Here is a 57112-nt window from a genome sequence, read left to right as displayed (position 1 = left end):
CCGGACACGGGGGCCAGCACCAGCCGGGAGGCCCAGCCATGATCCCCGGTGGCGGCGAGCACGGTGCCGCCCAGGCTGAAGCCCACCCCGTGGACGGGACCGTGGGAGCTCGCCCAATCGCGGACGGTGATCAGGTCGTCGACCCACAGTCCGGCGTCCACGGCTTCCTCGGCGGTGGGGCTCTGACCGGTCCCGGACCAGTCGAGGCGCACCACACGCCACCCGTGAGCGGCCAGCGCCCGGGCCGTGTGGATCATGCTGCGGGTCAGGGTCACGCGATCGCGTCCCGGGGACCCCACGATGATGACGGTCCCGCCGCGCTCGGTGGCCGTGGGTTCGTGCACGTCCACCGCGATCCACCGGTTCCCGGCAGGCACCCACCCGTGGCGTACGGAGTCCTCCTCGCGAACGCGTGAGCGGTGGCCGGGCCTGGAACGGCGCAGCTGCGAGTACGTGAGCATGAATGATCCCCCAAGTAATACGTGTCTCCGCCGCGGGCGTCCGGTTCTTCCCCAAGAACCTCGGCGCGCTTGCCCCCTGACGAACTTTTGCCCAGACTAACCATTTTCCCCGGGACGGGCGGAGTGAACTGTGCAAAAGCATACGCCTTTGGCACGTGATTCCGGGGTTCCCGAGGGGAAATGCCTGCCCTCCCTTTAGGGGGTACTTAGGGCAGTTACCGGGTTTTCGCGGGGTCCCGCAGGTCGATCCCGAAGACCCGCTTCACCGCAGTGGTCACGTGGCGGCCATAGCGCTGCGAGGACGGCGTCGAGGAGAACGGCAGGAACCTACCGGGGACGTCCGGGTGGGTGATCTTCCCGTGGGTGGGCCCGGACGTGGTGACTTCGAAGCCCGCCCCGCGCAACCGTTCGAGCAGTTCCCTGCGGTTGGTGGGATAGCGGGTGCCGCTGCCCCCGGGTTTCGCGCCGGTGTGGTCGAGGGAGTCGGGGGTGTCCGCCCAGGTCTCGTCCGGGCGCCGGGCGATCGCCCACCCGCTGCGGTAGATCCCCACCACGCGGTGCTCCGCCCGGGTCACCTGCACGCACAGCCGGCCGCGCACGTAGTAGTCGGTGCGCCCGAGGTCCGCAGTCCAGGTGTCCTCGGGGTCCGCCACGACGGCTTGCAGCGCGCTCTCGCTCACATCCCACACGCCCTGTACGACGACGCCGTCCGCGGGTACCTCGAGCGCCGGGGCCCCCGACAGATCGGAGTCCACGGTGTAGAACGCACGCTCGGGGGCAGTGGTGTCGGGGGTGATGCCCGCGCGCAACAGGCGAACGAACTCCGCGAGCTGCGGGTCCACCGTGAGCTCGCGTGGTGCTTCGGACGCGATGGGCGTGGTGGGTTCCCCGGCGGGGACCGTGCGCGGCCCGGGGCCCGGTTTGGGTGCCCCGTCCGCGGCAGGAACAGCACGGGTGCCGTCCGCGCCGGGAACTGTTCGGGGCCCGGGACCTGACCGAGGCGTCCCGTCCGGCGCTGCTCCGGCCCGAGGTTCGGAGTCATCGCCGACGGCGTCCGCGTCCCCTTGCCGCTCGGAAGGACGCCACGAGGTGTAGTCCACCGGGCGGACGCCCAGTGCGGGGTCCTTGCGGCCGCGCATCGCGGCGGGGGAGGGGTGCGGGGTGCTCATGGCAGGTCCTCGGGCGGAAGGGGTGGTGTCCGTGCCACGCTGTCACGATACCGCCGGGATTACCAGCGGGCGGGCGGCCCGAGTGGGGAAGGGGCGCGTGCGGCGTCGTCGTAGAATCGAGCGGGTGGAATGCGGATATTACGATCGGGACCTGTGCCGATCCTGCACGGTGATCGAGGTACCCTACGCGCGGCAGCTCGCTCGCAAACAACAGCTCGTGCGCGACCTCGTGGACTCACACGGTGAGCCGCGGTGGCTCGAGCCGGTCGCGTCCGTGGAGGCGGGGTTCCGCAACAAGGCCAAGATGGTCGTGGCCGGGAAGGTCGGCGCACCGACCCTAGGCATCCTGGACCGCGGGGGCCGCGGGATCGACCTGCGCGACTGCCCGCTCTACCCCGAACCCGTGACGCGCGCGCTCCACGCGCTCGCCGAGTTCATCGCGAGGGTGCGGCTGTTGCCGTACGACGTGGCCAAGCGGCGCGGCGAGCTCAAACACCTGATCGTCACGGGGAACCCGGACGGGCGGCTCATGATCCGGTTCGTGCTGCGCAGCACCGGGCAGCTGGCCAAGATCCGGGACAACACGGATCTGCTGCGCGAGCTCGTGCCGCACGCGGACGTGCTCTCCGTGAACATCCAGCCCGAGCACAAGGCCGTGATCGAGGGCGCCGAGGAGATCCTGCTCTCGCGGCAGGGCGAGCTGATCATGCCGGTCAACGGCATCGACCTGCGAGTCCGGCCGCGCTCGTTCTTCCAGACGAACACACGGGTCACGGAGCAGCTGTACCGCCAGGTCGCGGACTGGGTGGACGCCGTGGACCCGGCGAGCGTGTGGGACCTGTACTGCGGGGTCGGGGGTTTCGCGCTGCATGTCGCCGCTCCCACGCGCGAGGTCGTGGGCACCGAGATCTCCGCCGAGGCCGTGGCCTCCGCCCGGGACACCGCCCGCGCCATGGAGCTACCGGATGAGGGCCCGGGCTCCGTGCGTTTCCTCGCCGACGACGCCGCCGCGACCCCCGCGGATCTGCCCGGCACCCCGGAGCTCGCGATCGTCAACCCGCCCCGCCGCGGGCTGGAAGCGTCCCTGTGTGCGTGGCTCGAGAACTCATCGGTGGGTCACGTCGTGTACTCGTCGTGCAACGCCACGACGCTCGCGCGGGACCTGGGCCGGATGCCGTCCTTGCGGCCCGTGGAAGCACGACTGCTGGACATGTTTCCCCACACCGGACACTACGAGGTCGCGGTCCTGCTGCGCAGGGGGTGAGGGGCGGGACTACCGGTTCGATGCCGGCGACCCGGCGAGGCTGACGACGGCCCCGGGCCCGGCGCCGTCGTCCCGGGTCGCGGACGGGCACGCGCATCGAAGAAGCGTCCCGGGGTGCCCTGTCGAGCACCCTGGGACGCTTCGGATGCTTGCCGCGAAGGCGTGGACTACGAGTTCGCCGCCGCGATGGCCCGCAGCTTGGTCACTGCCTCGTTCACCATGTCCGGCACGGACTGATCGATGTCGAGCTTGTAGCCGCCCTCCTCCTGCGCGAGCGGCTCGAGGGTGTCCAGCTGGGACTGCAACAGCGTGGCCGGCATGAAGTGCCCGCTGCGGCCCTCGATCCGCCGGGTCAGCACCGCCACGGACCCGTCCAGGTGCAGGAACAACGCCGACGGCGCTTGCGAGCGGATCCGTTCCCGGTACTTGCGCTTGAGCGCGGAGCACGCGATCACCATGCCCTCGTGCTGTTCACCCCGCTCGTGCAGTGTGCGGCCCACGATCTCGAGCCAGGGCCAGCGGTCGTCGTCGTCGAGCGGCGTGCCCGAGGCCATTTTCTGGACGTTCTCGATGGGGTGCAGGCTGTCCCCGTCGACGAAGTCCACACCCAGCTCGTGGGCCACGAGCGTACCGATCGTGGTCTTGCCCGACCCCGAGACGCCCATGACCACCACGAGCGGTGCGATGTCCGTGCTCACCCCGCTCACCGGTCGTGCACCGTGCCGTCGGTGAGGCGGTTGTAGGGCAGGTGCGCGGTGGTGTACTCGTACTTCTCCGCCTCATCCTCGTAGATCTCCACGCCCAGGCCCGGGGTGTCGGAGGGGTGCAGCAGACCGTTCTCGAACGTCATGTGCTGATGGAAGACCTGGTTGGTCTTCTCCGAGTGAGGCATGTACTCCTGCAGGCCGAAGTTGTGGATGGCCATGCCCACGTGCAGCTGCGCCGCGAAGCCCACGGGGGAGACGTCCGTGGAGCCGTGGAAGCCGGACTTGACCTGGTACATCGCGGCGTAGTCCATGACCTTCTTCAGCGGGGAGATCCCGCCGAAGTGCGTGGACGCGCAGCGCACGTAGTCGATCAGCTGTTCGGAGATCAGGTCCTTGATGTCCCAGATCGTGTTGAAGACCTTGCCGATGGCGAGCGGCTGCGTGGTGTGCTGACGCACCAGCCGCAGGGCCTCCTGGTTCTCCGCCGGGGTGCAGTCCTCGAGCCAGAACAGGTCGTAGGGCTCGAGCGACTTGCCGAGCTTGGCGGCCTGGATGGGAGTCATGCGGTGGTGGCCGTCGTGCAACAGGGGCAGCTCCGGGCCGAACTCGTTGCGCACGGCCTCGAAGACGGACGGAATGTGGCTCAGGTACGCGCGGGTGTCCCAGTCCTCCTCCGTGGGCAGCGCGGCACGCTGTGCCGGCTGGTAGTCGGAGCGCTCGCCGGAGGCCTGCGGCTGGGCGGCCACGCCGTACAGCGCGGTGATCCCCGGGACCGAGGACTGCACGCGGATCGCGGTGTAGCCGTGCTCCTGCTCGGAGCGGATCGAGTCGAAGATCTCCTCGGTGTCCCGCCCGGAGGCGTGGCCGTACGTGGACAGCCCGCGGCGGGAGGCGCCACCGAGCAGCTGGTACACCGGCATGCCGGCCACCTTGCCCTTGATGTCCCACAGGGCCATGTCCACCGCGGCGATCGCGGCCATGGTCACGGGGCCGCGGCGCCAGTAGCCGGAGCGGTACAGGAACTGCCACGTGTCCTCGATGTTTGCCGGGTCGCGGTCGATCAGCAGGGGTGCCACGTGGTCGGACAGGTACGTGGCCACCGCCAGTTCGCGGCCGTTGAGGGTCGCGTCACCGATCCCGGTGACACCCTCGTCGGTCGTGAGCTTGAGCGTCACGAAGTTGCGTGAGGGACTGGTGACGATGACCTTGGCTTCGGTGATCTTCATGGTGTTTCCTCTCTGGAACGGTGGGCCCGCTCGATTATGGCGGATCAGCGTGTGGACGGGCCGGACCCGTCGCCGCGCTCGGACGGCACGGACGTGCCCTGGGTGGTCATGGGGAGGGAATCCAGGGCCGTGGGGCCGAGGCGGTCGGTGCGGGTCCCCGCGGGAGCCGGGACCTCACCGGGGTGCAGCTACTCATGGCGCAGCGAACGGTTGGCCTCGATGGACTTCATGATGTCCTTGAACTTTGCCTCCGTGAGCGGGTAGCCGGCCATGATGAGCATGACGATCAGGAAGATCACCGCGGGGATCAACCCGCCCGCGACCGCCATGCCGTTCACGGTGTCCGGGCTCTGCTGCGGGGCGTGCTGGTCGAACGCCACGACCACGAGCGGCAGGGCGCGCTCGGCGAGGGAGAGTTCCTCGTGGAGCAGTCCACGAGTCTGCATTAGCTGGGCATCAATCCGGTGACCGTTCTGCTGCGCAGCGCCATGTACGTCTCACCCATCGAGCTCGCGGTGTGGTGGGTCGCGTTCTCCCTGGTCGTGGTGCCCAGGGAACATCGCTCCGGGTGGCGGCGCGTGTTCGCCGGCTTCGTGATCGGGCACGTGGGTGCCACCGTGTCCACCGCGGCACTGCAGATGTGGGAGGCCCAGGCCTTCCCGAATCCCGACCTGATCCCGGAACGGATCGACGTGGGCGCGAGCTACGGGTTCTTCGCGTTCGCCGCGCTGGCCACCTATCACGGTTCCGCGCGCCGCAGGCTCCTGTGGGCCGCGGGGCTCGTGGCCGCGGCGGCCGGGGGAATGGGCCTGGATTTCGGATGGACGGCCATCGGGCACGCGATCGCGGTGCTGCTGGGTTTCGCGTGCTACCGACTCGTGAATCCCGACGCCGCCGTGCACCACGAGGCGCGCGTCCGGGCTCGGCGGCTGTACGAGATGGAGCACTGATCCGGCACGGGCCTCGGTCCCGTGGGTTCGGATCGGCAGAGTTGGACCGCGCTACGGATTGCGACGGCGCAGCATAGTTCGACGACGCTGCGGAGCCACTCGTCCCGGTTGCCCGAGTGACGTGCGACACTTAGTATGCAGCTTGTATCTATGCAACCCGCGGACTGATCGCCGCGGGTTGCCGCTCGCCCCACACCCCGGGGCACGCGGCCGTGCCAGCGGGTACGGAACCGGCCGGAGCGACGTCGAACAGGGAGCACCATGGCGTACAACGCGGCCGAGCGCGCGTACGAGCACGTCAAGGCCAGGATCCTCACGGGGGAGCTGGACGGGCACATGTTGTCCGAGGGCGTCTTCGCCACGGAGCTGGGGGTCTCCCGGACTCCGGTCCGTGAGGCGTTCCTGCGGCTCCAGGTGGAGGGGCTCATGCGGCTCTACCCCAAGCGTGGTGCGCTCGTGGTGCCGGTGGGCCCGCACGAGTCCCGCGAGGTGCTCGCTGCGCGGCGGGTCGTGGAATGCGCGAGCGTGAAGGAGGCGATCGGGGATCCCGATCTGCCCGACACCCTCGCCGACCTCCTGGAACAGCAGCGAAAGGCTGCGGGCACGCCGCGATTCGGTGAGCTGGATGCCGCGTTCCACACCGCTCTCGTGGAGGCCGCGGGCAACAGTCTGTTGAGCGGTTTCTACCAGGGGTTGCGGGACCGGCAGATCCGGTTGATCGCCACCGCGGTGCGCACGGCCCAGGAGCGGTCTGACGAGATCCTGGCGCAGCACGCGGAGATCGTGGCGGGCGTTCGGGAAAAAGATACGGAACGGGTGGAAGCCCTGTTGGCGGAGCATTTGCAGCGCGTGTACGAAGGGATCGTGTCATGAGTGTGAAACCCTGGATGAGGGTCAGTTCGGCGCTGTTGGCGGTGGCGTGGGGTGGCAATGAGTTCACCCCGTTGCTCGTCATGTACCGCACGGTGGAGGGGTACGAACAGGTGGCCGTGGACATGCTCCTGGCCGCGTACGTCCTGGGGATCGTGCCGGCCCTGTTGATCGGCGGGCCGTTGTCCGATCGGCACGGGCGGCGGGCACTGATGATCCCCGCGCCCATCCTCGCGATGGTGGGCAGCATCCTGTTGGCCATGGGGGCCGGGAGTCTGGTGCTGCTTTTCGTGGGCCGGGTCTTCTCCGGGCTGGCCCTGGGACTGGGCATGGCCGTGGGGACCTCGTGGATCAAGGAGCTCTCCGATCGGCCGTACGAGGAGCACCCGGAGCGAGTCTCGGGCGCTCGCAGGGCGTCCCTGTCGCTCACGGCCGGTTTCGCCCTGGGTGCCGTGATCGCAGCGACGCTCGCCCAGTTCGCCCCGCTGCAAACCGTGTTGCCGTACGTGATCAACCTCTTGATCTGTCTGCCCGCGGTCCTGCTGGTCGCGGGAGCACCCGAGACCCGCTACGCAAGCGCACCGCACGGCTCCCTCCTGTCCGATCTGAAGATCCCGGCCACGCGTCAGCACCGGTTCTGGTTCGTGGTGGCGCCGTCCGCGCCCTGGGTGTTCGGATGCGCGGCGTCCTCGTACGCGATACTCCCGGCGCTCATGGCGGACGTCGTGGGCCCGGACTACGGCATCGCGTTCTCGGGGCTCATGTGCCTGGTGGGCCTGGGCTGCGGGTTCTTCATCCAGCCCCTGGGCCGTCATCTGGACCGGGACGGTTCCATCCGTTCGCTCGCCGTGGGCATGGTCGCGGTGATCCTGGGCATGCTCACCGGGGTGGCCGCCGCCTCGACCCTGAACATCCTGGTGGTCCTCGCGGCCTCCGGGGTCCTGGGTTGCGGCTACGGGCTCGTGCTGGTCTCCGGGTTGCAGGAGGTCCAACGCATCGCCCGCCCGGACGACCTCGCGGGACTCACCGCGGTCTTCTACTCCCTGACCTACATGGGCTTCTTCGTGCCCATGGTCCTCGCACTGATCGCCCGGTTCACGTCCTACCCGTGGCTGTTCGCCTCCGGTGCCGTGATCGCGGCCCTGTGCCTGGGCGTCATGGCCTACGGGCGGCGGCACGAGGTGCGCGACCTGGACGCGCTCGAGGCGGCGGCCGCGCGGTAGCAGGGGCAGCGGCGTCGTCGTCCCGTGACGAATGCGCCCGTATGGCGGATGATGCCGGGTCGTCGCGGGGCGGCCGTGCTCAGCCGAGGACCAGGGTCGCCGCGCCGCGCAACAGGACGACGACGCCGCCCGCGGCCGCGAGCGCCATGGCCAGTTTCTGCGCGGTCGCCTTGGTGAGGTGGCGGGACAGCCAGGTCCCCACCGCGATCCCGGCCAGGACCGTGAGCACGAGCGCGCCCACGGCCGCGAGCGCGGGGACGGGCAGGGCGAAGTGCACCCCGGCCGCGAGTTTGGAGACCACCGACAAGGCCCCCATGGACATGAATACGGGCTGCATCGTGGCCGCGAACCGGTGTTGGTCCCAGCGGGTCACGCGCGAGTAGATCACCATGGCGGGGGCCGCCACACCCGCGGTGGAGTTGAAGAATCCCCCGATCACCCCGGTCGGGACCATGGCCTTGCGACGGGAGAGCTCGGGGGTCGCGGGGGAGAAGCGCGTGACGGCGAGGCCCGCGAGCACCACCGCACCCACGGCCACCTGCAACCACGCGCTCGGCACCCAGCGCACCACGAGCGCTCCGGCCACGATCCCGGGCACGGCGGACGCGACCAGCACCGCCGCGTGCCGCCATTCCACGAATCGGCGCACGGACAGGGTGATCAGGAAACCGGAGCACGTGGTGGCCGCGTTCGTCGCGAGGACTCCCGGGCCGGGACCCATGATCAGGGACAGCACCGGTGCCACCACGAGGCCCACCCCGGTGCCGGACACCCGTTGCAGGACGGTACCCACGAGCACGGCGAGCAGGGCGGCGATGAGGATCAACATGGGCGGCTTCCGGTGAGCGGGGTCAGTGGTTCGAGGGTATCCGTGTGTGCGCCGCCGGGTGGCACCGCGTGGGATCCGTGGCGCATATCATGGGTGCTGCACCCGGGACATGGGTCGCGACCTGGGGATGACGGTAGGAGGATAGGGGCATGAACTTCCTCCGCGGCATCGTCCGGGCCCAAGGCCAGATCTTCCTGCAGGCCGGATGGGGCCCCGCGGTGTTCGCGCTCGCCGCCATGACGGTGGCGTCCGCGTGGTTCGCGCTCGCCGCGCTCGCGGGGGCGGCGGTCCAGGCAGGGTGTGCGCTGGCGCTCGCCGGGTGGGACGACGCGCGGGGCCTGCACCGTCTCCGGGAGGGCGGGACCCGGGCCCGGAGTGGCATCCCGGGACACGATCCCGAGAGCTCACGGGTCGGTGCGAGGGCCCTGGCCCGGAGCCGAGCCGGGGTGATCCCCGCAGAGGTAGACCAGGGATTGCACGGGTTCAACGGTGCCCTGACGGGGTGTGCCGCGGTGCTCGCGTGCGGGCCCGGGATCCCCGCGGCGTTGTGGACCCTCGCGGGTTCGGCGGTCTGCGCGCTGATCGTGTGGGGCGCCCCCAAACTCTCGTGGCCCGAATCCCTTCCGCTGCTCACGGGGCCGTTCTGCCTGGTCAACAGCATCGCGGTGGCCGTAGCGGCCCCGTTCGAACGGACCCAGGGAGCCGTGGTGCCCCTGGGCTCCCCCGTGCACGACGTACTCGCCGGGGCCGTGCGGGGAGCGCACCAGGTAATCCTGGGCGGTTCCGTGCTGGGCGGGCTGTTGGTGCTCGCGGGGATGTTCGCCGCCGGGTGGCGGGCCGGTGTGTGGGCGGCGGCCGGGACCCTGGTGGGCACGCTCGCCGGGTTCGTGGGGATCGGGCAGGGCCCCGCCGCATCCGGGTTGCTGGGCTACGGCGCGATGCTCGTGACCGTGGCGCTCGGTGTCGCGTTCCCCGCGCGGGGGTCCCGCATCCTGCGGATCGGGGTGCCCGTCCTGGCCGCCGCGCTCACCGTGCCGCTGTGGTGGGTCATCACGGCCGTGGGGGTCGCGCCGTACACGTGGCCCTTCGTACTCGTCACGTGGACCGTTCTGGCGCTACGCTCCCGTCAGTGGAGGGCGGGGGAGGCCCGCCACGACGAGCGGTGAACCAGAGCGAAGATGCCCCACACCGCGAGCAGCCCCGCGATCAACAACAGTCCCGCGTGGCCCAGGTCCACGGAGGCCAGGAAAGTGGTGAGCGGATCGTTCAGGTCGAACGCGGTGTTGAGCACCGCGCCCACCGTGATGAAGGCGATGAACAGGGCGGAGACCGCGGAGATGCCCGTGATCACCGCGTTGAACCCGAGTTTGCGCACGGGATCGCGCCACGTGGAGCCGTACATGCGCAGCACGGCCAGTCCGTTGAGGGAATCGCACAGGCACATGCCTGCGGCAAAGAAGAACGGCAGGGAGATCAGGGTCCACGTGGACACCCCTGCCACGGACGCGGACGCCGTGATGATCAACAAGGACACGGTGCTCGCGGTGTCGAAACCCAGACCGAAGAGGAAACCGAGCACGTAGATGTTGCGCGGGCTCTTGACCCGCTGCAGCGGCCGATCCAGGACGCGGGCGATCAACCCCTGGGACCGCATGTCCTCCTCCGTGATCCGCTGCCCGTCCGCCACCGCGCGCCGCAGCCGCCACGACCGCACGCTCGCGGTGGCGTTGTACGTTCCCAGCACCAGCAGGAAGACCCCGGACACCGTGCCACCGATGATCCCCAGCGCGGTGTTCGCGGTGGTGCCCTCCTCGATGAACGAGGACACGAACGTGGCCCCGAGCACCACCAGGACTCCCGCGAGGATCACGACCGAGCTGTGCCCCAGGCTGAACGCGAGACCCACGCTCGCCGGTCGCTTGCCCTGGGAGATGAACCGGCGGGTCGAGTTGTCGATCGCGGCGATGTGGTCCCAGTCGTAACTGTGCTTCACCCCCGTGAGGTAGCACGTGACCACGAGTCCGATGGACAAGGGAACGGAACTCTCCAGGGCCCCGGCACCCAACATGCCCAGCGCGAGGACATGCAGCAGCACCACCGCGCCCAGGGTTGCGAGCACCCGGGAGCGCAGACTCCACTCACTCACTGCCGTGCGGGTCACCGCCGTACTTTCACCGGTGCGCGTCATCTCTACCTCCAACGGACGTCAGTACTTCCTCAGGTTCACGGGCCCCTGGCCGAAGAACCGTTCGCGAACCACGGCCACCGCGGCCAGGATCAGCTCGTCGATCTCCTGCGTCGAGTTGCCCAGCACACGCAACGCGAACCCGGGCACGGCCAGGGCGGAGGCGCCGCCACGGAGGTGCCCCGCGCGCTCGGTGAGCAGCGCGCGGACGGCTGCCAGAGCGGCGTCGTTCACGCGGGGATCCAGGACCAGCAGCGAACCCACGTGGCTGAACCCCTCAAACGAGCCCACACCGTCAAACCCCGGCTCATCCCCGGAGGGTTCCAGGCGGATGTTGTCGAGCGCCACGGGGCGCCCGGACATCCGCACCTCGGTGCGCAACCGGACACTGTCGTAGCGGAACGGCTCGCCCGTGGGGGACCAGCCGGGCGTGACGACCTCCGCGAGCACCAGGGTCGCGGACGGGTCCATGTCCACGAGCGTGTGCTGCCGGTAGCGCGAGTCCCGGTAGGCGATCAATTGGTCCGGCAGGTACTCGAGCCGCGCGCCCGAGCCCAGGCACACCGTCATCTCCTGGGTCGAAAGACCCACGGGGGTGCGGTAGACCTTGGTCGCGGACTGGGTGGTCAGCAGCAGGTCCGCGCCGTCCCCGACCGTGACGGCCACGCGGTAACGGTCACCGTCCAGGTACGCGCCGCCGGGATTGACCACCGTGTAGGTCACCTGCCCACTCGCGTCCAGGTAGTGCGGGCGCAGCACGCGCAGCGCCCCGCGGTGGAACTGGTGGGTCGCCACGGAACGCCCCGGGCGCGCCGTGATTCCCAGTTCCAGTTCACCGCGCCACGTCTCTCGCGCAGTTCCGGGGGACGACGACGCCGCGGTCACCGTGTTCGCCGATGCCGCCACAGTCAGCGTGGTCGCAGCTGTCCCCGCGGTCGTCGACGCCGACTCGGACGCGTCGTCCCGCGTGGCCGTCGGCGCGGCGGAGGCGTGCGTGTCGGTCACCGGTGCGGCTGGGCTCACGCGAGGTCCTGCATGAGGACGTCGTGGCGCAACCACTCGATCACGTGCTCGAGGCCCTCGTCCGTCTTCAGATTGGTGAAGCAGAACGCCTTGTCCCCGCGGAACTGGCGGGAATCGGCCTCCATGACCGTGAGGTCCGCCCCCACGTGCGGCGCCAGGTCCGTCTTGTTGATGATGAACAGATCGGACTTGATCATGCCCTGGCCGGCCTTGCGGGGGATCTTCTCGCCCTGGGCCACGTCGATGATGTAGATCGAGAAGTCCACGAGCTCGGGGCTGAACGTGGCGGAGAGGTTGTCCCCGCCGGATTCCACGAACACGACCTCGAGGTCCGGGTGCTCCTGCTCCAACCGGTCGATCGCCGCCTGGTTCATGGAGGTGTCCTCGCGGATCGCGGTGTGGGGGCACCCGCCGGTCTCGAGTCCCACGATCCTGTCCAGGGGCAGCACGCTGTTGCGGGAGAGGATCTTGGCGTCCTCGATCGTGTAGATGTCGTTGGTGATCGCCGCCATGGAGATGTCCTGGCTCAGCGCCCGGGTGAGACGTTCGATCAACTGGGTCTTGCCCGCGCCCACCGGTCCGCCGATCCCGATCTTCACTGCCGTCATGTGGTTTATTCCTCCGTACGTTCGATGGCGCGGTTCAGCTCATGAACATGCGCGCGCGTTGGGTTTCGTGGTGCATCTGGGCGATCTCCAACCCCGGGGAGACCACGCCCAGATCGGACATGTCGAGTGCGGAGATGCGTTCCCACGCGGCCGCGACCCGGGGGCGCAGTGCCCCCAGGGTGCGCTGGCCCGCGTTCTGCCCGATGGGGATCCCGCGCACCGCGTTCTGGGTCAGCGAGGTGAGGGTGGAGAACAGGAAGGCCTGCGTGATCGCTGCCGGGGGCACACCGTGGTCCACCCCGATCAGCGCGAACACGATCGCCTGGTGGCCGTGGCACGTCCCCTCCGCCACGAGGCGGGCGTAGCGTTCCAGTCCCGGGCCGGGTAGGGACAGCGTGCCGATCTCGAGCAGCCGGCGTCCCATGGTCAGCCCGGCTTGTCGCACCTGGGCCGGTAGGGCCTGGGCGAACATGAGGGCGTCGAGTCGGACGAGGCCGGCGTCGAAGTCGGAGTCGGGTGTCGCGTCCGCCGGGGCTGCGGGGGGATCCGCGGGCGACGCCGCGCCGTCGGCGGCCGCCAGCGCGGAAGGTGCCGTGCCCGCCGAGGCTCCGTTCGCCGTCGTCCCCGCGAACAACTCCGCGGTGAGCCGCACGGCCAGACCGTCCGCGTAGACGAGCTGGTGGTCGAGGAAACGTTCCAGCCAGTCCTGGAAGCTCGCTTGGTCCGACACGGTGCCACGTTCCAGGTAGGTCTCCATGCCGAACGTGTGCGCGAACGCCCCCGTGGGCAGCGCGGAATCGCAGATCTGCAGCAGCGGCAGGAGAGATCCCGCCCAGTCCTGTGCGTCCCCGGTCATTAGTGCGTGTGCTCCGCGTGGCGGAACGGGACCGGCATCACGCGTTCCTGCCGCTCGTACGGCACGCCGTGCTCGTCCAGGTACTGGGTCACCGTGTGGTCGAACTGCACCACCATGACCTCTGCGCCGTATTCGGAGGACGTGTCGAAGAACTGGGCCTGCAGGTGCCGGTTGCCCAGCCCGTGCGCCGTCACGCCCATCTCGGTGATGGTGCGCGGGGCGATCACGAGCACGTCCGTGGCCTCGACGGACACGACGACGACGCCGCGCTCGTCCCGGAGCAGGATGTCCCCGTCCTGGAGGTCGCCGGCCGCGCCGCGCGGACTGTTCAGGCGCAACCCCAGGGTGCGGCCGTGATCCGTGGTCACGCGCTGGATCCGCTTCACGAGTTCGGAACTGGGCAGCACCACCTTCTCCACGTGCAGCCCCTGCCGTTCGGAGGGGGACAGATCGGCCAGGTTGCCCAGGACGCGGTCGACGATCACGAGATCCTCCTTGTCGGGAACGTGTCGGGAATGGTTGGTCGGGGTGCCGGTGCCGGGGCGGCAACGACGGGCCCGTAACGACTGGTTGGCGGCGCCGGGTGCCAGCCGAGCGCCGTCGTCCGCGGATTGCCGGCGGCCGCTTGGGCTCAGAACAGGAAGTACCGCTGGGCCATGGGGAGCACGTCCACGGGCTCGCACGTGACCTTCTCGCCGTCCACGCGCACCTCGTAGGTTTCGGGGTCCACGTCCAGCTCGGGGGTCTCGCCGTTGAACGCGAGGTCGGACTTGCGCAGGGACCGGATGCCGTGGACCGCCTTGACGGTCTTCCGCAGACCGAGCTGCTCCGGGACGCCCGCGTCCACGGCCGCCTGGGACATGAACGTGATGGAGGAGGAGTGCACCGCGGAACCCAACCCGCCGAACGAACCGCGCATGGTCATGGGCTGGGGCGTGGGGATGGACCCGTTGGAATCACCCATGAGGGAGGAGACCACCTGCCCGCCCTTGAACACCATGAACGGTTTGACGCCGAAGAACGCAGGTTCCCACAGCACCAGGTCCGCGAACTTCCCGGCCTCCACACTGCCCACGTAGTCACCCACACCGTGGGCGAGCGCGGGGTTGATCGTGTACTTGGAGATGTAGCGCTTGAGCCGGAAGTTGTCGCCGCGCTCGGTGTCCCCGTCCAGCTTGCCGCGCTGCTTCTTCATCTTGTCCGCGACCTGCCACGTCCGCAGAATCACTTCCCCCACGCGGCCCATGGCCTGGGAGTCGGAGCTCGTGATGGAAAAGATGCCCATGTCCTGCAGCACGTCCTCCGCAGCGATCGTCTCCGGGCGGATGCGGGAATCCGCGAACGCCACGTCCTCGGGGATGTCCGGGTTGAGGTGATGGCACACCATGAGCATGTCCAGGTGCTCCTCCTCCGTGTTGCGTGTGAACGGCAACGTGGGGTTCGTGGAGGCGGGCAGCACGTTGGGGAACGCGGCGATCTTGATGATGTCCGGGGCGTGGCCGCCGCCGGCACCCTCGGTGTGGTACGTGTGGATGACCCGCCCGTCGATGGCCTTGATCGTGTCCTCCACGAACCCGGCCTCGTTGAGGGTGTCCGTGTGGATGGCCACCTGCACGTCGTAATGGTCGGCCACCTTCAAGGAGTTGTCGATCGCCGCGGGCGTGGCGCCCCAGTCCTCGTGCACCTTGAGCCCAATGGCCCCGGCTTTGATCTGCTCGGCCAGCGGTTCCACCGCACTCGCGTGCCCCTTGCCCAGCAGGCCCACGTTCATGGGAAAGTTCTCGACGGCGCGCAGCATGTTCGCGAGGTTCCAGGACCCGGGCGTGATGGTCGTGGCCTTCGTGCCCTCCGCGGGTCCGGTACCGCCACCGATCATGGTGGTGATCCCCGAGTTCAGGGCGGTAGCGAACTGGTCGGGGCTGATGAAGTGGATGTGGGTGTCCAGGCCCCCGGCGGTGAGGATGCGGCCCTCACCGGCCACGGCCTCGGTCGCGGGACCGATCACCACGTCCACGCCGTCCATGATGTTGGGGTTGCCGGCCTTGCCGATGGCCAGGATCCGTCCGTCCCGCAGCCCCACGTCCGCCTTGTAGATGCCCGTGTGGTCCAGGACGATCACGTTGGTGATCACGGTGTCTGCCACGGCCAGGTCACCCGGGGCGCCGTCGCGGACGGTGTTGCCGTCCTGACCCATCCCGTCGCGGATGACCTTGCCGCCGCCGAACACGGTCTCGTCACCGTGGCTCGTGAGGTCCTTCTCCACCTCCAGGAACAGGTCCGTGTCCGCGAGCCGGACGACGTCCCCCGTGGTGGGGCCGTACAGACCGGCGTACTGCTGCCGGGACATCTCGAAGCTCATGAGCGTTCCTCACTGTCCAGGGGGCCGTTGACGGCGTTGCGGAATCCGAACACGGCACGGTCACCGGCCATCGCCACCAGGCGGACGGTCTTCTTGTCCCCCGGTTCGAAGCGCACAGCCGTGCCGGCGGGGATGTCGAGGTGGAAGCCGCGGGCGGCGTCGCGATCGAAGCGCAGCGCCGGGTTGGTCTCCGAGAAGTGGAAGTGGGAGCCCACCTGCACCGGGCGGTCGCTGGTGTTGGTGACGTCCAGCTCCACGGTGTCGCGGCCCTCGTTGCACACCACGGGGGTGTCCGCCAGGACGTATTCGCCAGGGATCATGGGAGTCTCCTTCCTATCGGATGGGGGTGTGGACGGTGACGAGCTTGGTGCCGTCCGGGAAGGTGGCCTCCACCTGGACGTCCGAGATCATCTCGGGCACACCCTCCATGACGTCGTCCCGGCCGAGGATGGTGGTCCCCCAACTCATGAGGTCCGCCACCGTGCGGCCGTCCCGGGCGCCCTCGATCAGTTCGTAACTGATGATCGCCACGGCCTCCGGGTAATTGAGCTTCAGGCCCCGGGCCTGGCGTCTGCGTGCGAGGTCCGCGGCGACGACGATCTGCAGTTTCTCCTGCTCGCGAGGGATCAAGTGCATTGCGGCTCCAAGGATGGTCAGAAGGACGTCCGGCAGGGAAAGAAGACTACCTAACAACCGGCATGATACACCTGACGCGTGAAAACACACTCCGTAGTGCTCCGTCGTGTTCTTAGGAGTTGCCCGGGAGCCGTCCGGGCCTGCGCTCGGAGGTGCCCGAGTGGCACAGGTCGCCGGGCCCGGTCGACGACGCCGCGCAGTGCCCGACGCCGCGTTGGGTGCGCTCCGCGGGTACGACGACGCCCGGGCTTCGTGTGCGGAACCCGGGCGGCGTCGTCGTGCAGTGGTCGTGGCGCGTTCGCTACGCGCGGGCACCACGAAGGATGGAGCCTACAGCTTCCACTCCCAGGCCTGGTCCACGAAACCGGGCGCATAGACCAGGGTTCCCGTTTTCGCGGGCACGTCCAACACGATCTTGCCGGTCGCACGCTCGGCGGGCCCCATCTCCGGGATCCGCTCTGCATCGGGCAAGCACATGTAGGACGCGGCTGATGCCACCGAGTTCGCCGTGGTCCCGGCCGGAGTGATGAATTTCCATTCGTGCGGATTGAACATGTAATCAGTGCCGTAGAGGGCCTCTTGGAACTGTTCCCTCGGGCCGGTCTCAGCGGACACATCGAGGGTCACGAAGTGCCCGTTCTCGGGTTTCTGTGCGTAACCCGGCGGGGGCGGGTCACCGACTGTGGTCGGCGGGATCCGTGTGGTCGGAGGACAGGGAGCGGAGGTGGCGTAGATCCTCGGGGTGTATGTCCTTCTGTGCTTCGAGCCCGTCGAGCAGCAGTTGCATCTGTCGCTGCAGGGCCGGAACCAGATCGGGGTGCCCCTGGTCCCGCAGGTGGGTGATCAGCATCCGCAGCCCCCGCAACATGGTGGCGGCCACGTCCGGCTGGTCGAGGCACGTCTGCCGGAGCTGATCGAAGGCGTGGGCGATGTATTCCTCATGGGAGAGGTTCCAGGGCTGGACGAGCACCCGGCGGGATCCGTCCTGCAACGCCGGGGGCGGAAGTGGAGTGATGAGCAACGTCCGCATCAGACTCCCCAGCCGCAGGATGACCTCCACGGCGGTCGTGGGGTCATTCACGGCCGGACTCAGGGCACGCAGCCCGATGTCCACGAGCTGGCGGATGGAGAAGTCGACGTCCTGGAGGGTGGTGCGCATATCGGACACGCCGATCGACTCGGCGAGACCCTTCCTGCTGGCGGCCGAGGGGCGGGGCCACACCGTCAACAGGGGTTCACCGGCGTGGATGTAAGCACCCACGCGGGTGTCCATGCGCACGGTGGTGCCGGGGGAGGCGGCCGCGAGGAGCTGGCGGATGTCCACCTGGCTGATCCATCCGCTGCGCGTGGCGGGAATGACTGCGGCGTCATCGGGGGCATCGTGGAAGTCCCGGGGATCGACCTCACGCATCCCGGAGGGCACTTCGTCAAGTGCGGCGGCCACCTTCTCTCCCTCGTCCGCGATGACCCGGGCCACGTTGCCCACCTGGAGCCCGTGGGCCAGGTGATCCAGGTGCATGATGATGCCGATCACGGTGATCAGCGTCAGCACCACGGCGAGCGTCAGCGACACCTTCGGCGCAGGGGCCGTGGTCTCCCCGCTGACACTGGGCAGCGCCAGCACGCAGTAGAAGAAGGTGGCCACGAGCAGGCCGATCACGCGCTGACTCAGCCGGTCCCGGATGAAGGACCGCATGACCCGTGGGGAGAACTGGCTGCTGGCCAACTGCAGGCTGACCACGGTCAGGGAGAACACCACGCCCACGGTGGTGATCATCGCCCCGGCCACGGTGGCCAGCAACCACGTGGCCGCGTTGCTGCTCATCTCCAGCGTGAACGGCACGTGGGTGTCGTACCCCAGGGCGTGATCGACGGACGTCGCGATGATTGCCAACACGATCCCGCCCAGCATGATGATGGCGGGATAGAGGAACAGGCTCTCCTCGAATCGGTACCGCAGCGCCGCGAGGCGCAGCCGCCACGAGACACCTCCACGTCCAGCCACTGTCTGTCCTCCGAGCATTGTTCGCCGACGAGCCTGCCGATCGTCAGCCTACCCAGACCGTTCACGGAGGCGGGCACGCGGAGCGTGGGCAAGGGGGCGGCACCTCGATAGCCTGGCCTCATGACGGAACAGAACAAGTGGCTTGCCCGGGTGGCTCGGAACCCCGGGCATTCCCAGTGGTACATCGAACGGTTCCGCACCATGGCCGCGCGCGGGGAGGACATCGTGGGGGAGGCCCGGCTCATCGACGCCATGGTTCCCCGCGGCGCTCGCATCCTGGATGCCGGGTGCGGAGCGGGGCGGCTGTCCGGGTACCTACACGCGGCCGGGCATCGGGTGGTCGGGGTGGACGTGGATCCCGAGTTGATCGACGCCGCCCGGCAGGACTACCCGGGCCCTGAGTATCGCGTGGCCGATCTCGCCGTACTGGCCGACATGGACCTCGGGGACGCCTTCGACGCCATCGTGTGCGCGGGCAACGTGGTCACGTTCCTAGCGGAAAACACCCGGCGGGACGTGCTGCGCGGCTTCCGCAGTCACCTGGGTCAGGACGGCCGCGCGGTGGCCGGTTTCGGCGCGGGGCGCGGCTACTCCGCCGAGGAGTTCTTCGCCGACGCTGCTGCGGAGGGTCTCACACCGCAACTCACCCTGGCGGGGTGGGACGTACGCCCCTGGTCCCCGGACAGCGAGTTCCTCGTGACCGTGTTGGGCGCCGCGGCGGCATTCCGTGAACGAGCTGCCCCGGATCAACCGTTGAAGCGGTCCACCGTTTCGCGTAATGCGTCGCTGAACCCGTAGATCTGCTCGAGTGCGTCGATCCCGTGGCGCGTTTCCACCTTGTTCTCATCGAGAAGGCCCATGTACTTGCGGCTCCTGTTGAAATGCAGGCGGGCGATCGTCTTGCGATTGTTATTGTCCAGCAGAACCGCGCAATACGATTTCGCGTCCCGGTAGGTCACCCGAGACATGTCGACCCGATCGCACACAATCGCGCGGATGATGTTGAACGCGGTGAGTTCATCCGCCGTGGTGACGATGTCGTCCTGGCTCTCCTCGAGATCTCGTTCGGCTTCCTCCCGGCTGGTGACCTCTTCGGTGACGTCATCGCCAGAGGGTAGGGACGGGGGCACCGAGCTCGCGCCGAGCGCGGTGGTGAGGCGATTGTTGACCTGTTCGTTGAGGAATTGCTGGGATGCTTTGCTCACCAGCGGCGTGAATTGTTCGCGCACCTTTTGAGTGAACGCACCTTCGTAAACCCGGTTGGTGAAGAACCGGACCCAATCATCGGATGGCTCCCTGAACTGAGCCGCAATGGCTCGTTTGATCTGCCCCACATACTTCAACTCGCCGGCAGCGTTGATGATGGAATCCAGATCGAATTCCGTCTTGCTCAGCTTGAGCAGTTCCGGGATCAACGTGGCATCGATGTCGAGCAGGTCCAGGACGAGGAACGGCTTGTCGTCCATGCGGTTGGGCGCATCGAGGTCGGTGTAGAAGTGGTACTTCTCCCCGTTCGTCAGAATGGCTATGCGAGCGTTTGTGACGGCGAAGTACCGGTACAGCTGTGAAGCGTGCTCGAGTGAAAGCGGTGACCCCACGTGCTTGCATTCGATGAGCATCTGGATCTGCCCGTCCTGGACGATCGCGTAATCGATCTTCTCGCCCTTTTTCAGGCCGACATCCGCCGTGAACTCCGGAACCACCTCGGAGGGGTTGAACACGTCGTATCCCAGGATCGTGGAGATGAAGGGCATGACGAATGCGTTCTTGGTGGCTTCCTCCGTTTGGAGTGCATCCTTTTGATGCGCGACCTTGTTCGCAAGAGCGGCCAGGCGTTCCGTGAATTCCATGAGTTCCTCCGGGTGAGACAAATCAAACAGTGCAAGTGTCCCGCCGGGCGGGTGATTATGCACTTTCTGAATTGGATCCACCCTACTGACCCGCCGCTCCAATTCAGCGGGACGCGCCGTGCATGATTACCGATTCATCCCCGACAACGCCTGCAAGTGCGTCGGGCGGACCGCAGTGGCGTGGGGTTGGTAGTCGTCGTGCTTGCCGAGCCAGGACTTGATGTAGGGGCACACCGGGACGATGGTCTTCCCGTCGGCGATGGTGCCGTCCAAGGCCACCCTCGAGAGCGTGGACGCGAGACCCTGACCGCTGTAAGCGTCGTCGACGGTCGTGTGGTAGAAGATCCGCTGCGGCTCGTCGGCGCCGTCGAACGGCAGGTAGTGCGCCTCGCCGATGACCGCGTCACCGTCGAGGAGTTCGTAGCGGTGCCCGTCGGCGTTGTGGCGGACGGTGATGTCGGATTCGGTTTCCACGGGACTCTCCTGGGTGGGATCGGGCGGGGCGGGATCGGGCGGGCTCAGCCGCGGGGTCGCAAAGTGACGGTGGGCAAAGTCGGGGCCGGCAATGGCGCGGGCTGATCGTCGGGAAAGGGGCCGAAGCGCGGGTACGGGGTCCCGTCCGAGTAAGTTCCGGACTCTGGGGTGGGGGCCGGTTCGGCGTCGATCTCGGCCTGCCACTGCTCACGGTAGGCCACGACCTCCTCGTGGGTGCGGCCCACGAAGTTCCACCACATCACGATCTGCTCCCCCAGGGGCTCCCCGCCCAGGAGCATGGCCCGCACGGGCTTCTCGCCGGCGGTTAGGACCACGCTGTCCCGCCCCGTGGGGAGGTAGGCCAGGTGGTCCTCCGGGATCGGCGCCGAGTTCAGGCTCAGGTCCCCGGTGTCCACCAGGACCCCGTGCTCGAAGGACGGGTCCAGGTTCAGTTCCAGTTCCGTTCCCGGCTCCATGAGGATCTCGGCGGCCACCAGCGGGGGTGTGTAGGTGTTCACCGGGGACGTGGATCCGGCCAGCTCACCGATGAATATCCGCAGCTCGGCGCCGTGGTTCTTCACGGGCTCTGGCGTGTAGTGCTCGAAGGTCGGTGCCATGTGACGGGTGTCGTCCGGCAGGGCGTACCACAGCTGCACGCCGTGCAGGGTGGTGGTGTCCGGGGCGGAGAACTCCTGGTGGGAGATCCCGCGCCCGGCGATCATGAGGTTGACCTCCCCGGGGCGCACGTCCGCGCTGTACCCGGCGGAGTCCAGGTGGGAGATGCCGCCGGTGAACAGCCAGCTCACCGTGGCCAGGCCGGTGTGCGGGTGGCGCGCCACGGACATGCCCCCGGTGTCCGCCACGGGATCGGGGCCGTAGTGGTCCAGGAAACACCACGCGCCGATGAGACTGCGATGGCGCTGGGGGAGGGTGCGGCGCACGGTCATCGCCCGCGGGCCACCCAGGGGCACGTCCCGCGGGGTCAGCAGGGCCGCCCCGGCACCGATCGCCTCGGTGCACAGGACCTCTTGCGGGTTGCTTTCCAGGTTGGTCATCGCGCACCTCCGGTGCTCGTGGTCGCACCGGCCGGCGCGGACGCAGTCTTACGGGGACGGACGGGGTGTCCGGACAGGATGGAGATCCGGTTGAAGGCGTTGATCGCGATCGCGGTCCACTGCAGGGCGGAGTACTGCTCGTCGTTCAGTGCTTCCCGGGCCGCGGCCTGCTCGGCGTGCCGCGTGTTCTCGTCGGGCAGCAGGGTGGCCGTTTCGGCGATGATCAGGGCGGCCCGTTCCACGGCATTGAAAAGAACGGTGTCACGCCATGCGGGGAGCACGGCGAGTTGCTGCGCGGTCACCCCGGCAGCCTCGGCCTTGCGGACGTGCAGGTCCAGGCAGAACGCGCACCCGTTGAGCTGGGACACCCGCACGTTGACCAGTTCCACGACCGAGGCGGGGATGCCCGCGTCCTCGGCCGCGGCCCCGACCTTGCGGGAGAAGGCGTTGACCGCCCGCCAGCTGGAGGGGTCGGACTTGTCCAGGAAGAAGCGGTCCTGCTCGGTCATGGCGGCTCCTCGTGGTTTCGCGCGCCGGCTGCGTTCGCCGGAGACGACGACGCTGCTGTCGCGGCCTCCCGGCGCGGGTCCGGGATGCGACGGGGCGGTCCGGGTGGAGATGAACTCATTTGAACAGAAATATCTTCCTCGCAAGACTAACTTGCGGTCGGGGTCCGCTCAAGGGGTCGGGACAGGGTGCGGGGCTAGGGGTGGCCGCGCAAGAAGATTCTTGGACAAATGTTTCCGTGGCGAGGTAAAATCATCCCTCAGCTCAACGAGTTCTAAGGGCTCGAAGGGCTCGAAAGGGGAGATCATGACCGCGCACACCGACACCGCTGCCCAGGCGGTGGACCCCGTGACCCTGTGGGGCCAGGTGATCGAGGGGTTCCAGAGCACCAACAAGAACCTGCACCGAGAGGTGGCCGCGGCCCATGCGTTGAACGCCGCGGAGGCCGAGGCGTTGCTGCGGCTGACGCGCACCCCGCACCAGCGCATGCCCATGGCCGAATTGGCCCGTCAGGTGGCCTTCAGCACCGGCGGTTTCACCAAGGTCGCGGACCGGCTCACCAAGCGCGGCCTGGTCCGGCGTGCCCCGTGTCCCGAGGACCGGCGCGTCGTCTACCTCGAGCTCACCGCCGAAGGCCGCACCACGGCAGGGAAGGTCCGTGATCTCGTGGCCGAGACGATGACGGCCACGTTCGTGGACGTCCTGGGCCCCGAACGCGCCGTCGTGGTCGCACAGGCGATGGCCGATCTGCACCGCAGCGGAATCGACCGCGCGTAGCGGTCTCGGCGACCGAGGCGCGAACTACCTCGGACAGGGGCCGATGCCGCTCGTGGTTCGCGCCGGCCGCGGCACCCTTTACGCTTGTCCTTAATCGAGATAGCTGAGCACATGGATTGAGGGAGCCTGATGGCCGCTGGACTGGCTGCGCTGCTGGATGACATCGCGGCACTCGCCAAGCTGACCGCCGCGAGTGTGGACGACGTTGCCGGGGCGGCGGGGCGTGCGAGCGCCAAGGCCGCGGGCGTCGTCGTCGACGACACCGCGGTGGCCCCGCGATTCGTGCAGGGTGTTAACCCCAAGCGGGAACTACCGATCATCAAGAAGATCACGATCGGCTCCCTGCGCAACAAGCTGCTGATCATCCTGCCGGTGGCCCTGATCCTGAGCCAGTTCGCGCCGTGGTTGCTCACGCCGCTGCTGATGCTGGGCGGCACGTACCTGTGCTTCGAGGGCGCGGAAAAGGTGATCGAGCACCTGTCCCACCAGGAGCACGCCCCCAACGAACCCGCCGCGGGCCGCGGTCCGGAGGCGGAGAAGAAGATCACCTCCGGGGCGATCCGCACGGACCTGATCCTCAGCGCGGAGATCATGGTGATCGCGCTCAACGAGGTCTCCCACGAGCCGTTCCTGACCCGCACGCTCATCCTGATCGTGGTGGCGATCTTCATCACGGTGCTCGTCTACGGCGTCGTGGCCCTGATCGTGAAGATGGACGACATCGGCCTGGCCCTGGCCCAGAAGGACTCCGAGGGCGCCCAGAAGTTCGGCCGGGGCCTGGTCAAGGCCATGCCCACGGTGCTGTCCGTGATCTCGATCGTGGGTGTCTTCGCCATGCTGTGGGTGGGCGGGCACATCATCCTGGTGGGCATGGCCGACCTCGGGTTCACCCCAGTGTACGACTGGGTCCACCACCTGGGCGAGTCAGTGCACCACGTGGCCGGGGTGGGCCCCGCGCTCGCGTGGCTCGTGGAGACGTTCTGCGCCCTGGTGCTGGGCATCGTGTGGGGTTCCATCATCGTGGGCATCGTCCACGTGCTGCCCTTCGGCAAGAAGCACGGCGACGACGACGTTCACTCCTCCGATGCCGCCGGCCGTGAGTCCTCGGATGCCGACGACGCCGTGTCTACCCACCGGGGGAACGTCGCCGCGGTGCGCGGAGCGCCGTCGTCCGGGGTCTCAGCGACCGGGGCGTCGTCATCGGCAGATCCTCACGTGGAAGGCGGCTCGACCGCGGTCAGCGAGCCGCCCCGGGGCTGACCTCCCGCAACCCCGCCGAAGCGCACAGCTCCACGAGGCCTTCCATGCCGAAGGCCTGCAGCGGGCCCACCACCCCGCGCGCCCGTGAACGGTCCTTGAGCACGTGCTCCGCGCCGGCCGCCAACAGGTGGCCGGTGAGCGTGTAGACGTTGGGACCCGCCACGCGGACCTCGGACACGGTCTCGCCCCGGGAATCGGTGGCCACAGCGATGGCCAGGGAGGACGACTTCACCCGCTCACTGGCACTGGGCCCACCCTCGGAACCGGTCAGGGCGGTGATGCCCTTGCCGAGCGCCTTGCGGGCCAGGGACGAGGAACCGGCCACGGCCATCACGGGCAGCGCAGCCTTCATGACTGGCCCCGGCGCGGAGAACCACCCGTTGAACACCTCGATGTTCGCAACCTTCGGGAACGCGTCCGGCAGGAACACGATCTCGCTCCCGGGGACCATCACCGTGTTGCGCTTCGCCCCGTCCACCGTGAACGTGTGTTGCCGCGGTATCCGCCCCGGCTTCTTCCACCGGTGATCACGCCACACCAGGAACGGTTTGCTCAGCTCTTCGAGCATGGTGGTCATGGTCCCGCCGCTCAGCCCGGTAGGGCCCGCCCCGGGGGCGAAGTAGCCCACCCGCAGGGTCTCGGCGCGGTCCCCGGCGCGTTCCAGAGCCAGGGATCCCGCGAGGATCCCGGGCACGTAGTCGTAACCGAATGCGGGCAGCATGGTGCCGCGGGGCGCATCACCCGGTGCAGCGGCGTCGTCGGGCGCGGCGGCAGGATAGCGCTCCTGGAGCCGACGCACGAAGCCCACCTCACCCGTCGAGTCCAGGTAGTGGGCACCCTGGGCCGCGGCGTCGTCCGCGGCCACGTCCCCGAGTCGCTCGAAGGGACCCACGGTGGTGACCAGGACGTCCCCCTCGGAGACCAGCGCGCGGACGGAATCGGGCTCGGCCAGGTCCGCGGTCCGCACGTCCAGGCCGCCCAGCGTGCAGGCCAGCTGGTTCAGGGGCCGTTCGCGGCGCCCGGCGAGGACGGGGCGCACTCCCCGTTCCACGAGGGACTCGACCACCAGGCGGCCGGTGTATCCGGTGGCTCCGAAAACCACCACGTGAGCGTTCATGGGTGTCCTCCTGCGCTGGGACGGACCGCAACGGGTGCCGTGCGGGCTGGTTCGTCACGTTACGGGATCGGGCCGGAGTGCGCGACGATTACGCGGGCTCCCCGCGCACCACGTCCACGTGCACGTGGTCCAGGTGGCGCAGGATCTCGTTCGCCGGCGCGGGCGCGTTGTAGAGGTGCCAGCGCCCGGCGGGGGAGCGCGAACCCCAGACCATGTCGTCGAAGATCACGTACTGGACGTCCAGGTCCTCGGCGTGGGCCACGAGCCAGTGCGCGAGCTGCCACCCCTGCCGGCGGTTCTCCTCCGTCACGGGGCGGAAGAACACGTCGACGGCGCGCCCGTCGTAGTGCGTGGAATTCTCGCCATGTCCGTGGCCCACACCGCCCGGGGCGAAACCGCCGAGGCTCAGGGGGCCGAAGACCTCGATCATCGCGTCCCGGACCGCTTCGGCCCGGGGCGTCAGCCCGGAGGGGGTGATCTCCTGCGCCTCGAGTCCCTCGCTGCTGTGCCCGCGGCAGCGCAGGCTGGGCCCGGCGTCGTCGGGCGGGCCGTGCGTGAGACGCTCCATGACAGTCGGCTCCACGCCGGGTGCCGCGGAGGCGTCCGCACCGCGCACGACGGCGGTGGTCGCGGCTTTGGCCTCCTCGCGGGTCAGAGGGACGTCCCCGTCCTGCGTGGTCACCGTGCATTCCGCCCTGCCCAGTGCGGGAGGGGCACTCGACACGATCGAACGCAGCGGTCCCGAACCGGCCCACACGGCACCCACCACGAGGGCCAGCACCACGAGCAGACCCCACATCCAGCCGGCGACGCGTCCCGGAGCGCGGCTCATGAGGGGGACGGGGACGTGGTGTGCGGATGCATGACGGGTCCTTGTCGGGGTGCGGTCGTGTGTCACCATGATGCCGGGTCAACCTTGCCGTGCCCCGCGTACCGGCCCGCTCCCGTGCCCCCGGAGGTCATGATGAACGAACGCCCCGCGTCCCCGTGGCGGATCGAGGACGTGGACGTCCCCGGCTACCTCGCGGCATTGGACGTCGACGCCGCGCAGCTCGCCGCCGCCCCGCGGGACCTGAGCCTGCTCGAACGGCTGCACCGCGCCCATGTTTTCACGTTCCCGTTCAGCAACGTGGAGGTGCTGCTCGGACAGCATCCCGGGGTGGAATTGGCGACCGTGCAGGACCAACTCGTCCGACGCCGCCGCGGCGGGTACTGCTTCGAGCACTCGCAGTTGTTCGCGGCCGTTCTGGAAACGCTGGGCTTCACCGTGCGCCGCGCCCTGGGCCGCGTGCGTTCGTTCGACAGCCCCCGTACCCACATGACCGTGCTCGCGGACCTCGCCGGCACACGCTACCTGTGTGATCCCGGCTTCGGTTTCAGCATCACGGGTCCCATCCCGTTGGACGACGGCGCTCGCCGCGTGGAGGGGGGCCGCACCTTCTCGATCGGGCGGGTCACGGACGAGGGCTGGCCCGTGTGGTCGTTCGAGCGGGACGGGGCCATGGAACACGTGCTGGACGAGTCCACCATCCACCCCGCGGACGTGCGGATGGGCCACCTGCAGACCTCGACCGGTGCGGAGTCCATATTCCGCCATCACCTCATGGTCATGAAGCACACCCCGCGGGGCCACGTGACCGTGACCGAACACGGCACCACCGTGCGCACCCCTGGGCGGCCGACCCGGCAGCGGGAACTGACGGCCCCGGAGATCGTGACCGAGGTCCGGGATCTGGGCGTGCGGATCACCGAGGAGGAAGACGCGCAGCTCACCGACGTCGTGACCCGGATGAGGGGCTGATCGGGGCGGGATCGGCGGCCGCGGGCGGCCAGTCGTGGGGGGGGCGACGGCTGCGAGCGGCCGGGACACCAAAAATTAACGCGGCACGGGCTTCGCGTTCGCAAAATTCGATCACGCCGATGGCATGATCTTCACCTGGCTGAGCATTTCCCCCGATGCTCGGCCAGCGCTGCGCCCGGAATGAGCTGACCGAGCGGGCCACAACTGAATACCCCCCCCCATGTAGAAAGCAGCCCCCCATGCGTTTCTTCCGTTCCTCCGTGGTGCCCGCGGCGGCCCTCGCCGTGGTCACGGCGCTGTCCCCGTTGGCGCTCTCCCCGTCATTCCTGGCCCCGGCGAACGCCGCTCCCGCAGTGACCGCTCCCGCGGTTCCCGCGGTCCGGACCGCGCCGCGGGTTCCCGAGGCGCCCGTGCACGCGGCTCAGGCCCCCGCCCTTCCCGCGACCGCCCATCACAAACCCTTCAAGGCCGCGGGCAAGAACTCGAGCTACCACATCTACACGAACGGCATCGACCGTTCGAAGGCCGTGGGTGTGCTGTTCTACCTGGGCGGCGACTACGACAACCCCGGCGAGACCTGGGTGCACAGCCCCCAAGGGACCGCGCTCACAGCACTGGCCGCTCAGGCCCGCAAGAAGAACATGATCCTGGTGGTCCCCATCTCCCCGGACCACAAGCTCAAGCCCAACGGCATCACGTGGTGGGAGGACGCGGACGGCAACGGCGACTACTTTCGCGCGCTCAAGGACAGCCTCGTGAAGACCTACGACCTGGACACCTCCCGCGTGTGGCTCGCCGGCTACTCGGGTGGCGCGGAGTTCATCACGTACGAGCTGCTGGCCGATCGGCAGAACTGGATCCGTGGCGGCGGTGCGACAATCATCGGCGGCGGCGGTGCCAGCGGCATGCAGACCGCGCCGAGTGCCGCGGTGCGCTCCCTCCCGATCACATGGCACGCGGGGACCAAGGACGTGGCCGGCAGCACCAACCCACCCACGTGGTCCGCGTCCGCCGCCGCAGCCCAGGGCATGAAGCGGTTCCGGGCGGACGGGTTCACCCGCGCCTCCCTCAAGACCCTGCAGGGCTACGACCACGACGACTACGACATCGTGGGCCTGATCGCCCAGGGTTTGGCCACGCTGCCGCCCGCGCCGACGACGACGGGCCAGACCGCCACACGGGGCACCCCTCAGACGTCCTGGCTGCGCGGGGCCATCCGGACCGACTACGTCGCCACGGGTGGGATGGGGGCATATGGGCAACCGACGTCGGCGGAGAAGCCCACGGGCCGCGCGGGCGGGGTCTACCAGGGCTTCACGAAGAACTACACGTATTACTGGAGCCCCGCGACCGGCGCCCACCCCGTGAAGTGGGGGACCGGCATCGGTAACGCCTACAAGGCTGCCGGTCTGGAGCGCGGGTGGGGCTATCCCGTAATGGCGGAGCGCAAGATCCCCGGCGGCGCCTACCAAGACTTCCGCAACGGCAACGCCCGCTACCGCGCCATGTACTCCCCGGCCACGGGCACCCGCGTGATCAAGCTCAGCGGCGGGATCGGTACGGCCTGGCAGAAGGCCGGGCACGAACACGCGTGGGGGTACCCCGCGACCGACGAGTACGCCGTCTCCGGCGGTATGGCCCAGCGCTTTTCCCGCGGTGTGGTGGCCACGTGGCACCGCTCCACCGGCAAGGTCACGGTGAGTCGGGGGTAGCGGTACCCGACCGGTACCCCGGACGCACGGCAACCACCGTGCGTCCGGGGCGTGCCACCCGGGGTGTTGCGTCCATGGTCCGGACGAGGGCGTGATGCCCCGGCCCCCGCGCAGGGACACGACCGGCGCCTGCAGTTTCTCGGCCAGCGCGCGGATCTGATCCGCAGCGTGCCGGGCCTGCCCGTGCGCTGGGTCGACGACGTCGTGGCCGCGGTGGCCCGGCGGGTCGTGCGCCCCGGGGAAGCCGTCGCGGAGTCCGCGCTTAACGAGCGGCTGCGGATGTTCGTGCTCGACGTCGCGTTCTTCCGCCGGCACGCCGTGGACATGGGAGTGCTCAGGCGCGCCCCGGACGGGACCCGGTACGAACTGACCGAGGATTGAGCGGGGGCCGCGGCGCGAGGGGCCGGCCGCACCATCGATACGGAGGGTTCCCGCGGTCTCCGTCGGCTTCGGTTCTACGGAGCCGTCCGGTGGGGAGCGCCGGATAACGGTTGCCTTCGAGCGGCCCCGCGAATGACGAAGTCCCGCCCGACCTTCCGGTCGAACGGGACTTCTTGCGGTGCGCGAGGGGGGAGTTGAACCCCCACGCCCTCTCGGGCACACGGACCTGAACCGTGCGCGTCTGCCTATTCCGCCACTCGCGCTCGTTGTTCCACGTGGCATTCGCCGGTGAGCAACGTCGAAAAGAATACCTGACGCGTGCGACGTTTGGCGAATCGCGGCGTCGTCGACCTCTCGGTAGGGGCGACGGCGTTGTGGCGCCTCAGATGCTCACCGTGAGTCCCGCCCACGTGACGCCGGCGCAGAACAGTCCGGCGAGCGCGTAGAGCGTCACCGGGACCAGCAGGGCGATCTCCCGGGCGGAGCCCGCGTTGCCGAGCACGGGGAAGCGCACGAACGAGCGGCCTTTGTAGAACGTGGTGGGCAGCGGCAGGGACGTGCGCAGGGGCCACAACAGGTGGATCCCCTGGGTCGTGAGCAGGTCCCCCAGCATGTGCACGGCGCACCCGAGACCCACGGCCACCACGAACCAGCGCGGGTCCTGCGGGGGATTCGCCGCGACGAACGCCCCCAGCAGGATGCCCACGATCCAGTTCGCGTGGGAGAGCCGGTCCGGGACGAACGCCAGGACCTTCACCGCGCACGCGATGAGCAGCACGGACAGCACCGCCGCCAGGGGCCACACCTGTCCTGGTAACGACGCCGCGGCGTCCGGGATCTCTCCCGCCTGACCTTCCGTCCCGGGCCAGGAGAAGAAGTTCCAGCGCAGGGCGTCCCCCACGGGGACGGACGCGCGCTGGGACAACAGCGCGAGGACGATGATCAGGAGCAGCCCCACGAGCGAGTGTGTGGCCCTGCGGTGGCCCCCGGAGAGTTTGCCGACCGCCCGGGCCACCCACGTGGACAGTGGCGGGAGGGAGCGGGCGACCGTGCCCCCGGGGTGGTCGAGATCCGGGAGCAGGGCCGCGCCGGCGCAGATCAGCGCGCCGGTGATGACGCCGGGGTCGCCTACGGGCATCACCCCCAAACCCACCGGAACGGAGACGTCGGCGAGGTGCACGGTGTAGGTACCGGTCAGCGCCACCCACGCGGCTGCACCGCACGCGGCATGGCTGGGGCCCATCATCGGGGGAACCTGGGCATGGTGGTGGTCCTCTCAAGACCTCGGGGAAGAAGCAGACCCCAGGGTAGGAACCGGTTCCGACCTGCATAAGCGACTGCGGAGGCCGCCTCGGCGACCTGCTCGGATCCGCACTGTGCGCGGCAGTCGACCACCGCGCGTCCATGCCCCGTGCCATCCGTTCACGACGGTCGGCGCACCGCACCTCAGCCACCCGCGTGGGGCCATGTCCTGCCCTGCCGAACCAGCGTGGGTGGGTCCGCGCACCACCCCTCGATTCGTGAGCGTGAAGCGTCAGTCCAGAGACTTGGGGTTCCAGGGGAGCTGCTGATCGCACCCCGGTGTGAGCCAGGCCTTGATGAAGCCGCCCGTCTGGTGCAGGTACTGCATGAGCAGGCTCCTGCCCGTGATGTGGAAGTCCACGGCGGACATGCGTAGCTCACCGGGATAACAGCGGGAGAGGATGAGCCGCGATCGGGGCACGTGCTGGGTGAAGGTCACAGCGGTCACGGTGTCCCACCCGCGTTCCTCGAAAAGCTTCTGCAGCTCCATGGCCTCGCCCTGGGTCGTGGACGGATCCGGTTTGAAGCAGATCACCTCCACGCCCTCCCGGGGCGCGCAGAACGGGCGGGTCGAGTAGTACTCCTGCATCTGCGGTGGTTCGTACGGCTGGGGGTCCGGGGCGGAGATCACCAGCGTGTCCGCCACGTGCTGGTTGAACACGAGGTCCTCCGCGTAGGCCATACGGGACGTGTCCGGCGGTCCGAGCACGAACACCGCGTCAGATCGTTTCGGCGGATCCACGCGGGGGTTGTCCAGCACGGCGTGGCACACCGCGAGCCACAGCACCACGAGGATCGTCAGGACGGTCAACACCAGCAGGGGCCACCGCCGCTTCTTGGCGAGGGTCTGCCCGGGGGCCGCGTGTGCCACGGATGTCCTTCCGATGTGGGGCTTTACAGGAATGCCGCGGATATCATCTCATCCAGCGGAACCCCTTCCGAGGCTTCTGCATCTCGTACCGGTAAACACCCACCAAGGAGTCAGCTCATGCGCTCGAACGACCACCTCGAACGTTCGATGACCTGCCAGGTTCCGCTCCGGTGGGGGGACATGGACTCGTACGGCCACGTGAACAACGTGGAGGTCGTCCGTGTGCTCGAGGAAGCGCGCATCGCCGCGTTCGGCGTCCCCGTAGGCACGGGCGAGCAGGTCCTGCCGGCCAAGATCCCCTTGTTCTCAGTGCTCCCGGAGGGCACCCAGGCGCTGATCGCCGAGCACCGGGTCAAGTACTTGCGCCCCCTGGCGTACCGCAACGTCCCCGTGGATGTGCGCGTGTGGGTGGTCTCCGCCCGGGCCGCCACCCTGGTCCTGGGATTCGAGATCCTCGACTTCGCCGACGGCGCTCCCTGCGTCCGCGCGCAGACCCAGCTCGCGTTCTACCTCCCGAGCACGCGCACGGTGGTGCGCCTGACCCCCGAACAACGCGAACTGCTGGAACCGTATACGGCGCCGTCGCCGTTCTGACCTGCGCACACCCGCGCACCGCGCCGACGCCGCTCAGGCGGCGAGCTTCACCGGGGTCCGCAACCGCAGCTGCGCGCGGGTGCGCAGGATGTGGCCGCTTTCCGGCAAGACCCGCCACGTCCACCACAGCACGGCGTGAGAGTCCGGGTCCGCGTGGCACGTGGCAGCGGTGACCGCCGCGGGGTCCTCGGTGTCCTGGACGCACACCGCCAGGGGCGCCGCATCCAGGGTGTCGTGCAGGCGCGCGAGCTCCCGCTGCAGACCGCGAGGGGAGTGCTCGGTGACCGTGCAGCCCACTTCCACGTGCGAGGCGAACGGCGTGGGGTGGGCGATGCTGCACAGCGTGGGCAGTTGCGCTGCGGTGTCCTCGAACAGACCCACGGTCTCGACCCACTGCTCCCCGGCGTGGGTGATCACGCACTGGTGGTGCAAGGAACCCACACGCAGTTCCACGACCGTGTGCTCGTCCACTCGCAGCGAGCGCCCGGCCGGTGCGTCCAGCACGCCCAGATCCGTGCGGTACCCGAACTGTTCCGGGCGGCACACGACATGCCCGTGCAACGGGGTCAGCCAGCGATGCTCCATAGCCCTGTTCTCCCTCTTAGGCCCCGCGGCAGTCCGCCGCATCGGCTTTACAGAAGAAAATATCCACCAAGCAGGGGCGCGAGCAAGCACCGGAAGGTCACCGTTTGATGACGACGCATATATGCCACCCGGGCCCACACGGACGCGGCGCGTGCCGGAACGGCTGCGGTGACAGGGGCTGGATCAGGGCAGCGGACGGCCCCGCGCCGCCGTCCACAGTGCGTACCAGTCCTCGTGGGTCATGAGCTCGGCGGCCCGCGGCGCCTGCGCGCACGCGGCGATCCGCTGCGGGTTCAGGGTCCCCACCATCGGGCGGATACCGTACGGGTGGCGCAGCAACCAACCCACCACCACGGCCTCGCGGGACACGCCCATGCGCTGGGCGAGCTGCTCCACGAGGGCGCTCGTCCGCCGTACGGGGTCCTCGTTCACACCGCCGGAGGACGACGCCGCACCCCCGGTCTCCGCACCGCCCATTCCGTCCTCCCCGGACGAGGCAGCCGGCGCGGACGTAGCTCCGGACGCGGGCGCGGGTGCACCCGAATAGATCCCGCCGGCCATGGCACCCCATGCCTGCAACTCGATCTCGTCCGCGATGCACTGGGCGAGCAGCCCACCGGGGAACGACACCCCGGTCCCCTCCGGGTGATTGGCGAGCACCTGGGACTCCACGAAATCGCGGTGCGCCAGGCTCATCTGGATCTGTACCGCGGTCACGGGCACGCTCAACAGTTGTTGGAACGCGGCCACGTGATGCGGCGTCATGTTGGACAGCCCCACGGAACCGATCAGGCCCTCACGGTGCAGTTCGTCCAGGGCCCGCGCGGTCTCGCCCAGGGGTGTGAGCGGATCCGGGCGGTGCAGGAACAACCGCTCCACGTGGTCCACGCCGAGCCGCTGCAGGGACCCCTCCAGGGAGGACCGCACGGAGTCACGGTCGAGTCGGTAGTGGACGGGTGAGCCCTGGGGCCCGGTGTTACCCGGCAGCTTGATCCCGCACTTGGTCTGGATCCGCACCGCGCGCCGCAGCAGGGCGTCCTCGGCCAGGATGCGACCGAACAGGGTTTCAGAGGCGCCGCCGATGTAGATGTCCGCGTGGTCGAAGAGTTCGAACCCGGCCCGGTGCGCGGCGTACACGGCCTCGCGAGCGACGTCGTACTGGGACGCCGGGACGGACTCCTGACCCCAGGAGCCACCCAGGGTCATGCACCCGTAGATCAGGGGAGTGCTCACGGGCGCCCGCCCTGCTGCTCGGCGCCGTGGCGCAGGCGGGCGGCCTCGGCGAACGCGGCGGCGGCCTCGTCGAGTTTGCCCGTGCTCTCGTAGACCGTTCCGAGCTCCGTGAAACAGTCGGAGCGGTCGCGCAGGGAATCGGGGACCTCCTCGTAGAAGTCCACGGCGCGGTTGTAGGCGGTCACGGCCTGGGCGTTGCGCTGGGTCTCGCGGTAGACCCGTGCGAGGTTGCTGTAGCAGTCGGCCTGGTCGCGGGGTTCGTGGGGGGCGTCCAGGTACTGGCCCAGGGCGTCCAACAACTGGGTCTCGGCCGCGCGCAACTCCCCGGTCTCGACCAGCAGGGACCCCAGGATCAGGTGCGCGCGGGCCTTATGCTTGCCACTGCCCGGGAGCTGGGAAAAGTACTCGAGCGCGGTGCGGTATTCCGCCACGGCTTTGCTGGTGCGTTCCATGACCACGTAGATGTGGCCCAGGTTGTAGTGGCACGCGGCGAGTTCCTTGGCGGTGTCGCCGGATTCGTGGAACAGCTCGATGGCCTGCCGGTACGCGGTCTCCGCGAGGGCGTGCTCACCGCGGTCCTCGGCGTCCAGAGCACGCGTGAAATAACCGTTGCCGTCATCCGAGTAACTCATCAGATCAACCTCCCGGGACCCAGTAAGAATCTAAGAATGCTACATGGTGGGCCGATTCGGAACCCGGCTGCTAATCTCAAAACCACACTCTCCCAGGAGGTCAGGATGGCAGTACAGAACACCGCACCGGGGCAGGACTCGCGCGACCCCCGCCACGCAGCAGCCCCGGACGACGAGCATGCTTCCGTGATCCGTCACGAGGAGCGTCTGGTGATCAATCGCGAGGAGGAGGTCACCGGCCGTGCCCGGCTGCGCAAGTACGTGGTGAGTGAGCCCGTCCGCCAGGAGGTCACCCTCGCCTCGGAGGAGGCCAACGTGGTGCGCACCCCCATCACCGAGGAGGAGCGTCAGGCGTTCCTGGACGGTCGCGAGCTGCCCGTGGGTGAGGACGAACTGATCCTGTACCGCACCGAGCCCGTGGTGCAGACCATGCGGGTCCCGTACCAGCGTGTCCGCCTGGTCGCCGAGCGCGTCGAGCGCACCGAGGTGATCGAGGAGACCCTGCGCAAGGAGCGCGTGGACATCGAGACGGACGAGCGCCCCGCGCACTGAGCTACGCGGCGTCGCCCGCGGCAAGAGCTTCCAACGGACCGGCATCTCCGAGCGGGGTGCCGGTCCGTCGTCGTCCGCCCTCGCGACGGAACCCCCGGCCCGCGGCACCCGCGGTGGGTGCGGCGTCGTCCGCGTCCGCGCCACAGGGGGACGACGCCGCTGCGGCACCCGGGTGCCCGCGGGGTAGTTTGGTGGGGTGAGCGAAACGACCCTGACCCTGATCCGCCACGGCCAGACGGACTGGAACCTGCAACGGTTGTTGCAGGGCCGCACGGACATCCCCCTCAACGACACGGGCAGGGAACAGGCCCGCGCAGTGGGCCGGGAACTCGCGGCGTCGGGGCGACACTGGGATGCGCTGGTCTCCTCTCCCCTGCAGCGCGCACGGGAGACGGCCCGGATCATCGGGGCGCAGCTCGGACTCGCACCGGCGGGGACCTACGCGGACCTCGCGGAGCGCTCCTTCGGGGACGCGGAGGGCTACGACTGCACCGGGATGACAGAGGACGAGCGGCACGCGTTCATGGAGGAGCACGGTGAGGCGGCCGAGCACGTGGTGCAGCGGGGGATCGCGGTACTGCGCGAGATCGCCGCGCGGTACCCGCAGCAGGACGTGATGATCGTGGCCCACGGGACGTTCATCCGCCTGACTGCGGGCCGGATCCTGGGGGTCGAGCTGCCGAGCCTGCAGAACGGGGAAGTGGTCGAGGTGACCACGCAGCAGCTGGCTGCCGCCCCCTGACCGACCTACGGGACTACTGCTCTGCGCCCGGGCGAGCGGCCGCGGTCTCGATGGCCTCCGTGCGGGCCGGACGGTGCGCGTACATCAGCGCGAGTCCGGTGAAGACGAAACCACCCACCAGGTTGCCCAGCAGCACAGGGATCTGGTTCCAGATCCACCAGTCGCCCAGCCCCACGTCCGCGCCCATGAGCATGCCCATGGGGATCATGAAGAAGTTGACCACGGCGTGCTCGAAGCCCAGGCCGAAGAACGCCATGATGGGCAGCCAGATGGCGGCGATCTTGCCGATGGTGTCCTTGGAGACCATGCCCATGAACACGCCCAGGGACACGAGCCAGTTGCACAGCACGGCCTTGACGAACACCGTGACCATGCCCGCGAAGCCCATGGCCTGGTAGGCAGTGGTCTTGGCCGCGGCGGTGTCGGCGAACTTCTTGCCCAGCGCGCCGGCGTCGTGGGAGCCGAAGCCCGTGAGGGTGCCCGCGTAGAGCAGGGCGAACAGCGCAGCCCCGATGATGTGGCCGATGGTCACCATCAGGCAGTACCGGGCCACGGCCGACCACGGGACGAGTCCGCGCAGCGCGGCCATGGGGGTCAGGGCGAAGCCGCCGGTGAGCAGCTCCATGCCCATGAGGATCACGATGGTGATGCCGGCGGGGAAGAGCAGGGCGCCCACCACGGGCGAGCCGGAGCTCACGGTGGCCGACACTGCGAACGAGGTGGTGGCCGCGAGCACGGCACCGCCCAGCACGCCGCGCAGCACGAGGGCGCCGGAGGGCGCTGTGGCCTTGGCCTCCCCGGCGGTGACGGCGTCCGCCACCACATCCGATGGGTTCACGTTGGTCATGACTGCTCTGCTTTCTGTCGTGGGGGGGGGGCGGGCCTGCGCCCCGGCTGCGGGGTCACGGGCACCCGCAGTCGCCGGTGGGCGGGGTGCGAGGGGAAAACCGTAACTGCATGAGTGTAGGGCCGTGCAACGCTCGCGCGAACACGCGCGGCGTCTGGTCCCGGTGCTCGCGGGGTCCTATGGTGGTGGAACATGCGGCAGTGTGGCCGTGGGTTAGGCAGACGTCATGGGTTTCGGGGCGAGCGGTCCGGCGGAGGTCTGTGTGCCGTGCCCCACCGGGCACCACGAGCCACGCCGTGGAGTGACATCCCAACTCAACGACAGCTAAGGCGTGATGCAGCAGTGACCTCTCCTCAAGCCACCACCCAGGCCATCCCCACGGTGTGGCAGCGGCCGCGATGGAGTGCAGAGCAGGCGTGGCTCAATGAGTACTACCGCTCGGTCCCGGACGCGGACATGGTGGGCACGGACCAGCAGGTGCTCACGGAACGGGCGGAGAGCCACCGGGAGGTCGGGCGCAGCCGCCGGACGGACGAACTGTGCATCGAGGTCCGGGAGGACCACGGGGACACCGTGCTGTACATGGTCACCACGGACATGCCGTTCCTGGTGTCCACGCTGACCACGGAGATCGCCGCCAACTGGGGCGGCGCGAAGCTCGTACTGCACCCGCTGCTGCTCGCCGCACGTGACTCCGAGGACGTGCTGAGATCCCTGGGGGAGGTCCCCAACATCTCCGCGGTCTCCTCCGGGGACACCACCTCGATTCCCATCACGGACGAGCTCGTGGGCGGCGCCGCCGGTGGGCGCTCACACACCGCCGTGGAGTCCTGGATCCGCGTGGAGCTGCACCGCACCCTGGACGAGCAGGCCCGCGGGGAGCTCGCGCGCCACATCGAGGCGCTCGTGGCGGACGTGCGCCGGGTTGCGGAGGACCAGGAGGCCATGCTGGAGCAGACCCGACGCATCGCCGACTCCCTCGCGCCCCTGGAGGACATCACGTTCGAGGACGGCTCGCGGCTGCCGGACGTGGGCGCGTCCCAGGAATTCCTGGAGTGGCTGCGCGGCGGCAATTTCGTGTTCATGGGCATCAAGCGCTACGACCTCGAGGTGGACGGCGAGGACGCCGTGCTGCACTCGCGCCCGGACACGGGCCTGGGGCTGCTGCGGGAACAGGGCACCGAGGGCCATGCCCAGAAGCTCACGGGCCTGGGCAGCGCCCACGCGCGCGACCACCAGGTGGTGTTCGTGACCAAGGCCAACCGCCGCTCCTCGATCCACCGCCGCGAGTACCTGGACTACATCGGGGTGCGCACGTTCGCCGAGAACGGGGATGTGGATGGCGAGTACCTGATCCTCGGGCTGTTCTCCCGCCACGCCTACTCGGTCCCGGCCCAGCAGACCCCGCTCGTGCGCGAGAAGGTGCAGCGGGTGGTCGAGCGCTTCGGCTTCCTCCCGGACTCCCACTCCGCCCGTGACCTCATGGGCATCATCGAGGACTACCCACGGGACGAGCTGTTCCACATGTCCGCGGAGAAGCTCTACGAGACCGCGGGGGGTGTGCTGGGGCTCAACGAACGACGCCAGACCCGTCTGTTCCTGCGCCAGGACACCTTTGGGCGCTTCATGTCCGCCGTGGTGTTCCTGCCCAGGGACCGCTACAACACCTCGGTGCGCCAGCGCATCGAGGCCCAGCTGTTCGAGGTCTTCGACGCCGAGGCCATCGACTTCGAGGTGCGCCTGACCTCCTCCTCCCTGGCCCGCCTGTTCTTCCGCATCCGGCTGCCCTACACGGGTGAGGTGCGGGACTTCGACCACGAGGACCTCGAAGCCCGCCTGCGCGCGGCGGTGCGCTCCTGGCCCGAGTCCCTGGGCCGGGCGATCGGCCTGGAGTTCGAGGATGACAAGGCCGGTGCGCTGGGCCCCGTGTGGGAGAACGCGTTCCCGGGCTCGTACCGCGAGGACTACGAGATCGAGGAGGCCATCCAGGACCTCAAGCGCTGCGAGGAGCTGTGGGGCCGCGACCCTGACCTGCCCGCGGAGGTGCGCGTGGCGCAGACCGCGGACGGCCAGGTCCGGCTGAACATCTACCTCACCCAGGCGCTGTCCCTCACCGAGCTGCTGCCGCTGCTGCACAACATGGGCCTGACCGTGCTGGACCAGCGCCCCTACACGGTCACCCCCGCGGACGGGCGCGAGTTCCAGCTCTACGACTTCGGTGTGGAGCTGCCCGAGGGTGTGGACCCCCAGGGCCCCGAGGACGCCAAGACGGAGGACCTCATCGAGCACACCCTGTGCGCGGTGCTCTCCAACCGCTCCGAGTCGGACAGCCTGGACCGCCTGGTGCTCACCGAGCGCATGGGCTGGCGCACCGTGGCCGTGCTGCGCGCCTACGTGCGCTACCTGCTGCAGCTGAACTACCCCAACTCGTTCGAGTTCATCGCGGACACCCTGGTGGACTACCCGCGGGCCACCCACGAGCTCGCGGAGCTGTTCTCGGCGAGCTTCGACCCCTCCCGCTTCACCGACGACGCCGCCGCCCGCGACGAGGCGCGCAACGGCGCCCTGGAGCGCCTGGCCGGGGTGCTCGACGGGGTCCCCAGCCTGAATGCGGACCGGCTGTTCCGCGCGCTCGCGGACGTGGTCACGGCCACGCTGCGCACCAACGTGTTCCAGAGCCGGCCCACCATGGCGTTCAAACTGGACCCGGCGGCCATCCCCGCGGCCCCGCAACCGCGCCCGGCCTTCGAGATCTGGGTGTGGTCCCCGCGCGTGGAGGGCACGCACCTGCGCTTCGGCCAGGTGGCCCGCGGCGGCCTGCGCTGGTCCGACCGGCGCGAGGACTTCCGCACCGAGGTGCTGGGGCTGGTCAAGGCGCAGATGGTCAAGAACGCGGTGATCGTGCCCACGGGTGCGAAAGGTGGGTTCTTCCCCAAGCAGCTGCCGGACCCCGCGACCGACCGCGAGGGCTGGCTGACCGAGGGTCGGGAGGCCTACAAGCTGTTCATCGCCTCCCTGCTGGACGTCACCGACAACATCGAGCGCGAGGTCGAGACCGGCACCGCGCAGGACGGGACCGGCGAGACCGCGCGGGACACGGCGTCGTCGTCCCGCGGTGATGCCACCCCGGGCTCCGAGGGCGGTGCGAGCGAGTCGGCCGAGACCTCCGGTGTGGCCGGGGACACCGTGGTGCACCCCGAGAACGTGGTGCGCCGCGACGACGACGACTCCTACCTGGTGGTCGCCGCGGACAAGGGCACGGCCGCGTTCTCCGACACCGCGAACGCGATCTCCCTGGAGCGCGGCTTCTGGCTCGGTGACGCGTTCGCGTCCGGTGGGTCCGTGGGTTACGACCACAAGGCCATGGGCATCACCGCCCGCGGCGCGTGGGAGTCCGTCAAGCGCCACTTCTTCGAGCTGGGCGTGGACACCCAGTCCGAGGCGTTCACCGTGGTGGGCGTGGGCGACATGTCCGGGGACGTGTTCGGCAACGGCATGCTGCTGTCCGAGCACATCCACCTGATCGCCGCGTTCGATCACCGGGACATCTTCCTGGACCCCACCCCGAACGCCGCGGCCTCCTACCAGGAGCGCGAACGGCTGTTCACCGCCGGGCGCACCTCGTGGCAGGACTTCGACCGGGACGTGATCTCCGAGGGCGGCGGCGTGTACTCGCGCCGTGACAAGTCCGTGCCCATCACCCCGCAGGTGCGCGAGGCGCTCGGGATCGAGGACGACGTCGAGTCGCTCAGCCCGCAGGAACTCGTGCGCAGGGTGCTGCTCGCGCCCGCGGACCTTTTGTATAACGGTGGCATCGGTACCTACGTGAAGGCGTCCACCGAGACCAACCAGGAGGTCGGGGACAAGGCCAACGACGCCATCCGCGTCAACGGCGAGGACCTGCGCGTCAAGGTCATCGGTGAGGGCGGCAACCTGGGGGCCACCCAGCTCGGGCGCACCGAGGCCGCGCTGAACGGGATCCTGGTCAACACGGACGCGATCGACAACTCCGGCGGCGTGGAGTCCTCCGACCGCGAGGTCAATATCAAAATCCTGGTGGACGGCATGGTCCAGGCCGGCCTGCTCTCCACGGACGAGCGCGCGGAGTTCATCGAGTCCATGACGGACGAGGTCGCCGAACTCGTGCTCCGCACCAACGTGGCCCAGAACGTCCTGCTGACCACCGAGCGCGCTCGCGGTGTGGAATTCACCGAGACGTTCATCCGGCTCATGCACTGGTTGGAGGAGCACGCGGACCTCAACCGGGAGCTGGAGTTCCTGCCCTCCGACTCCGAGCTGCGCGAGCGCGCCGCCCAGGGCCAGCCCCTGACCGGCCCGGAGCTGTCCGTGCTCACGGCGTACGCGAAGATCCAGCTCTCCGCGGCACTCGTGGACAGCGACCTCGCGGACGACCCCTGGTTCCACCGCACGCTGTCCCAGTACTTCCCGGCCCAGATCCGGGAGCGCTTCGATGACAAGCTGGACACCCACCCGTTGCGCCGGGAGATCATCGCCACCGTGGTGGCCAACCAGATCATCAACTACGGCGGGATCGCCTTCGCGTACCGCGTGGTGGACGACTCCGGTTCGGACCTCGTGGACGTGGCCCGCGCTTTCACTGTGGCCATGGAGATCTTCGAGCTCGAGAGCTATGCCACCCGCCACGCCCAGCTGGACGCGGACGTGCCCCTGGAGCTGTGGAACCGGATATCGCTGCGCATGCGGCGGCTGCTGGACCGCGTGGTCCGCTGGTTCCTGCACCGCCAGGACACCGACTCCGGAATCCAGGAGCTCGTGGAGATGTACCGGCCCATCGTGGCACTGCGCTTCGGCAAGGACCGCTTGCTGGGCGAGGAATCCGCCGAGCGCGCCCGGACCGAGGCCGAGCTCGCCGAGCGCCAGGGCGTGCCCCGCGCACTCGCCGTGGAATGGGCGGAACTGCTCGACGCGTTCGCGCTGCTCGACGTCGCCCGGCTCGCCCAGGCGCAGGGCATCGCGGGGTACGAGCCCGGCGACGCCGCGGCGTCGTCGGACGACACCGCGCAGGGTTCCGGCGAGGGCGTGACCGTGCAGATGATCGCCCGCGTGTACTTCGCCCTGTTCGACCGCTACGGCCTGGAGAACCTGCTCAACCGGATCACGGCCCTGCCGCAGACCACGCGGTGGGAGAACATGGCCCGGATCGCCATGCGCGAGGACCTGTACTCCACGCTCGTGGCGCTCGCGGGTCAGGCCCTGGACTCCCCGGGGGACAACGCCCAGGAGAAGGTCCAGGCGTGGGAGCAGGAGAACGCGGACCGGCTCGAGCGGTTGCGGGAGGTCCTGGACGAGATCGAGTCCATGGCCGACAGCGGAGACGCCGGCGCCGAACTCGCCGCGCTGTCCGTGGCGCTACGGACGCTGCGCAGCGCACTGACCGACTGAGTCGGGACGTGACCGGGGGCCCGGGTGACGATGCGACGTCGCCCGGGCCCCGCTCACTCCTGGACCCGGATCAGCCCCCGGGCGCCCCGCTCGGCCTCGGCGAACGAGTGATTGACGAACGTGTAGGTTCCGGGCTCGGGGAAGTCGAGTTCCACGAAGCCGCCCTGCGCTGGTGCGAGATCCATGGCCTGAGCGCCACCCGTCCCACCGGGATTACCGGGTCCATCGGGAGAGAGCTGGTACGCGCCCTCCGTGTAGACGGTGTCGAACTGGCCGCCCACCACGTGGAAGCTCAACCCTTGGGACGGGCCGGCCGCGAGCACCCAGATCCGTACGCGCTCTCCCGGGCGGGCCGTGAGCGGGTCGTGCATGTACTGGGTGGCATGGCCGTTGAACATCGTGAACGAGGGTTGCTTCGCGGCGATCTTCTCCGGATCCACAACCGCGTTGACCCCCTCCGGGAGGCCGGGTTGATCCGGGGACGGGGCCGCGAGGTACGTCTCGCTCTGCACGAGCAGGTACTCACGGTCCACGCTCGGCAGGTTCGGGGGATCGATGATCACCGCGCCGAACATGCCTGCTGCGACATGACTGCTCATGGGCATGGTGGAGCAGTGGTAGAGCCAGATCCCGGAACGGTGGGCCGTGAACCGATACACGAGCGATTCGCCGGGGGCGATCGTGCGCATGGCCTGGTCGGGGGAGATGTCCCCCGCGTGGAAGTCCACGGAGTGACCCATGGTGCCGCCGTTGGTCAGAGTGATCTCGAAGGCGTCACCCACCTTCCCGCGCAGCGTGGGCCCCATGTATTGACCGTTGTAGGTCCACACGTCCTGGGTCACGCCGGGGGCTACCTCGCGGGCCACTTCCTGGACGTCCAGCGTCATCCGGTGCACGGTTTCGTTCGATGCGGGGGCCAGCTCGGGGGAACGGGTCGTGAAACCCTCACCGGGGGCGGCGTTGAGATCCGCCGCCTGCGCCGGGTCCGTTCCGGTGTGCTCCGCGTGCCCGTGTGAACCGTGGGCGCCGTCCGTTCCGGTGGCGGTGACCTCTTGGCCCTGTGCGTCCACGGGGATCACGTCGACGGTCATCCCCATGGAGCGGTGACCGATCACCGAGCACCAGCCTTCCAGCCTGTCGGTGATCACTCCCACGTCCACGGTCGCGGAGGCTCCCGGGTCCAGGCGGCCGGAGGTGGCGCCGTTGGCGACGACGAGATCGTGCACCGTGGTGGGGTCGTCGTTGGTCAGGTGGATCACCAGGCGGTTTCCCTGGGGTACCCGGATCTCGGACGGGTCGAAACGCATGTCCTGCTGGGCATGCATCCTGACCTCGGTGGTTTCCCCGGTGCCCTCCGCGCTCGACCTGTTGCTGCCCGTGAGAGAGAAACCCGCGGACTGGGGTGAGACGGCGATCCCCGCCGCGATCGTGAGCAGCACCGTGAGTACCCCGGCCAGGAACTGGGCGGCCGTTCCCATCCCGCGGCGGGAGGACTCGGCAGCGGTTGCCCCGGTGCGGTCCGTGGGTGCTGTGCCGGCCGCGCGTTCGGCGACGGCGCGGCGTCGTGCGGCGATGGCCACCTTGGCCGAGGAGATCATGAGCGGGATGAAGGCCGCGAGGACCACGGCCCCCACGATCGACACGAGCGCGCGGACCCACGAGGGCAGGACCCCGGCGGGCAGGGCGAACAACGTGATGCACAGGTTGGCGACCGTGACGCGGTAGACCCCGGCGCGGTTCATGGCGGCAAGAGATGCGCGCACGGTTGCGGGGCCGCCGCCCATGGTCGAGGGCAGGATGTAGCTCATGGCGCCGAAGAGAGTCTGCACCAGGAATCCCGCCACGAACGGGATCGTGAGGGACTGCGCCACGGAGGTCTCCACCCCGCGGGTCAGCACGAGCCACGCGGCCAGCACCGTGGTCATCACGAGCCAGGCGATGCCCGAGGCCACGGACCATCCCATGTAACCCTCGGGGCGGCGCTGCATCCCGGTGCGCAGCATGAGCCACCCCACCGTGGCCGCGCCGGCGGCGTAGAGCAGCAACGCGGCGGCCGTGAGTGAGGCCGTTCCGAGCACCGCGAACACGGCAGCGAGGAGACTGCCCGCGGCCATGAGGGGCAGAGCGATGCGTGACAACCGCACCGCGTCGTCGCGCATCCGGGTGCGCAGGATCGTGGGCCACAGCGTCAGCAGGGTCGCGCACACGGTGAGGCCCACGAAACCCAGGACATTGACGGCCTGGTGGGCCAGCAGGAGCCGGGAGTGCCACGTCGCGGAGAGGTCGCGGGCCAGGATCGTGCCGAACACCGCCCCCACGGGTAAGAAGAACGCGGCCGTGGCGTACCAGCGCACGGTGAGTCCGAATCTCGCGGGCAGTGCGGTGCGCGATTGTGCCAGCAGGGCCAGGCCGTGCCAGGTGAGCATCACGCCGATCACGGTGGCCGCGGCCACAGTGAGCCACCACCACCCCGCGAGCATCCCCACGATCAACAGGGCGGTGCCCACCGTGACCCCGTAGATCCGCACGATCTGCCGCGGACGGCCGGAGTCCGGGAGCTTGTGGTGCAGCAGTGCCTCGGTGAAGTGCTGGGACCACACCATGATGGACGTGGTGATCAGCCCGAGCGTGACCATGTGCACCATGAGCCATCGGGTGTCCGGGATCCACCGGTGCGCTGCGATCACGATCACGAGGGCCACGAGCCACCAGCGCACGGGCTTGCCCGCGGTGCGGTGCCATGAGCGGCCCCTGCGGGCGGTGGAGGTGCTGGGCCGCTGCGGGGCACTGATGGGGGGCACGCTGAATCCGTTCCATAATTGGTGTACGAAATACCATAATAGGCGGCTGCCGGTTCCGCCCGGACCGCCGCCCGGACCGCCGCCCGGAGCGCCACGGGGACCGCTGTTCGGATCGCGGTTCACGGGCCATGGGTCTGCGGAACCACCGGTGCCACCGGGTGTTGTGCATGGGTTGCGCAGTCGATGACGGCCCCGGCGCGCGCCGCGTTCCGCCGCGGCGGGCCGTTCGTCAGCGGCCCTGCCCGTACGATGAGGGCGTGACCGCAGACATTATCGCCACCATCGCGACAGCCGCCCTCATCGTCATCGGCTGCGTGGGGATCGTGGTCCCGGTGCTCCCGGGCTCCATCACCGCGTTGATCGGGTTGATCATCTGGACGTTCGTGGTGCGTGCCCCTGAGGGGTGGGTCGTGCTCGCGCTGGGCGGCACGCTCCTCCTCGCGGGGATGTCCGCGAGTCTCGTGCTCACCGGCAGCAAGCTCAAACGCCGGGCCATCCCGAACCGCACGCTGCTTTTCGGTGTGGTGGGCGCGGTGATCGGGATGTTCGTGATCCCCGTGGTGGGCCTGTTCATCGGTTTCGTGGTGGGGCTCCTGCTGTCCGAGACCGTGCGCAACAAAGACTTCAACACCGCACTGAGCACATCCTGGGTGGCCGCGAAGGCCATGGGCGTGGGCATCCTGGTGGAACTGTCGTGCGCCCTGCTGGCCTCGCTGACGTTCATCATCGGGACGATCGTCTATTTCGTCACCGCGAACTGAGGTCCACCCCGGTGCCCGCCCGCGGGCGAATTTATGAGTCACCCCGGGCCACGCGGTAACTCTCAGCCATGCCCGGGCCGCTGAGTAACTCCCAGGCGTTCCAAAGCTGTCCTGGACATATCAGTCATTCCGGGGCCAGCCGCGAATTCCAAGTCACTCTGGAGCCACCATCGGCTGGGCTCCATGGCCTCACGGCGCCTGAAAATTGCGCGGGGGGGGGCTCAGGGCACCCAAAAGTTCCTGGCGGCCGGACGCACCCCGTAGGTCCATCCCGTGGCGCCCCCGCCTCAGCCCCGCCAGGGGAGGGGGATGACCTCCACGTCTTGGCCCGCGCTCATGCCGTCCTCCGGAACCACCAGGAGCACATCCGCGTGGGCGAGACCCGAGAGCATCGTGGGACCCACGGTGGGTTCCGGCAACACATGGCCGTCCTGAAGGTAGGCGGGAATCACGCGGGTGCGGCCTGTGGCCTCAAGGTCCTGACCCGCGGTGACACGGCGCGTGAACGGCATGGCCTCACCTTTGGCCCCGGCGATCAGGGCGTGCCCCACACTCAGCAGACCGGTCATCGCGGACAGCGGTGAACCGGGAAGCGCGAGCACCACGGGACCGTCGTCAGGCAGCTGGGCCACGATCACCCCGTGGGCGGGTTCTTGCGCCACGCCATCGATGATGAGGTGGGCCCCGAGATCCTCGAGGGCCTTACGGACGTGATCGTCCTCCCCGTGACCCGTGCCGCCGGTGGAGACCACGATCTCCGCACGGGCGTCGAGCAGCGAGCTCGCACCCATGGGGGCTTCCGTGAATGCGGAGATCATCCCGTCCGCGCCGTCGGCCACGCGCCGGACCTGATCCACGTTCGCGCCCAGTTCGCGCAGCGCGGCGGGCAGCTGCAGTCCGAGGACGTCGCGCACCTCACCGGGGCCGGGAATGCCGTCCTCGACCACGTTGGCGAAACCCAGCAGCACGGTCACGCGCGGGCGGCGTCGTACGGGGAGCATGTCGTGGCCCGCGCTCGCGGCGAGACCGAGGTGGGCGGGGTTGAGCTTGCGACCGGCGCGCAGCAGGAGGTCCCCCTGCTCGATCTCCTCGCCCACGGCCCGGACGTCCTGGTTCTTCACGAGGGTCGCTGCGGGTGTGGCGTCCTCGAGGGTGTCGCCCTCCTCGGGTCCGCGGCCGTGCTCACCGGTCGGCATGTCGCGAGCCGCGGGGTCGGCGGGGACCACGTGGCCCCGGTGGGCCTCGAGAACCGCGCGGGTCCCGAACGGGACGGCGTCCCCGGCATTGACGTGGGTGGCCTCACCCGGCTTGAGCTCCACCACCGGGAGGATGCGCTGGTCCGGGGGCAGGGTCAGCAGCAGGCGCTCGTCGGTCTCCGCGGGGCGCGGCATGCGGATCCGCCACGGGCCCTCCCCGGCCACGGCCCAGCCGTCCGCCGCGGCGGAGGGGTAGTGGGGCACGGGCATCTCGGCGGTCACGGACTCGGCGAGGATCTCGTCGAGGCATTTCGCCAGCGGCAACAGGATGTTGGGGAGGGAGTGCGGGGTGCCGTAGGCGATCCGTCGGGCCTCGTCCCACGAGGCCCAGCGCACGGTCGGTTCCGACGCCGCCGAACGGTTCTCGCGCTGGTCGTCGTCCTCGTGAGCGGCGGGATCGTGCTGGTGCGGAAGTCCGGGCATGATGTCTCCTCGACGTGGCGATTCAGTGCAGGTCGAATCTACGCACATCTTCCCATGTATCCACGTCGCTCGTGCTGGCGTGGGGGACGGGGACGGTGTCCAACGTCAGATGACGCCACACCGAGCGCACGGACACGTCCACCGTGGGCACCTCGCGCAGCACCGCGCTCAGCGCCGCGGAACGGATCAGCACGGCGAGGTTCTCGGCCCGGCCCTCGTCGGACAACGCCATCACGCCGTCGACCTCCGGGGGGACGTCCTGCGCAGCCCGCACGAGCGCGGGCAGTGCGCGGTCGACATGCGGCATGTCGCATGCGAGCACCGCCGTCCACTCGTGACGTCCGCTCATGCCGTCCAGGACGACGACGCCCGCGGCCACCGCCGCCGCCGGTCCCGAGAAGGGCGGATCCTCCCGGGCGCGTAATACGTCCGGCGGCAGCCGCGGATCCTCGGGCCCCACGACCACCACGGCACCGAACAGGCTCACCGCCGCGACCGTGTGGGCCACCAGCGTGGAGCCCTTGAAGGACAACTGGGCTTTGGGGGCGCCTCCCAGCCGGGAGGAGCGGCCCCCTGCCACGACCACGGTGTCGAAGGGCAACTGCAAGGACGCGTTCGGGGAGGAGGGCACGGCTCAGTGGGTGGGGGCGGCGTCGTCGGACTCCGCACCCACGGCACGCGACTTCTTGGGCAACCCGGCGATGCGCAGCGCGCATTCCACGGCCACGAGCACGAACGCGATGTAGTACAGGATCATGGTGGGGTAGAAGTACGGGAGCTGCTGGCTCATGCCCACGAGGGACAGCGCCACCAGGACCACGGACAGCACCAGGATGACCATGTGCGCCGTGCCGAACGCGCCGGGGCGACCCTTGCGGGCCAGGTACATGGCGGCGAGCGCGAAGAGGATGGGGAACAGCAGCTGCCCCGTGAGCGTGATGCCGTCCTGGACGTAGGGGTAGATGCCCATGGCCTGGACGAGCGCGGTGATCACGAGCAGCACGGGAGCGACGAACGACTTCATGGGGCACCAGTCTACGGGCGCGGGCCCCGGCCCTCCGCGACCGGGTCGGGCACCGTCGGCCGGGAGGGGACGACGTCGCTCGGTCGCCCCGCGAGCGCCTGGAGCCGTTCGCACGGACATCCGGGAACGACGTCGCATGGTTGCCTCGCGAGCCCCCGGGAACCGGTGCGCGGACGCCGTCGGGAATCGCCCGGCAGCCTTGGGGGGGCGTCTGTGCGGCCGCCGTCGGGACCGGGACGGCGAACCGCGAGACCGCTCCTGAAAACCTCGGGAACCAGCGGCAGCACCCAGGCTTATTAGTCCAGCTAAATATGCCGTATTCCCGCACGTCACACGGGTTCACCGCAATGTTCGAGCCACGCCGAACAAAATACGCATTTTCGATACCAAATCGACCTAGCATGCCGGTATGGCAACCACCGAGACCCCCGCCGGGATCGACGGACCGGCATCAGATGCGCTGTTGAAAATGGGACGTTTCTTCTCCCGCTGGGAGGAGACGCCGGACGGCCGCGCCGTCTTCCGTGAGGGTGGTCGCGCGGGTGACGCCTTCTACCGCAACCGCTGGAGCCACGACAAGGTGGTGCGCTCCACCCACGGTGTGAACTGCACGGGGTCGTGCTCGTGGAAGGTGTACGTCAAGGACGGCATCATCACGTGGGAGGCGCAGGAGACGGACTACCCCTCCGTGGGTCCGGACCGCCCCGAGTACGAGCCCCGCGGGTGCCCGCGCGGTGCGGCGTTCTCGTGGTACACCTACTCGCCCACCCGCGTGCGCTACCCGTACATCCGGGGCGTGCTGTTGCAGATGTACCGCGAGGCCAAGCAGCTCCACCACGATCCGGTGCTCGCATGGGAGTCGATCGTCAACGACCCCGTCAAGCGTCGTGAGTTCCAACAGGCCCGCGGCAAGGGCGGGTTGGTACGCGCGAGCTGGCAGGAGGCCGTGGAGATGACCGCGGCCGCGCACGTGCACACCATCAAGACCTACGGCCCGGACCGGTGCACGGGGTTCTCGCCGATCCCCGCGATGTCCATGGTGTCCCACGCGGCGGGTGCGCGGTTCATCAACCTCATCGGTGGGGTCATGAACAGCTTCTACGACTGGTACGCCGATCTGCCCGTGGCCTCGCCACAGGTCTTCGGCGACCAGACGGACGTCCCCGAGTCCGGGGACTGGTGGGATGCCACCTACCTCATGATGTGGGGTTCCAACATCCCCGTGACCCGCACCCCGGACGCGCACTGGCTCGCGGAAGTGCGCTACCGCGGGACCAAGGTGGTCTCGGTGAGCCCGGACTACGCGGACAACACCAAGTTCGCGGACGAGTGGTTGCCCGCACAGGCCGGCACGGACGCCGCGCTCGCCATGGGCATGGGTCACGTGATCCTCAAGGAGAACTTCGTGGACCGTCGCGTGCGGTTCTTCGAGGAGTACGTGCTGCAGTACACGGACCTCCCGTTCCTCATCTCGCTCGACGAGCGCGCGGACGGCACGGTGGTCCCGGACAAGTTCGTCACCGCGGAGGATCTCGCGGCAGCGGGTGATCCCGCCGCCGCGGGGCAGGCCGATCCCGCGTTCAAGACCGTCCTGCTGGATCGGCACACGCACAAGGCCGTGATCCCGCAGGGCTCCATGGGCTTCCGCTACAACGACCAGGACGAGGGCAAGTGGAACCTGGACCTGGGGGACACCCTGCCCGCACTGTCGATCGCGGATTCGGCCGGGTACGACGGCGGTGTCACCCACCTCGATCTGCCCGCGTTCACCGACCCCACGGGGGCCGGTTCCACGATCCGCCGCGGCGTACCCACCACCACGGTGGCCGGGCGCACGGTGACCACGGTCTTCGACATCATGCTCGCGCAGTACGGCGTGGGTCGCGAGGGCCTACCGGGTGAGTGGTCCGCCGGCTACGACGACGCCCGGACCCCCTACACCCCCGCGTGGCAGGAGGAGGTCACGTCCGTCCCCGCGGAGGCCGTGATCCGCACGGCACGCGAGTTCGCTGCGAACGCGGAGAAGTCCCGCGGACGCTCCATGATCATCCTGGGCGCGGGCATCTGCCAGTGGTACCACGGTGACACCACGTACCGGGCCATCCTGGCCATGCTCATGCTGTGCGGGTGCCAGGGACGCAACGGCGGCGGGTGGGCCCACTACGTGGGTCAGGAGAAGGCCCGCCCCATCACCGGGTGGGCGGCCATGGCGTCCGCGAACGACTGGATGCGTCCCCCGCGGTTCATGATCGGCACCGCGTTCTGGTACATGCACACGGACCAGTGGCGCTCGGACGGGTACTCCTCCGACTCCTTGCAGTCGCCGCTCGCGGAGGGTCACCTGAGAGGCATGCACACCGCGGACGTCGTGGCCCAGTCCACGCGGCTCGGGTGGATGCCGTTCTACCCGCAGTTCCACGAGAACTCGCTGGACGTCGCGGACGCGGCGATCGCGGGTGTGGAACGCGGCGAAGCGGCGTCGGAACCCGAATGGATCGCGGCCAAGCTCAAGAACGGCGAGCTGAACTTCGCGGTCGAGGACCCGGACGCCCCCGAGAACTGGCCGCGCACCCTCGTGCTGTGGCGCTCCAACCTGTTCGGTTCCTCTGCGAAGGGCGAGGAGTACTTCCTCAAGCACCTGCTCGGGACCAGCAATAGCGTGCAGGGGCAGGACCACGCGGAGTCCACGCCGCACGACGTGCGCTGGCGTGACGAAGCACCCGAGGGGAAGCTCGACCTGTTGGTTTCCGCGGACTTCCGCATGACGTCCTCCACGCTGCTGAGCGACGTCGTGTTCCCCGCGGCCACGTGGTACGAGAAGTTCGACCTCTCCTCCACGGACATGCACCCCTACGTGCACGCGTTCACCCCGGCGATCAACCCGCCGTGGGAGGCCAAGACGGACTGGAAGCTGTTCCAGTTGCTCGCGGACGAGGTCGGCAGGCTCTCGGCCGGGCACCTGGACACCCGCAAGGACGTGGTGGCCACCGCGCTGCAGCACGACACCCCGGGGGAGATCGCCCAACCCGGCGGACGCGTGCCCGAGTGGAAGGGCACGGATGTTCCCGCCGTGCCGGGCAAGAACTTGCCCCAACTGAAGATTGTGGAGCGTGACTACACGGCCATCGGGGACAAGTTCGTGGCGCTCGGCCCGCTCGCGGACAAGCTCGGGCTGACCACCAAGAACGTCACGTTCGACGTCACCGGGGTCGTGGACCGGCTGGGCCGTCAGCACGGCGTGTTCGACTCCGGCCCGGCCGAAGGCCGCCCCGCGTTGGACTCGGACGCCCGGATGGCAGAGGCCATCCTGAGCCTGTCCGGGACCACCAACGGTGCGCTCGCGACCCAGGGCTTCGAGACCCTCGAGAAGCGCGTGGGCAAACCGCTCGCGGACCTCTCCCGGGGCTCGGAGGAGAAGGTGATCACCTTCACGGAGACCCAGCAGGCCCCCGTGCCCGTGATCACGTCCCCCGAGTGGTCCGGTTCCGAGACCGGTGGCCGCAGGTACGCGCCGTTCACGGTGAACATCGAACGCCTCAAGCCGTTCCACACCCTGACCGGGCGCATGCACTTCTTCCTGGACCACGACTGGCTCAAGGACATGGGGGAGATGCTGCCCATCTACCGGCCTCCGCTGGACATGCACCGGCTCTTCGGCGAACCACAGCTCGGGGAGAAGGGCGAACTGTCGATCGCGGTGCGCTACCTGACCCCGCACAACAAGTGGTCCATCCACTCCGAGTACCAGGACAACCTGTTCATGTTGTCCCTCTCCCGCGGTGGCACCACTGTGTGGATGGCCCCACAGGACGCCCGCGCGATCGAGGTCAAGGACAACGACTGGGTCGAGTGCGTCAACACCAACGGCGTGTTCGTGGGCCGTGCGGTGGTCTCCCACCGCATGCCGGAGGGCGTGGTGTACGTCCACCACGCACAGGAGCGCACGATCGACGTCCCCAAGTCCGAGACCACGGGCAAGCGTGGCGGGATCCACAACTCCGTCACGCGCATCCTGGTCAAACCCACCCACATGATCGGTGGCTACGCCCACCTGTCCTGGGCCTTCAACTACATGGGGCCCACCGGAAACCAACGGGACATCGTGTCCGTGGTCCGCAAGCGTTCCCAGGAGGTCGAGTACTGATGCGTGTGATGTCCCAAGTTGCCATGGTGATGACCCTGGACAAGTGCATCGGTTGTCACACCTGTTCGGTCACGTGCAAGCAGGCGTGGACCAACCGGGCGGGCACCGAGTACGTGTGGTTCAACAACGTGGAGACCCGCCCCGGTCAGGGCTACCCGCGCCGCTACGAGGACCAGGAGCGGTGGAAGGGCGGCTGGGAACTGAACCGGCGCGGCAATCTCAAGCTCAAGTCCGGTGGCCGGCTCAAGAAGCTCGCGCAGTTGTTCGCGTCCCCGGTGCAGCCGGAACTCGCGGACTACTACGAGCCGTGGACCTACGACTACGAGAACCTGGTCAACGCCCCCGCGAGTGACGACTTCCCCGTGGCCCGGCCCAAGTCCCTCATCACGGGTGAGGACACCAAGATCGAGTGGTCCGCCAACTGGGACGACGATCTCGGTGGCGCCACCGAGATGGGTCACCTGGACCCCGTGGTGCAGAAGCTGCGGGACGAGGCGAACGACCGGATCAAGTTCGAGTTCGAACAGACGTTCATGTTCTACCTGCCGCGGTTGTGCGAGCACTGCCTCAACCCGTCCTGCATGGCCTCGTGCCCGTCCGGCGCCATCTACAAACGGTCCGAGGACGGGATCGTGCTCGTGGACCAGGACCGGTGCCGCGGGTGGCGCCAGTGCGTGACCGGGTGCCCGTACAAGAAGATCTACTACAACCACAAGTCCGGCAAGGCCGAGAAGTGCACGTTCTGCTACCCCCGCATCGAGGTAGGCATCCCCACGGTGTGCGCGGAGACGTGCGTAGGGCGCATGCGCTACATCGGCATCTTCCTGTACGACGCCGACAAGGTCACCCAGGCGGCCGCGACGCCCAACGAGCAGGACCTCTACGAGGCCCAATTGGACCTCATGCTGGACCCCAGCGACCCCGAGGTGATCGACGCCGCTCGCCGGGACGGGATTCCCGAGGACTGGCTCGAGGCGGCCCGCAAGTCGCCTGTGTACGCACTCGCCAAGACCCTTCGCGTGGCCCTGCCGCTGCACCCCGAGTACCGCACCATGCCCATGGTCTGGTACGTCCCGCCGCTGTCGCCCATCGTGGACCTGCTCAAGGAACAGGGCCACGACGGCGAGGACCCGGACAACCTGTTCGGCGCCATCGAGTCCCTGCGGATCCCGGTGGAGTACCTCGCGGAACTGTTCACCGCGGGGGACACCGAGCTGGTCACCCACGTGCTGCGCAAGCTCGCCGCGATGCGCGCCTACATGCGCAACGTCACGCTCGGGGACGAACCGGACGAGTCGATCGCCCAGGCCGTGGGGATGACGGGTTCCGAGATCCGCCAGATGTACCGGCTCATGGCGATCGCCAAGTACGACGAGCGCTACGTGATCCCCGCCGCCCACGTGGAGGACGCCCACAACCTCGAGGAGATCGGGTGTTCCCTGGACGTGGACGGCGGCCCAGGCATGGGCCAGACCGGCGTGTTCGGTGAGGCCTCCGGCCGACCCATGCCGGTCGCCGTCGAGAACTTCGCAGCCTTGCGGGCACGGCAGACGGGCGAGGACCCCACGGGCAACGACCAGTTGGCCGGTCGCGTGAACCTGCTCAACTGGGACGGCAACGGGACCCCCGCGGGACTGTTCCCGGCGCAACCGGAGCGAGATGGGGCGTCGCTCGCGGCGACCTCCGACAACCCGGGTTCGCGACCGGACCAGGGCACCGCCGGGGCGAGCGGGGGCCGGTGATGGGGCTGCTGTCGAGCCTTCTGGGTAGGGCCGGGAAGGGGACCGTGGAGGTGCCCGGGTACCGGGACCGCAACCCGCAGCGTTCCGCGGTGATCCGCCAATCGGCGGCCCTGCTGCTGAGCTACCCGCGCCCCGAGGTGATCGAGCAGCTGCCCCTCGTGGAACGGGCGCTGACCGAGGTGGGCGTGGACCCCGAACAGGTGGCACCCCTGATCCGGTGGCTGCGGGAATCGGACTTGCGGGAGATCCAGGGCGACTACGTCCAGGAGTTCGACCTGTCTCGGCGCCACAGCCTGCACCTGACCTATTGGACGGACGGTGACACGCGCCGTCGCGGTGAGGCCCTGTCCGCGTTCAAACAGGTCTACCGCGCGCACGGGTGCGAGTTCGGGGACGAGGAACTGCCGGACCACTTGCCCGTGGTGCTCGAATTCGCCGCGCGGGTCTCCGGCGAGGACGGTTTCGAGCTGTTGCAGCGCTACCGCCCGTCCCTGGAGCTGTTGCGTCTGGCGTTGATCCGGGACAACCTGCCCCAGGCGTGCGCCGTGGAACTCGTGTGCTCCACGCTTCCCGGGCCGTCGCCCGAGGACGAGTCAGCCGTGGCCCGGATGGCCGGTTACGGACCGCCCACCGAGGCCGTGGGCCTGGACGCCTACGACCCCCGCCTGCTGCCCATGACCGGAGGAAACCAGTGAACGTGATCGACACCCTCTTGTGGGGGATCCTGCCGTACGTGGTCATGCTGACCCTCGTGGGAGGGCTGATCTGGCGGTACAAGTACGACCAGTTCGGGTGGACCACGCGCTCGTCCCAGCTCTACGAGTCCCGGTTGCTGCGCATCGCCTCGCCGCTGTTCCACTTCGGCATCCTGGCCGTGCTCGTGGGGCACATCATGGGGCTCGTGATCCCCAAGTCGTGGACGGAGGCGGCGGGTCTGTCCCAGCACGCCTACCACTTCCTGGCGCTGTCCATCGGTTCGGTCGCCGGTGTGGGAACGCTCGTGGGCATCGTGATGCTCATCGTGCGCCGCCGCCGGACCGGGCCCGTGTTCATGGCCACCACGGCCAACGACAAGTTCATGTACGTGATGCTGCTCGGCGCGATCCTGGCCGGTCTGGCCACCACGGTGCTGTCCGTGTTCGACCCGGCCACCGTGGACTACCGCGAAACGGTGTCGCCGTGGTTCCGGTCCCTGTGGATCCTGCAACCGGACGTGGGGGCCATGGCCGCCGCCTCCACGAGCTTCCACGTGCACGTGCTGTGGGGCATGGCCCTGTTCGCGGTGTGGCCGTTCACCCGCCTGGTCCACGCCTTCACGGCGCCGCTGCATTACCTCTTCCGCCCGTACATCGTCTATCGCTCGCGGGGTAATGCCCCGCGTGCCGGTTCCGTGAACTACCGCCGTGGTTGGGAGCCCATCGGTACCCAGGACCGCGCCAGTTCACGACGCCGCACGCGGCCCCCGCGCGAACGCTCCGGTTCCACGCGCGTCAAATAACTCGGCCCCTTCCCGCCCCACCCCTGAGGAGAGTCATGTCCGCCGTCCCCGCCGCTGAGGCCGCACCGAACCTGAAACAGGGCCAGTTCAGGAACCTCATCCTGGCCACGTTGGCGTCCACCGTGGGTTTCTGGGCGTGGACCATCGTGGGGCCCCTGTCCAAGCGCTACGCGAACGACATGCACCTGAGTCCCGGGCAGACCGCGATCCTCGTGGCCATGCCGATCTTCGTGGGCTCGATCGCCCGGGTTCCCGTGGGTGCGCTCACCGACAAGTTTGGCGGGCGGCTCATGTTCACCGTGATCCTGGGGATCACCGCACCGCTCGTGCTGCTCACGGGTGTGGTGGGTCAGCTCAACACCTTCCCGCTGCTGGTGGTCGTGGCGTTCTTCCTGGGGATCGCGGGCACCGTGTTCGCGATCGGTATCCCGTTCTGTTCCGCGTGGTACGAGTCCCACCGCAAGGGCTTCGCCACGGGCGTGTTCGGTGCGGGCATGGTGGGTACCGCGGTCTCCGCGTTCTTCACCCCGCGCCTGGTCGCCGCGACCGGGTACTTCATGACCCACGTGATCGTGGCCGTCATCGTGGCCGTGAGCGCCCTGCTGTGCTGGTTGCTGCTGCGCGACTCGCCCGCCCGCGCCGGGGTCGTGGCGGAACCGGCCATGCCCAAGCTCAAGGCCGCGTTCAAGCTCAAGGTCACGTGGCAGCTGTGCTTCCTCTACGCGGTGGTCTTCGGTGCGTTCGTGGCCTTCTCCAACTACCTGCCCACGTACCTGGCCAACGTTTACTCGTACGATCCCACCGCGGCCGGCACGCGCACCGCGGGCTTTGCGCTCGCCGCCGTGATCGCACGCCCCGTGGGCGGTACCCTCGCGGACCGCTTCGGTCCCAAGATCATCACCCTGCTGTCGTTCGGCGGCACGATCGTGCTCGCGATGCTCGTGGCCCTCCAGCCCAGCGGTGAACACGTCTACGGTCCGCTGTTCCTGCTCATGGCCCTGTTCCTGGGCCTCGGCACCGGCGGTGTGTTCGGCTGGGTGGGTCGGGCGACCCCCGCCAAGAACGTGGGCACCGTGGGGGGGATCATCGCCGCGGCCGGCGGTCTGGGCGGCTACTTCCCGCCCCTGGTCATGGGTGCCACCTACGACCCCGAGAGCAACTCCTACTTCGTGGGGCTCACCCTGCTCGCGGTGTTCTGCCTTGCCGCGTTCTTGCTGGCACTGGTGGTCCGGCACGGGGGGCGCAAGGCCGAGAAGTGAGGTTGGCGGCGGGGGGGGGGGCGGGCGGGGCGCCCCCCCCCCCCGGCCCCCCCCCCAACCGGCCCCCCCCCGCGGGGGCCCCCGCCCCCACCAACCCCCGGGGGGGGGTGGGGGCGG

Annotated in this window: 53 protein-coding genes and 1 tRNA gene (1 of these 54 cut by a window edge); 21 read left to right on the top strand and 33 right to left on the bottom strand. The window is 69.0% G+C overall.

The features are described 5' to 3' along the window. Positions 1 to 461 carry the 5' end (the start) of an alpha/beta hydrolase gene (locus A5728_RS02835; RefSeq protein WP_064845606.1) on the bottom strand. The gene continues 1291 nt to the left of window position 1, outside the view, so 461 of the gene's 1752 nt are visible here — the first part of the coding sequence; it begins with the start codon at positions 459 to 461; the stop codon falls past the left edge of the window. 215 nt (positions 462 to 676) lie between these two features. After that, the gene (locus A5728_RS02830) at positions 677 to 1630 is read right to left on the bottom strand and encodes a hypothetical protein (protein WP_231885482.1); all 954 of its coding nucleotides are present in this window, start codon (positions 1628 to 1630) and stop codon (positions 677 to 679) included. Positions 1631 to 1754: 124 nt separating this feature from the next. Here A5728_RS02830 and rlmC point away from each other — a divergent pair, with 124 nt between their 5' ends. Then, entirely contained in the window at positions 1755 to 2894 is a 1140-nt protein-coding gene (rlmC, locus tag A5728_RS02825; protein ID WP_064845605.1) for a 23S rRNA (uracil(747)-C(5))-methyltransferase RlmC, read from the top strand. 167 nt (positions 2895 to 3061) lie between these two features. On the opposite strand, the gene A5728_RS02820 is transcribed toward rlmC, so the two are convergent. The 3 genes from A5728_RS02820 to A5728_RS02810 all read right to left on the bottom strand — a co-directional run bounded on the left by A5728_RS02820 (position 3062) and on the right by A5728_RS02810 (position 5273). Further along, positions 3062 to 3592, bottom strand: coding sequence for a gluconokinase (locus tag A5728_RS02820; protein WP_231885481.1), 531 nt, complete (start codon positions 3590 to 3592; stop codon positions 3062 to 3064). Between the two features lie 5 nt (positions 3593 to 3597). Then, entirely contained in the window at positions 3598 to 4827 is a 1230-nt protein-coding gene (gene manD, locus A5728_RS02815) for a D-mannonate dehydratase ManD (protein ID WP_064845604.1), read from the bottom strand. A 188-nt stretch (positions 4828 to 5015) separates the two neighbouring features. After that, a complete protein-coding gene (locus A5728_RS02810; RefSeq protein ID WP_064845603.1) occupies positions 5016 to 5273 on the bottom strand; it encodes a hypothetical protein in 258 nt (85 codons plus the stop codon). 18 nt (positions 5274 to 5291) lie between these two features. On the opposite strand from A5728_RS02810, the gene A5728_RS02805 reads away from it, so the two are divergent. The 3 genes from A5728_RS02805 to A5728_RS02795 all read left to right on the top strand — a co-directional run bounded on the left by A5728_RS02805 (position 5292) and on the right by A5728_RS02795 (position 7870). Beyond that, positions 5292 to 5777: a rhomboid-like protein gene (locus tag A5728_RS02805; protein ID WP_064845602.1), complete on the top strand. Its 486-nt coding sequence runs from the start codon at positions 5292 to 5294 to the stop codon at positions 5775 to 5777. 261 nt (positions 5778 to 6038) lie between these two features. Beyond that, positions 6039 to 6650 carry a GntR family transcriptional regulator gene (locus A5728_RS02800; protein ID WP_064845601.1) on the top strand — a complete coding sequence of 204 codons (612 nt, stop codon included), beginning with the start codon at positions 6039 to 6041 and terminating at the stop codon, positions 6648 to 6650. Next, a complete protein-coding gene (locus A5728_RS02795; RefSeq protein WP_064845600.1) occupies positions 6647 to 7870 on the top strand; it encodes an MFS transporter in 1224 nt (407 codons plus the stop codon). Before A5728_RS02800 ends, A5728_RS02795 begins: the two co-directional genes overlap by 4 nt. Positions 7871 to 7949: 79 nt before the next feature. Here A5728_RS02795 and A5728_RS02790 read toward each other — a convergent pair whose 3' ends face one another. Next, entirely contained in the window at positions 7950 to 8699 is a 750-nt protein-coding gene (locus A5728_RS02790; protein WP_064845599.1) for a sulfite exporter TauE/SafE family protein, read from the bottom strand. A 149-nt stretch (positions 8700 to 8848) separates the two neighbouring features. Here A5728_RS02790 and A5728_RS02785 point away from each other — a divergent pair, with 149 nt between their 5' ends. After that, the gene (locus tag A5728_RS02785) at positions 8849 to 9865 is read left to right on the top strand and encodes an urea transporter (RefSeq protein ID WP_064845598.1); all 1017 of its coding nucleotides are present in this window, start codon (positions 8849 to 8851) and stop codon (positions 9863 to 9865) included. Here the strand turns inward: A5728_RS02785 and A5728_RS02780 are convergent. The 10 genes from A5728_RS02780 to A5728_RS02735 form a co-directional block, all read right to left on the bottom strand. Further along, positions 9826 to 10887, bottom strand: a complete 1062-nt coding sequence (locus A5728_RS02780) for a HoxN/HupN/NixA family nickel/cobalt transporter (RefSeq protein ID WP_064845597.1) — start codon at positions 10885 to 10887, stop codon at positions 9826 to 9828. The genes A5728_RS02785 and A5728_RS02780 overlap by 40 nt on opposite strands. 18 nt (positions 10888 to 10905) lie before the next feature. Further along, complete coding sequence (locus A5728_RS02775) at positions 10906 to 11907, bottom strand: urease accessory protein UreD (protein WP_231885480.1); 1002 nt, start codon at positions 11905 to 11907, stop codon at positions 10906 to 10908. After that, the gene (gene ureG / locus A5728_RS02770; protein ID WP_035964924.1) at positions 11904 to 12515 is read right to left on the bottom strand and encodes an urease accessory protein UreG; all 612 of its coding nucleotides are present in this window, start codon (positions 12513 to 12515) and stop codon (positions 11904 to 11906) included. Before ureG ends, A5728_RS02775 begins: the two co-directional genes overlap by 4 nt. A 34-nt stretch (positions 12516 to 12549) precedes the next feature. Beyond that, on the bottom strand, positions 12550 to 13371 hold the full coding sequence (locus A5728_RS02765; RefSeq protein ID WP_064845596.1) for an urease accessory protein UreF: 822 nt from the start codon (positions 13369 to 13371) through the stop codon (positions 12550 to 12552). Then, positions 13371 to 13856 (bottom strand): urease accessory protein UreE, encoded by a 486-nt coding sequence (gene ureE / locus A5728_RS02760; RefSeq protein ID WP_064845595.1) that lies wholly within the window; start codon positions 13854 to 13856, stop codon positions 13371 to 13373. Before ureE ends, A5728_RS02765 begins: the two co-directional genes overlap by 1 nt. Positions 13857 to 14002: 146 nt before the next feature. Beyond that, positions 14003 to 15730 (bottom strand): urease subunit alpha, encoded by a 1728-nt coding sequence (gene ureC, locus A5728_RS02755; protein ID WP_064845594.1) that lies wholly within the window; start codon positions 15728 to 15730, stop codon positions 14003 to 14005. Continuing rightward, positions 15727 to 16050, bottom strand: a complete 324-nt coding sequence (locus A5728_RS02750; protein ID WP_064845593.1) for an urease subunit beta — start codon at positions 16048 to 16050, stop codon at positions 15727 to 15729. Before A5728_RS02750 ends, ureC begins: the two co-directional genes overlap by 4 nt. Positions 16051 to 16063: 13 nt before the next feature. After that, on the bottom strand, positions 16064 to 16366 hold the full coding sequence (locus tag A5728_RS02745; protein WP_035964916.1) for an urease subunit gamma: 303 nt from the start codon (positions 16364 to 16366) through the stop codon (positions 16064 to 16066). 330 nt (positions 16367 to 16696) lie between these two features. Further along, a complete protein-coding gene (locus A5728_RS02740) occupies positions 16697 to 16993 on the bottom strand; it encodes a hypothetical protein (RefSeq protein WP_064845592.1) in 297 nt (98 codons plus the stop codon). Between the two features lie 46 nt (positions 16994 to 17039). Further along, positions 17040 to 18371 (bottom strand): DUF2254 domain-containing protein, encoded by a 1332-nt coding sequence (locus A5728_RS02735; protein ID WP_197493066.1) that lies wholly within the window; start codon positions 18369 to 18371, stop codon positions 17040 to 17042. 120 nt (positions 18372 to 18491) lie between these two features. Here A5728_RS02735 and A5728_RS02730 point away from each other — a divergent pair, with 120 nt between their 5' ends. Beyond that, positions 18492 to 19169 (top strand): bifunctional 2-polyprenyl-6-hydroxyphenol methylase/3-demethylubiquinol 3-O-methyltransferase UbiG, encoded by a 678-nt coding sequence (locus A5728_RS02730; protein WP_082943187.1) that lies wholly within the window; start codon positions 18492 to 18494, stop codon positions 19167 to 19169. On the opposite strand, the gene A5728_RS02725 is transcribed toward A5728_RS02730, so the two are convergent. The 4 genes from A5728_RS02725 to A5728_RS02710 form a co-directional block, all read right to left on the bottom strand. Further along, entirely contained in the window at positions 19118 to 20221 is a 1104-nt protein-coding gene (locus A5728_RS02725; protein WP_064845590.1) for a type I restriction endonuclease, read from the bottom strand. The two genes, A5728_RS02730 and A5728_RS02725, sit on opposite strands and share 52 nt — an antisense overlap. Positions 20222 to 20347: 126 nt before the next feature. Then, complete coding sequence (locus A5728_RS02720) at positions 20348 to 20695, bottom strand: GNAT family N-acetyltransferase (protein ID WP_064845589.1); 348 nt, start codon at positions 20693 to 20695, stop codon at positions 20348 to 20350. A gap of 44 nt (positions 20696 to 20739) precedes the next feature. Continuing rightward, positions 20740 to 21750, bottom strand: a complete 1011-nt coding sequence (locus A5728_RS02715; protein ID WP_064845588.1) for a pirin family protein — start codon at positions 21748 to 21750, stop codon at positions 20740 to 20742. After that, entirely contained in the window at positions 21747 to 22259 is a 513-nt protein-coding gene (locus A5728_RS02710) for a carboxymuconolactone decarboxylase family protein (protein ID WP_064845587.1), read from the bottom strand. Before A5728_RS02710 ends, A5728_RS02715 begins: the two co-directional genes overlap by 4 nt. 304 nt (positions 22260 to 22563) lie before the next feature. Between A5728_RS02710 and A5728_RS02705 the strand changes: the two genes are divergently transcribed. After that, positions 22564 to 23034 (top strand): MarR family winged helix-turn-helix transcriptional regulator, encoded by a 471-nt coding sequence (locus A5728_RS02705; RefSeq protein WP_064845586.1) that lies wholly within the window; start codon positions 22564 to 22566, stop codon positions 23032 to 23034. A 129-nt stretch (positions 23035 to 23163) separates the two neighbouring features. Next, entirely contained in the window at positions 23164 to 24294 is a 1131-nt protein-coding gene (locus A5728_RS02700; RefSeq protein WP_064845585.1) for a DUF808 domain-containing protein, read from the top strand. On the opposite strand, the gene A5728_RS02695 is transcribed toward A5728_RS02700, so the two are convergent. Next, positions 24272 to 25411, bottom strand: a complete 1140-nt coding sequence (locus tag A5728_RS02695; protein ID WP_064845584.1) for a trans-acting enoyl reductase family protein — start codon at positions 25409 to 25411, stop codon at positions 24272 to 24274. The two genes, A5728_RS02700 and A5728_RS02695, sit on opposite strands and share 23 nt — an antisense overlap. An 88-nt stretch (positions 25412 to 25499) precedes the next feature. Then, the gene (locus tag A5728_RS02690; RefSeq protein ID WP_064845583.1) at positions 25500 to 26243 is read right to left on the bottom strand and encodes a hypothetical protein; all 744 of its coding nucleotides are present in this window, start codon (positions 26241 to 26243) and stop codon (positions 25500 to 25502) included. Between the two features lie 129 nt (positions 26244 to 26372). Here A5728_RS02690 and A5728_RS02685 point away from each other — a divergent pair, with 129 nt between their 5' ends. The 3 genes from A5728_RS02685 to A5728_RS14400 all read left to right on the top strand — a co-directional run bounded on the left by A5728_RS02685 (position 26373) and on the right by A5728_RS14400 (position 29305). After that, positions 26373 to 27212, top strand: coding sequence for an arylamine N-acetyltransferase (locus A5728_RS02685; protein ID WP_064845582.1), 840 nt, complete (start codon positions 26373 to 26375; stop codon positions 27210 to 27212). A gap of 239 nt (positions 27213 to 27451) precedes the next feature. Continuing rightward, the gene (locus tag A5728_RS02680) at positions 27452 to 28924 is read left to right on the top strand and encodes an LGFP repeat-containing protein (protein ID WP_064845581.1); all 1473 of its coding nucleotides are present in this window, start codon (positions 27452 to 27454) and stop codon (positions 28922 to 28924) included. 168 nt (positions 28925 to 29092) lie between these two features. Continuing rightward, a complete protein-coding gene (locus tag A5728_RS14400; protein ID WP_064845580.1) occupies positions 29093 to 29305 on the top strand; it encodes a DUF2087 domain-containing protein in 213 nt (70 codons plus the stop codon). 179 nt (positions 29306 to 29484) lie between these two features. Here A5728_RS14400 and A5728_RS02670 read toward each other — a convergent pair. The 3 genes from A5728_RS02670 to A5728_RS02660 all read right to left on the bottom strand — a co-directional run bounded on the left by A5728_RS02670 (position 29485) and on the right by A5728_RS02660 (position 31478). After that, positions 29485 to 29568 (bottom strand) — tRNA-Leu (locus A5728_RS02670). Positions 29569 to 29687: 119 nt separating this feature from the next. Next, a complete protein-coding gene (locus A5728_RS02665; protein WP_064845579.1) occupies positions 29688 to 30551 on the bottom strand; it encodes a metal-dependent hydrolase in 864 nt (287 codons plus the stop codon). 288 nt (positions 30552 to 30839) lie between these two features. Then, complete coding sequence (locus A5728_RS02660) at positions 30840 to 31478, bottom strand: YdcF family protein (RefSeq protein ID WP_231885479.1); 639 nt, start codon at positions 31476 to 31478, stop codon at positions 30840 to 30842. A 117-nt stretch (positions 31479 to 31595) separates the two neighbouring features. Between A5728_RS02660 and A5728_RS02655 the strand changes: the two genes are divergently transcribed. Then, positions 31596 to 32072, top strand: a complete 477-nt coding sequence (locus A5728_RS02655) for a thioesterase family protein (RefSeq protein ID WP_064845578.1) — start codon at positions 31596 to 31598, stop codon at positions 32070 to 32072. A 33-nt stretch (positions 32073 to 32105) separates the two neighbouring features. On the opposite strand, the gene A5728_RS02650 is transcribed toward A5728_RS02655, so the two are convergent. The 3 genes from A5728_RS02650 to A5728_RS02640 all read right to left on the bottom strand — a co-directional run bounded on the left by A5728_RS02650 (position 32106) and on the right by A5728_RS02640 (position 34522). Further along, complete coding sequence (locus A5728_RS02650) at positions 32106 to 32657, bottom strand: DUF2617 family protein (protein WP_064845577.1); 552 nt, start codon at positions 32655 to 32657, stop codon at positions 32106 to 32108. Between the two features lie 183 nt (positions 32658 to 32840). After that, the gene (locus A5728_RS02645; RefSeq protein WP_082943183.1) at positions 32841 to 33890 is read right to left on the bottom strand and encodes an aldo/keto reductase family oxidoreductase; all 1050 of its coding nucleotides are present in this window, start codon (positions 33888 to 33890) and stop codon (positions 32841 to 32843) included. After that, positions 33887 to 34522 carry a tetratricopeptide repeat protein gene (locus A5728_RS02640; RefSeq protein WP_064845576.1) on the bottom strand — a complete coding sequence of 212 codons (636 nt, stop codon included), beginning with the start codon at positions 34520 to 34522 and terminating at the stop codon, positions 33887 to 33889. Before A5728_RS02640 ends, A5728_RS02645 begins: the two co-directional genes overlap by 4 nt. Positions 34523 to 34627: 105 nt before the next feature. On the opposite strand from A5728_RS02640, the gene A5728_RS02635 reads away from it, so the two are divergent. Next, positions 34628 to 35074: a YsnF/AvaK domain-containing protein gene (locus A5728_RS02635; RefSeq protein WP_064845575.1), complete on the top strand. Its 447-nt coding sequence runs from the start codon at positions 34628 to 34630 to the stop codon at positions 35072 to 35074. A gap of 196 nt (positions 35075 to 35270) precedes the next feature. Beyond that, a complete protein-coding gene (locus A5728_RS02630; protein WP_064845574.1) occupies positions 35271 to 35816 on the top strand; it encodes a histidine phosphatase family protein in 546 nt (181 codons plus the stop codon). 13 nt (positions 35817 to 35829) lie between these two features. Here A5728_RS02630 and A5728_RS02625 read toward each other — a convergent pair whose 3' ends face one another. Continuing rightward, on the bottom strand, positions 35830 to 36663 hold the full coding sequence (locus A5728_RS02625; RefSeq protein ID WP_064845573.1) for a formate/nitrite transporter family protein: 834 nt from the start codon (positions 36661 to 36663) through the stop codon (positions 35830 to 35832). Positions 36664 to 37005: 342 nt separating this feature from the next. Here A5728_RS02625 and A5728_RS02620 point away from each other — a divergent pair, with 342 nt between their 5' ends. Beyond that, a complete protein-coding gene (locus tag A5728_RS02620; protein WP_064845572.1) occupies positions 37006 to 42087 on the top strand; it encodes an NAD-glutamate dehydrogenase in 5082 nt (1693 codons plus the stop codon). A gap of 53 nt (positions 42088 to 42140) precedes the next feature. Here the strand turns inward: A5728_RS02620 and A5728_RS02615 are convergent, their stop codons facing one another. Beyond that, a complete protein-coding gene (locus tag A5728_RS02615) occupies positions 42141 to 44888 on the bottom strand; it encodes a multicopper oxidase domain-containing protein (RefSeq protein ID WP_064845571.1) in 2748 nt (915 codons plus the stop codon). Between the two features lie 257 nt (positions 44889 to 45145). Here A5728_RS02615 and A5728_RS02610 point away from each other — a divergent pair, with 257 nt between their 5' ends. Further along, positions 45146 to 45649: a DUF456 domain-containing protein gene (locus A5728_RS02610; RefSeq protein ID WP_064845570.1), complete on the top strand. Its 504-nt coding sequence runs from the start codon at positions 45146 to 45148 to the stop codon at positions 45647 to 45649. A gap of 287 nt (positions 45650 to 45936) precedes the next feature. Here A5728_RS02610 and A5728_RS02605 read toward each other — a convergent pair whose 3' ends face one another. Genes A5728_RS02605 through A5728_RS02595 form a run of 3 tightly spaced genes read right to left on the bottom strand, consistent with a single transcriptional unit; the run spans position 45937 to position 48352 of the window. Then, positions 45937 to 47328: a molybdopterin molybdotransferase MoeA gene (locus tag A5728_RS02605; RefSeq protein ID WP_064845569.1), complete on the bottom strand. Its 1392-nt coding sequence runs from the start codon at positions 47326 to 47328 to the stop codon at positions 45937 to 45939. A gap of 22 nt (positions 47329 to 47350) precedes the next feature. Continuing rightward, positions 47351 to 47959, bottom strand: a complete 609-nt coding sequence (locus A5728_RS02600; protein ID WP_082943182.1) for a molybdenum cofactor guanylyltransferase — start codon at positions 47957 to 47959, stop codon at positions 47351 to 47353. Between the two features lie 3 nt (positions 47960 to 47962). Beyond that, on the bottom strand, positions 47963 to 48352 hold the full coding sequence (locus A5728_RS02595; protein WP_064845568.1) for a hypothetical protein: 390 nt from the start codon (positions 48350 to 48352) through the stop codon (positions 47963 to 47965). 409 nt (positions 48353 to 48761) lie between these two features. Here A5728_RS02595 and A5728_RS02590 point away from each other — a divergent pair, with 409 nt between their 5' ends. From A5728_RS02590 to A5728_RS02570, 5 genes are read left to right on the top strand one after another with little or no spacing between them, the layout of a single operon-like run. Continuing rightward, positions 48762 to 52496, top strand: a complete 3735-nt coding sequence (locus A5728_RS02590; protein ID WP_064845567.1) for a nitrate reductase subunit alpha — start codon at positions 48762 to 48764, stop codon at positions 52494 to 52496. After that, on the top strand, positions 52496 to 54238 hold the full coding sequence (narH, locus tag A5728_RS02585) for a nitrate reductase subunit beta (protein ID WP_064845566.1): 1743 nt from the start codon (positions 52496 to 52498) through the stop codon (positions 54236 to 54238). The genes A5728_RS02590 and narH overlap by 1 nt, the downstream gene beginning before the upstream one ends. Next, on the top strand, positions 54238 to 54933 hold the full coding sequence (gene narJ / locus A5728_RS02580) for a nitrate reductase molybdenum cofactor assembly chaperone (RefSeq protein ID WP_064845565.1): 696 nt from the start codon (positions 54238 to 54240) through the stop codon (positions 54931 to 54933). The genes narH and narJ overlap by 1 nt, the downstream gene beginning before the upstream one ends. Further along, positions 54930 to 55736: a respiratory nitrate reductase subunit gamma gene (gene narI / locus A5728_RS02575; RefSeq protein ID WP_035964865.1), complete on the top strand. Its 807-nt coding sequence runs from the start codon at positions 54930 to 54932 to the stop codon at positions 55734 to 55736. Before narJ ends, narI begins: the two co-directional genes overlap by 4 nt. 35 nt (positions 55737 to 55771) lie before the next feature. After that, on the top strand, positions 55772 to 56995 hold the full coding sequence (locus A5728_RS02570) for a nitrate/nitrite transporter (protein ID WP_064845564.1): 1224 nt from the start codon (positions 55772 to 55774) through the stop codon (positions 56993 to 56995). The last annotated feature ends 117 nt before the right edge of the window (positions 56996 to 57112 follow it).

The sequence above is a fragment of the Kocuria sp. ICS0012 genome (genome assembly GCF_001665945.1).
GTDB classification, from domain to species: domain Bacteria; phylum Actinomycetota; class Actinomycetes; order Actinomycetales; family Micrococcaceae; genus Kocuria; species Kocuria marina.
The sequence above is the reverse complement of the archived record's forward strand: the minus strand, read 5'-3'. Positions and strand labels throughout refer to the sequence as shown.

Excerpts from the sequence above, each read along its gene's own strand:
- A5728_RS02830 (WP_231885482.1), bottom strand. The coding sequence starts at position 1,630 with ATGAGCACCCCGCACCCCTCCCCCGCCGCGATGCGCGGCCGCAAGGAC.
- manD (WP_064845604.1), bottom strand. The coding sequence starts at position 4,827 with ATGAAGATCACCGAAGCCAAGGTCATCGTCACCAGTCCCTCACGCAAC.
- A5728_RS02810 (WP_064845603.1), bottom strand. The coding sequence starts at position 5,273 with ATGCAGACTCGTGGACTGCTCCACGAGGAACTCTCCCTCGCCGAGCGC.
- A5728_RS02800 (WP_064845601.1), top strand. The coding sequence starts at position 6,039 with ATGGCGTACAACGCGGCCGAGCGCGCGTACGAGCACGTCAAGGCCAGG.
- A5728_RS02795 (WP_064845600.1), top strand. The coding sequence starts at position 6,647 with ATGAGTGTGAAACCCTGGATGAGGGTCAGTTCGGCGCTGTTGGCGGTG.
- A5728_RS02790 (WP_064845599.1), bottom strand. The coding sequence starts at position 8,699 with ATGTTGATCCTCATCGCCGCCCTGCTCGCCGTGCTCGTGGGTACCGTC.
- A5728_RS02785 (WP_064845598.1), top strand. The coding sequence starts at position 8,849 with ATGAACTTCCTCCGCGGCATCGTCCGGGCCCAAGGCCAGATCTTCCTG.
- A5728_RS02780 (WP_064845597.1), bottom strand. The coding sequence starts at position 10,887 with ATGACGCGCACCGGTGAAAGTACGGCGGTGACCCGCACGGCAGTGAGT.
- ureG (WP_035964924.1), bottom strand. The coding sequence starts at position 12,515 with ATGACGGCAGTGAAGATCGGGATCGGCGGACCGGTGGGCGCGGGCAAG.
- A5728_RS02765 (WP_064845596.1), bottom strand. The coding sequence starts at position 13,371 with ATGACCGGGGACGCACAGGACTGGGCGGGATCTCTCCTGCCGCTGCTG.
- ureC (WP_064845594.1), bottom strand. The coding sequence starts at position 15,730 with ATGAGCTTCGAGATGTCCCGGCAGCAGTACGCCGGTCTGTACGGCCCC.
- A5728_RS02750 (WP_064845593.1), bottom strand. The coding sequence starts at position 16,050 with ATGATCCCTGGCGAATACGTCCTGGCGGACACCCCCGTGGTGTGCAAC.
- A5728_RS02745 (WP_035964916.1), bottom strand. The coding sequence starts at position 16,366 with ATGCACTTGATCCCTCGCGAGCAGGAGAAACTGCAGATCGTCGTCGCC.
- A5728_RS02730 (WP_082943187.1), top strand. The coding sequence starts at position 18,492 with ATGACGGAACAGAACAAGTGGCTTGCCCGGGTGGCTCGGAACCCCGGG.
- A5728_RS02725 (WP_064845590.1), bottom strand. The coding sequence starts at position 20,221 with ATGGAATTCACGGAACGCCTGGCCGCTCTTGCGAACAAGGTCGCGCAT.
- A5728_RS02715 (WP_064845588.1), bottom strand. The coding sequence starts at position 21,750 with ATGACCAACCTGGAAAGCAACCCGCAAGAGGTCCTGTGCACCGAGGCG.
- A5728_RS02710 (WP_064845587.1), bottom strand. The coding sequence starts at position 22,259 with ATGACCGAGCAGGACCGCTTCTTCCTGGACAAGTCCGACCCCTCCAGC.
- A5728_RS02705 (WP_064845586.1), top strand. The coding sequence starts at position 22,564 with ATGACCGCGCACACCGACACCGCTGCCCAGGCGGTGGACCCCGTGACC.
- A5728_RS02700 (WP_064845585.1), top strand. The coding sequence starts at position 23,164 with ATGGCCGCTGGACTGGCTGCGCTGCTGGATGACATCGCGGCACTCGCC.
- A5728_RS02695 (WP_064845584.1), bottom strand. The coding sequence starts at position 25,411 with ATGAACGCTCACGTGGTGGTTTTCGGAGCCACCGGATACACCGGCCGC.
- A5728_RS02690 (WP_064845583.1), bottom strand. The coding sequence starts at position 26,243 with ATGAGCCGCGCTCCGGGACGCGTCGCCGGCTGGATGTGGGGTCTGCTC.
- A5728_RS02685 (WP_064845582.1), top strand. The coding sequence starts at position 26,373 with ATGATGAACGAACGCCCCGCGTCCCCGTGGCGGATCGAGGACGTGGAC.
- A5728_RS02680 (WP_064845581.1), top strand. The coding sequence starts at position 27,452 with ATGCGTTTCTTCCGTTCCTCCGTGGTGCCCGCGGCGGCCCTCGCCGTG.
- A5728_RS02665 (WP_064845579.1), bottom strand. The coding sequence starts at position 30,551 with ATGATGGGCCCCAGCCATGCCGCGTGCGGTGCAGCCGCGTGGGTGGCG.
- A5728_RS02655 (WP_064845578.1), top strand. The coding sequence starts at position 31,596 with ATGCGCTCGAACGACCACCTCGAACGTTCGATGACCTGCCAGGTTCCG.
- A5728_RS02650 (WP_064845577.1), bottom strand. The coding sequence starts at position 32,657 with ATGGAGCATCGCTGGCTGACCCCGTTGCACGGGCATGTCGTGTGCCGC.
- A5728_RS02640 (WP_064845576.1), bottom strand. The coding sequence starts at position 34,522 with ATGAGTTACTCGGATGACGGCAACGGTTATTTCACGCGTGCTCTGGAC.
- A5728_RS02635 (WP_064845575.1), top strand. The coding sequence starts at position 34,628 with ATGGCAGTACAGAACACCGCACCGGGGCAGGACTCGCGCGACCCCCGC.
- A5728_RS02625 (WP_064845573.1), bottom strand. The coding sequence starts at position 36,663 with ATGACCAACGTGAACCCATCGGATGTGGTGGCGGACGCCGTCACCGCC.
- A5728_RS02605 (WP_064845569.1), bottom strand. The coding sequence starts at position 47,328 with ATGCCCGGACTTCCGCACCAGCACGATCCCGCCGCTCACGAGGACGAC.
- A5728_RS02595 (WP_064845568.1), bottom strand. The coding sequence starts at position 48,352 with ATGAAGTCGTTCGTCGCTCCCGTGCTGCTCGTGATCACCGCGCTCGTC.
- A5728_RS02590 (WP_064845567.1), top strand. The coding sequence starts at position 48,762 with ATGGCAACCACCGAGACCCCCGCCGGGATCGACGGACCGGCATCAGAT.
- narH (WP_064845566.1), top strand. The coding sequence starts at position 52,496 with ATGCGTGTGATGTCCCAAGTTGCCATGGTGATGACCCTGGACAAGTGC.
- narJ (WP_064845565.1), top strand. The coding sequence starts at position 54,238 with ATGGGGCTGCTGTCGAGCCTTCTGGGTAGGGCCGGGAAGGGGACCGTG.
- A5728_RS02570 (WP_064845564.1), top strand. The coding sequence starts at position 55,772 with ATGTCCGCCGTCCCCGCCGCTGAGGCCGCACCGAACCTGAAACAGGGC.